Origin of the sequence: Streptomyces sp. A3M-1-3, assembly GCF_024213665.1 — a bacterium.
GTDB lineage: Bacteria > Actinomycetota > Actinomycetes > Streptomycetales > Streptomycetaceae > Streptomyces.
Window position 1 is genome coordinate 1 of record NZ_JANAVP010000021.1, and the last position, 54,769, is coordinate 54,769.

Consider the following 54,769-nt stretch of genomic DNA (forward strand, 5'->3'; position numbering starts at 1 on the left):
ATCGGACCCAGAAACCTCCCTTTCAGTTCCTCCCGGTTGAACCGGGGATACAACAGAGCGCCTCATGGCGCACCGGCATTGGCAGCCAGCTCGGCGACGACCACGGCTGCGGAGTCGGACAGTTCGCTGCCGTACGGAATGCCCCACACGTCGAGCCGATGGACGGCGAGATGCCGGGCGAGACGCGCACCGAGGCGCGTAGCGCTGAAGCGCTGGGTGAACACACGTACGGTGACGGGAGTGTGGGGCTGGGCAGGTGCTGGCATATGCCCAGGCTGACGGCTTGGCATGGCGCTCACCAGGCCGGCAGGCCGTACGCTGCGTCAGCGTACGGGTACATGGGGTGGACAGTACGCGTAACGGACCGTGACCATGGGTGAGTTGGGCTCCATGGAGGGGGACGGGAAATGCCGGTCAACAGCGAGCCGGAAGCGTCGGACAGCCTCAAGGCATACGGGGCGATGCTGAAGGCGTTCCGCGAACGGGCCGGCCTCACCCAGGAGGACCTGGCCCCGCTGGTGCGGTACTCCCCCCAGACGGTGGCATCGATCGAACAGGGCCGCCGCCTCCCGCCGAAGGACTTCGTCGAGCGGGCGGAAGAGTCGCTGGACGGCTTCGGTGCGTTGCGGGCGGGAGCCCGGCACCTGACGCGAAGGCCGGGGCTGGCGTCCTGGTTCCGCCAGTGGGCGGGGCTGGAGGAGCAGGCGGTGAGCTTGTGCACGTACGAATGCCGGGTGGTGCCGGGTCTGTTGCAGACGGAGGCGTACGCGCGAGCGGTGACCTTGAGCGTTCCCCCGCCGCCGGACGAGGAACAGGTTCAGCAGCGGGTTGCGGCCCGACTGGCGCGCCAGGAGCTGCTCACACGTAGGCCGCCGATCGCATTCAGCTTTATCGTTGAACAGGCGCTGCTGGAACGGCAGACGGGCGGATTGGACGTCACCGGGGAACTCATCGACCACCTGCTGAGGTGGGCCGAACACTGGAACGTCGAGCTGCAGCTCATGCCACTGCGGCAGCCGGATCATGCGGGCTTGGACGGGCCCATGATGCTGTTGGAGACGCCGGAGAACCGCTGGCTCGGCTACACCGAGGGCCAGGAGTCGGGCCAGTTGATCTCCGATCCCAAACAGGTCAGCGTGCTTCTCCAGCGATATGCAAAACTGCGCTCACAGGCTCTCACCCCTGCAGACTCCGTGAGCCTGCTGGAGCGAATGCGAGGAGCGCTATGACCGCCACCGAACTGGCCTGGTTCAAGAGCAGCTACAGCGGCTCCCAGGGCGACGCATGCGTCGAGGTCGCCCTCGCCTGGCGCAAGTCGAGCCGCAGCGGCTCCCAGGGCGACGACTGCGTTGAGGTCGCGACCTGCCCGTCCACCGTCCACGTCCGTGACTCGAAGAACAAGCAGGGCCCGCACCTGGCCCTCGCCCCCACCGCCTGGACGGCATTCGTCACGTACGCCACCTGCGGGGAGCGGTAACCGGGCTGCGCCGGGAGCGAGTCGTTCGGGAAGGGGGCCGCCCTAGCGGGGATTATGGCGGCTCCGGGCCGGGCATCAAGGGCGCTCCCTGCGGTCGCGTCGCTGCGCGATGGCCTTCGGCCACCCTTGACCCCCGTCCCTCCACCGCGAATTGACCAGAGGGGGGGCGGCCCCCGGGGCGGGGCCCGGGGATTCGTCGTCGCTGGCTCCGGTCCGCGCCCGGCCGCAGGCCGGTGAGCGGCTCGGGGCGCGGCGACTCCGGGATGGGCCCGGCCCCGGCTCAGCGGCCGCCGGGTGGTGGGCGGTTGCGGACGCGGCCACTTCGGGATCAGCCCGGCCCGGCTCAGCGGCCGCCAGGCCGGTGGGTGGGGCGCTCGGACGCTCCGGGGTGGGCCCGGCCCCCGACCTGCCGCGCCCCGCAACCACCCGCCGGCCGGTCGCCACTGAACAAACCCGCGCCGCCCACCAGGCTCAGGTGGGGCCCCGCTCCCCAGGGCCGCCCGACGTACATCCGCAGCAGCGGGACACGGCTCGCTGTCAAGAGTGGAGCGAAGCGGAATCGCGCAGCGACGCGACCGCAGGGAGCGCCCTTTACAGGGAGACGAGGCCCGCCAGACTCTCAAACCGGGCGGCCCCGGGTTACCCCGAACCACGCGTACCCGGTCAGGCGGCCCCCGCTCACCCTCCCGCCCCCCTGAAGTGTTCCCGTACCAGCGACTCCACCACCGCGAGGTCCTGGGCGATCAGGGCTCCCAGTAGCGCCGAGTGTTCCGCCGCGTCCGCCACCAGGTCCGCGTGGCGGACCGGCGGGGCGCTTGCTGCCGGCCACTGGGCGCGGCGGTGCAAGTCCGCCGCCACCAGCAGGAGTTGCTGGTTGCCGGCGAGGGCCAGGACCGCGCGGTGGAACGCGCGGTCCGACTCCGCGTACGCCGCAAGATCGCCCCGCGCCGCCGCCAGCGCCGTGGCGTCGGCGAGCGGACGCAGTTCGGCCCAGCGCTCGGCCGGGACCGTACGGGCCAGCCCGAGCATCACCGGCACCTCGATCAGCGCCCGGATCTCCGCCAGCTCGGCGAGTTCGCGCGCACCGCGCCGAACCACCCGGAAGCCCCGATTGGGAACGACCTCGACGGCCCCCTCCAGGGCGAGTTGCTGCATCGCCTCACGGACCGGCGTGGCGGACACGCCGAAGCGCTCGGCCAGAACCGGTGCGGAGTAGAGCGCGCCAGGTTCAAGCTCGCCATCCACCAGCGCCGTCCGCAGCGCGTCGAGTATCTGGCCGCGTACCGAGTGGCGGAACACCCGTGGCGCCGGCGGCTCGCTGTGCGTGTGCTCCCCACGGGCCCCGCCCCCGTCCCCCCGGGCCTGCTCCGGCACCCGGGGCACGGCGGACCCGGCCGGCGACGCGGCGTCACGCGCTCGGGCCTGCTCCACTCGGGTCCTCCTCCGGCGTCCGCTCAGACCCAGCTCGCGAGCGCCAGGGCCTGTATGCACGATAGGCGGACGGGGCTGCAGTTCAAACATCGAACGCGTCGGGTAAGGTAAGGCTAACCTGCTAACGATCGCGATTCGGTGGTCCCGCATGACCGTCCCGGCTTTGCTCCCCAGCGCCGCGCGCCCCCTCGTCCCGACCGGATGCGCGACCGGCTCTCCGGTCGCGGACTCGTACGCGCGCCTTGCCGAGGTGTTCCCCGGTCTGCAGATAAGGGAACCGACCGCGGGCACGGCGACCCCCCGCGGCGCGGGCTGGGTCGGTGCGGACGAACTCGCGGCCGGCGGCCCCGCTCTCGACGCCTTCCTCGCCTGGGACAACGCGCAGGTCCTGAAGGACTACGGGCAGCAGGCCCGCCCCGACGTGATCGCCAGCTTCGGCTTCCACCGGTACGCCTGGCCCGCCTGCCTGCTCATCACGGTGCCGTGGTTTCTGCACCGCCGGGTGCCCCGCACCCCCGTCGGGAACGTCAGCTTCCACCGCACGCTGGGCCGGATGACCGCCCGGGTGGAGAGCTTCGCCTGTCTGCCGGGGGATCCGGCGGCCCTGCTGCCGGGCGCCAGGGTCGTACCGGACGAGGAGGCCCTGCGGGCCGAAGTGCGGGAGGCCGTCGCCGAACACCTCGGGCCGGTCCTGGAGGGCTTCGGCCCGCGGATGCGCCGCGGCAGGCGCGCCCTGTGGGGCATGGCGACGGACGAGATCGTCGAGGGCCTCTGGTACATCTCGCATCTGCTCGGCGAGGAGCAGCGCGCGATGACCGAGCTCGAACTGCTGCTGCCCGGCACCACGGCCCCGTACGTCGGCTCCACCGGCTTCCGTACGCTCACCGGCCCGAACGGCGAGGCGCTGCCCACCCGCGACCGGGCCAGTTGCTGCCTCTTCTACACGCTGCGGCCCGAGGACACCTGCGTCACCTGTCCGCGTACATGCGACGCCGACCGCATCGCCCGGCTGTCCGCCTCCGCGTAGCGCCTCCGCGTAGTGTCACGCCACTCGATGCAGTGACGTAAATCGAACTCAACTCCCTACCTACGGACGGTAGTTCGACCTAGATCGCCCTATCCGGAGGGGTGTGGCCTCCGTTGGCGTCCACTTGCCCCGAAACCCTCATCCCGGCCAACCGGAATCCGCAACTATGGCGGTCCGAACGAGCCGAAACCGCCTGACGCGATGCAAGCGATGCATGCGATGCAAGCGATGCAAGGGACACCGGATGAGACTGACCGACATATCGCTGGACTGGCTGCTTCCGGGCGCCCTGTTGCTCCTGGGCGTGATGGCGGCGGTCGCGGTGCTCGCGCGCGGGAAGCGCGCCGGGGACAAAGCCGCGGCCGACGACACCTGGGAACGCAGTGAGGAACGCCGCCGGCGCAAGGAAGCGGTCTACGGAACCGCCTCCTACCTGCTGCTCTTCTGCTGTGCCGCGGTCGCCGCCGCGCTCTCCTTCCACGGCCTGGTCGGCTTCGGCCGGCAGAACCTGAACCTCACCGGCGGCTGGGAGTACCTGGTCCCCTTCGGACTCGACGGCGCGGCCATGTTCTGCTCGGTCCTCGCCGTACGTGAGGCCAGCCACGGCGACGCGGCACTCGGCTCGCGCCTGCTGGTGTGGACGTTCGCGGGCGCGGCCGCCTGGTTCAACTGGGTGCACGCGCCCCGGGGCCTGGGCCACGCCGGCGCCCCGCAGTTCTTCGCCGGCATGTCACTGTCGGCCGCGGTGCTCTTCGACCGCGCGCTCAAGCAGACGCGCCGGGCGGCACTGCGCGAGCAGGGTCTGGTGCCGCGTCCGCTGCCGCAGATCCGGATCGTGCGGTGGCTACGGGCGCCCCGCGAGACGTTCGGCGCGTGGTCGCTGATGCTGCTGGAGGGCGTACGCACGCTGGACGAGGCGGTCGACGAGGTCCGTGAGGACCGGCGGGAGAAGGAGCAGAACCGGCTCCGCCGCAGGGACCAGGAGAAGCGGGAACGGGCCCACATCAGGGCGCTCAACCGCCAGCACCGGGCGTTCGGCCGCAGCCGCGGCGGCGGCCGTCAGGTGGAGGTCACGGGCATCGCCCCCGGCACGGGTTCCGCGCAGGTCGGCGCGGAACCCGCCATAGCAGAGCCAGGACAACTGCCGCCGCCGCGCCCCCGGCCCTCCCTCCAGGCCGTGACTGGTACGAGCCCGGCCCTCGGTCCTGAGTCCAGGACCGTCGACCTCACCGCCGAGGACGACACCCAGACCCTCCCGCGACTCGACTCCCTGGAGCGCAAACTCAAGGACCTCGAGCAGCAGTTCGGCTGACCGGGCAGTTCGGCTCAACCGGGCGGGGGAATCCGCCGGGCACCTGCTACGCGGGTCCCCCGTCCAGCTCGAACCACACCGCCTTGCCGATCCCGTGCGCCCGCACGCCCCACGCGTCGGCCAGCGCCTGCACCAGCAGCAGCCCCCGGCCGTTCGTAGCGTCGTTGCCGTCGCTCCCGTCGCCTGCGGCCGGCGCGCGCGGCCTCGGGTGCCGGGCGACGAAGTCCCTGACCTCCACACGGAGCCGGGTCGCCGCGACGGTGGCGGTGACCACCGCATCGCGGTCGGTGTGCACCAGCGCATTGGTGACGAGCTCGCTGGTCAGCAGCTCCGCGACCTCCCCACAGTCCGGTCTGCCCCAGTGGCGCAGCAGGTCCCGCAGCGCCCGCCGGACCTCACCCACCGCGGTGAGATCGGCCTTTCCCAGCTTGCGGCTCATCTGCAGCTGTCGCCCAGTCATAGCCCCCACCCGCACAGCTTCCCCCGCCCCTCCCCCTCGAACACGCCTACGAGATGCATGCCCCGCAGGCTTGAGAGCACGCATGTCGATTCATCGACAGTGATCCCGACTCAGAGACGGGGCACATTCCGCAGGTTGGAGCGCGCCATCTGCACCATCCGGCCCACTCCGCCGTCCAGCACGATCTTGCTCGTGGAGAGGGCGAAGCCCGTCACCATCTCCGCGCGGATCTTCGGCGGGATGGACAGCGCGTTCGGGTCGGTGACCACGTCCACCAGGGCCGGACCCTTGTGCTTGAACGCCTCCTTCAGCGCACCCACGAGCTGTTTCGGCTTCTCCACCCGCACCCCGTACGCGCCGGCCGCGTTGGCGATCGCCGCGAAGTCCGGGTTCCGGTTCGTCGTTCCGTACGACGGGAGCCCGGCGACCAGCATCTCCAGCTCGACCATGCTCAGCGAGGAGTTGTTGAACAGCACGATCTTCACTGGCAGGTCGTACTGCACCAGGGTGAGGAAGTCGCCCATCAGCATGGTGAATCCGCCGTCGCCGGACATCGAGATCACCTGGCGGCCACGGTCGGTGAACTGCGCGCCGATCGCCTGCGGCAGCGCGTTCGCCATCGAGCCGTGGCTGAACGAGCCGATGATGCGCCGTCTGCCGTTCGGGGAGAGGTAACGGGCCGCCCAGACGTTGCACATCCCGGTGTCCACGGTGAACACCGCGTCGTCGTCCGCGAGTTCGTCCAGTACGGACGCCACGTACTCCGGGTGGAGGGGAACGTGCTTCTCCACCTTGCGGGTGTACGCCTTGATCACGCCTTCGAGGGCGTCCGCGTGCTTCTTGAGCATCCGGTCCAGGAACTTGCGGTCGGTCTTGGCCCTGACCCGCGGGATCAGACAGCGCAGCGTCTCGCGCACATCGCCCCAGACCGCGAGGTCGAGCTTGGAGCGGCGGCCGAGGTGCTCCGGGCGGACGTCCACCTGGGCGATCTCGACGTCGTCGGGGAGGAACGCGTTGTACGGGAAGTCGGTGCCCAGCAGGATCAGCAGATCGCACTCGTGGGTGGCCTCGTAGGCGGCGCCGTAGCCGAGCAGCCCGCTCATGCCGACGTCGTACGGATTGTCGTACTGGATCCACTCCTTGCCGCGCAGCGCGTGCCCCACCGGAGACTTGATCCGCTCCGCGAACTCCATCACCTCGGCGTGGGCGCCGGCCGTGCCGCTGCCGCAGAACAGGGTCACCCGGTCGGCCTGGTCGATCATGCGCACCAGCTTGTCGATCTCCGTGTCGCCCGGCCGTACGGTCGGGCGCGAGGTGACCAGGGCGTGCTCCACCGCCTTGTCGGGGACGGCCTGCGCTGCGATGTCGCCCGGCAGAGTGACCACGCTGACCCCGCTGCGACCGACCGCGTGCTGCACCGCCGTCTGGAGCAGGCGGGGCATCTGCTTCGGGTTGGAGATCATCTCGCTGTAGTGGCTGCACTCGCGGAACAGCTGGTCGGGGTGGGTCTCCTGGAAGTAGCCGAGGCCGATCTCGCTCGACGGGATGTGCGAGGCGAGGGCCAGCACCGGGGCCATCGAGCGGTGCGCGTCGTAGAGGCCGTTGATGAGGTGCAGGTTGCCGGGGCCGCAGGAGCCGGCGCACGCGGCGAGCCTGCCGGTGATCTGGGCCTCGGCGCCGGCCGCGAAGGCGGCCGTCTCCTCGTGCCTGACGTGGATCCATTCGATGGCGGCGTTACGGCGGATGGCGTCGACGACGGGGTTCAGGCTGTCGCCGACGACGCCGTACAGGCGCTGCACGCCTGCGCGCACGAGGATGTCGACGAACTGCTCCGCCACGTTCTGTTTGGCCATGGGGCGCGCGCCCTTTCCGGTCTGGTCCGGTCTGGTCCGGTCGTGTGGATCTCCGGGACTCCATCAACCCACGCCGGGCGCGCTTACGCCTCCCAGACTGCGGCAGCCGTGCGGTCGTCCGCGTACCCCTTCACCCGGAGCTGGGTGTCCGCCAGGAACGCGGCGAGGCCGGGCGCGTCGTGCGGCGCCCAGCGCTCGGCGAGCAGCTTCGCGAGCGAGGGCTCGCCGCGCAGCGGCTCGGCGAGGCCGTTGCTGCAGAGCAGGAGCGTGTCCCCCGGGCGGGCGACGGAGGCCCGGAAGCGGAACGGTTCTGTCCGAGGTGGCAGGCTCTCGACGTACGGCGACGAGGCCGTCGTGATGCCCAGGTCCATGGTGAGCCGGTCCCCCTCGGCGCCCTCGCTCGGCACCGAGCCGTAGCCGACCACGGGCTCGCCCGTGGCCTCCGCGACCTGCGGCTCGATGTCCTGCCAGGCGCCGTCACGGAGGCGGAAGAGCCCTCCCGCGCCGATCCCGAAGAACACCCTCGTACGGCACTCCGGGTCGGCGGGCAGCAGCAGGCAGCGCAGGGTCGCGGTGTACTCGTCGGGTTCCAGGCCCAGTTCGGCGGCGCGGGCGCGGAGCTTGCCGTAGCTCCGGTCGGTGAGCCGGTGGAGGCCGGACTTCAGGTCGCCGCGCCGGCCTGCCCTTATGTCCTCGGACAGCCGGGCGTGGCTGCGGCCGACCGCCCCGCCGATCCAGCGGCAGACGTCGCCGGCGGCCCGGTGCGCGCCCTTGTTGGCGCGCGCGCCACCGGCCAGGGCGACCAGTACGAGGGCGGCTTCGCCGGTGCCGAAGCGGGCGGTGAGCAGCGAGTCGCGGCGCGGTTCGCCGCGGTAGCGGGCGGAGTCGCCGCGTACGGAGGCGGCGCGCAGGATGTACGTGCCGTACCGGGCGCCGTCGAGGACGGTGTCGGCGACGAGATCGTCCAGCAGGGCGGGATCGGCGGCGGGCAGCGCGGTGGGCTCTGCGTCGTAGGTGGGCGGCCGCCCCCCTACGAACCCGACAACGGGCCGCGAAGCCGCCTCCGGCGCGGGGGCGGCATGCCGTGGCCGCCCGGTCGCCCGCGGCGGCTCGGCGGGGGACGGGGCGGGTGGCCTGGGCCCGGCGTGCGGCCCGGCGGGGGCGGGCGGCGCCGGTTGCCCGGCGGGTGGGCGCGGCCCGGCGGGCGCGGGCGGCCCGGCGGGGGCGGGTGGTGACGGGGCCGATTGCTCGGGTGCGGCCGGCAGCCCGGCGGGGGCGGGTGGCCCAGCGGGCGTCGGTTGCCCGGCGGGCGCGGATGACGGCTGGGCCAGTTGCCCGGGTGCGGCCGGCGGCGCGGCGGGGGCGGGTGGGGCCGTCTGGGCGGGCACCTCACGGGCAGCCGCAGAGGACGTCACTGGTGGTGCGGGGGGTGCCGGCGGCGCCGACTGTTCGGCCGCAGGCAGATGGGGCGGCTGCGCCGGTTGTCCGGGCGCAGACCGGCGGGCCGGCAGTACGGGTGGGGCCGGCTCGCGGGCCGGTGGTACGGGTGGGGCCGGCTCGCCGGCCGCCGGGGGTGGCTCCGCGAACCTCGGGTCAGAGCCCGGTGGTTGAGCCCGTGGCGGGCGGTCGGTTACGGCCTTCCCCGGAGGCGGCGAACCGTCGGCCCCGCATGCCTCCGGCGGCTCCCAGGGCCCGCGCGGCCGGGGCGGGCGCGCCGGTGGCGGGTCGGGTACCGGTACGGGGGCCGGCGGAGCCACCGTGCCCAAGGCGGAGTTGAAGCGGTCTTCCAGGGTGTCGGTGTCGGTGTCCGTGTCGGTGTCGCCCGTCGCGGCCGGGGCCGTGTCCGGGGCGGATTCGTCGTACAGCCGGTTCCACCAGTCGTCCTCGCCGGTGGTGGGCCTCTCCCCCTGCTGGCTCATGCCCCTATTGTCCACCGCGCGGGCCGTACGAAAACGGGGCAACACGAAAAAGAAGTCCGCCGAGCGACCCCACCCCCCACGGGAAGGACGCCCGGCGGACCCTTCGTGGCTACCGCACGTCGTACGCGCGAACCACGGTCTGGGTGACGGAGTTGCCCTTGGCGTCCGTCAGTTCGGACCTGAGCGTGACCTGCTTGCCCGCGGCCCCCGCGTGGTCAACCGTGGCGGTCCACCGGCCGTCCCGCTGGGACGCCTTGGCCTCCGTCCAGGTCTCGCCCTTGTCGTACGAGTACGAAAGCTTCGCAGAGTTGAGCGTCGCCGGGGTGTATCCGGCTTGACCGCTGACCCTCAGTCCGATCAACTGGCCGTCCGCCGCGGGCAGCGTCTTCAGGCCGTCCTCGGGAAGGTCGTAGCCGGGGAAGAGCACCCCCAGGCCCTGCGAGTACGCGGACTCGTCGAGCTTCGAGCGGAACTTCCAGACCGTCTTGACGCTCTGGCACCGCTGCCAGACCCTGGCGGGGCTGCCGATCTTCAGGACGAATTGCTCCAGTTCGTAAGGGGAGTCCTCGGCCGGGACCTCGAACACCCCGAACGGGCCGGCGCTCCTGCCGATCTCCTCACCGTCGCGCCGCAGCACCAGGTTGCCGATGTCGCCGAAGCCGCCCGCGTGCGCGAAGTGGCCGCTGTCGCCCCACATCGCGGATGCGAAGCCGATCAGGTTGCCCTGCCGCTCCGCTGCCAGGACCCGCTTGCCCGCCGTGTCCCGTGGCGCGACGGGGGCCACCACACCGTCGTACCAGCTCTCCGACCGCGACTGCCCCTTCCGGTACGTGCGCTGCTGGTCGGCCATCAGCTCGCCGAACGGGAAGCTGCTGCCGACGAGGTGGTCCCAGGCGGTGTCCCCGGCCGAGTAGAACTCGGTGCGCTTGCCCGGCACCGGAACGAACTCGGTGCCACCGAAGTAGACGGCGGAGCCCACCGGCCGGTAAGCGGCGGTGCTGTCGAAGAAGTCCGTCGCCACACCCATCGCGTGGTACGTCGCCTCCACCTCGGCCAGCTCACCGTCGCGCACCCGGTAGGTGCGGTCCGAGCCGATCCGGCCGGTCTCGGGAAACGCCAGGTTGTAGAGGTACGGGCTCTTGGCGGTGGCCTTCCAGCGCAGCGTGACCTCGCCCGCCCGCCGGGTCTGTACGAACGGCAGGGTCCCGTCCTCGCGTGGCAGCGCGGTGGCGGCGGTGCGGCCCGAACCGTCGGTGCTGACCAGCACCTTGTCGCCGGTGACCAGAGTCACCGTGGCCGTCCGGCCCTCTTGTCCGGCGGCCTGGCTGCTGCCGACCAGGGGGCTCTTCTCCGTCCTGTCCGCCGTCGCCGCGTCCTGCGGCTGTGCCGCTGACGGCGGGACCGCGGTGACGGCCAGGACGGCGGCTGTCGCCGCCCCCAGCGCCGTACGCGATATCAGGCGCATCGCTCTCCCCAGGTGATTTCCGGCCAAATTTCCTCGACGGATCAAGCGCCTTATGGCGGGCGGATGTTGATGCTGCGGTGGCGACACATTGACAGAGAGGCGGGGGGTGCGGGGATGATGCGCGGCGGCGGGTTTGCGCCGTGGCGGTTTCCCGCCAGGGCCGCGGAATGGATGTGTCCGGTGAGGGGTGGATGCGAGTGCTCAGTGCCATAGGTCTGGACGAGGCGCAGGAGTCGGCGTATCGCGTGCTCGTCGCGCTCGGAGCCGCCGACGTGCCCGATCTCGCCCACCGGCTGTCCCTCCCGGAGGCCGACACCGAGCGGGCGCTGCGCCGGCTGGAGCGGCAGGGGCTGGCGGCCCAGTCCTCCGCCCGCCCCGGCCGCTGGGTGGCCGCCCCGCCGGGCGTCGCGCTGGGCGCGCTGCTCACCCAGCAGCGCCATGAGCTGGAGCAGGCGGAGCTGGCGGCCGCGCTGCTGGCCGAGGAGTACCGGGCCGAGGCCGCCGAGCCGGCGGTGCACGACCTGGTGGAGGTGGTGACGGGCGCGAGCGCGGTCGCGCACCGGTTTCTGCAGTTGCAGCTCGGTGCGACGGACGAGGTCTGCGCCCTGGTGACGGGGAGGCCGATCGCGGTCACCGGCATGGACAACGAGGCGGAGGAGCGGGCCGCGACGCGCGGGGTCGCGTACCGGGTGGTGCTCGAACGGGAGGTGCTGGCGTCACCGACCGGGATCACCGAGCTGGCGGCCGCGCTGGGCCGCGACGAGCAGGTACGGACGATCGAGCGGGTCCCGACGAAGCTGATGATCGCGGACCGCAGCATGGCGATGGTGCCTCTCACTCCGCATACCGCCGAGCCCGCCGCGCTGGTGGTGCACGCCAGCGGTCTGCTCGAATCGCTGATGGGCCTGTTCGAGGCGGTGTGGCGGCAGGCGCTTCCGCTGCGGCTCGGCGCCGGCGGCCAGGTCAGGGAGGAGGACATCGGCCCGGACGGCACCGATCTGGAGGTCCTCTCGCTGCTGCTGGCCGGGATGACCGACGCGAGCGTCGCCAAACAGCTGGACCTGGGGCTGCGGACCGTACAGCGCCGGGTGAAGGGCCTGATGGAGCTGACCGGGGTGACGACGCGGCTGCAGCTCGGCTGGCACGCGTACGAAAGGGGCTGGGTGGCCCGCGACCTGCGCTTCTGAGCCTGCTCCTGCACGCTGGGCAGATGGGCGTGGCAGAGCTCCTCCTGGTGGGCCTGGTGATGCTGCTCGGCCTTCTCGGGGTGCTGATTCCGGGCGTGCCCGGCTCCTGGCTGGTGTGGGCCGCCTTCCTGTGGTGGGCGCTGCACGTGAAGACCGGCCCGGCGTGGTGGCTGCTGGTGGGCGCCACGGCGTTGCTGCTGGTCACCCAGGCGGTGACGTGGCTGCTGCCGCCCCGCCGGCTGCGCGGAGTGGGCGTCAACCGCCGGATGGCGGTGTTCGCCGGGGCCGGGGCGCTGGCCGGCTTCGTCCTGGTCCCGGTGATCGGTGCGGTACCCGGGTTCATCGGCGGGATCTACGGCTCCGAGCGGCTGCGGCTGGGGCGGCACGGCGAGGCGGCGGCGTCGACGCGGGCGGTGATGCGGGCGATCGGGACGAGTGTGCTGGTGGAGTTGTTCGCCTGCCTGCTGATTTTCGGTGCCTGGATCGGGGCGGTGGTGGCGGCCTGACCGGCCTGTGGGTCTGCCGTTCTGCGGAGCCGTTCTGAAGACGTAGGACTCGCCTGCGTCTGACGGCCGATGCGCGGGAGAGTCACGCGTGTGAGGCTGGGCCCATGACCGAATTCAGCGAGGCCGAGCGCGCGTATCTCAGGTCCCAGCGCCTCGGGCGACTGGCGACCGTCGACCCGAAGGGCCAGCCGCAGGCGAACCCGGTCGGCTTCTTCCCGCAGGAGGACGGGACGATCCTGGTCGGCGGACTCGCCATGGGCAAGACGAAGAAGTGGCGGAACCTGACGGAGAATCCGAAGGTCGCCCTGGTCGTGGACGACATCGTCAGCCTCAAGCCGTGGACGGTACGGGGAGTGGACATCCGCGGAGAGGCCGAACTCCTCACCGGGCCGCACGAGCTGGGTCCGCACTTCAGCGAGGAGGTCATCCGCATCCACCCGCGGAAGATCCACAGCTGGGGCCTGGAGAACACCGCCCCCTGAGGGCTTGCAGATCATTAACACGTTGTTTTGATCTTGTTGTCCTCGCCGGTCTGGGCCTGGACCCGGGCCTGAAGGGCGGCGAGCGTCGTGGGTGGGGTGGTCGCGGGTGGGATGGTGATGCCGTGTGTCTCGAGCAGTCGCCGGTTCTTCAGCAGGGTGCGGTGCTTGGCGGTGCGGCTGGTGCCGAACAGCACGGCGAGGGGTTCCGCGGCGAGGGCGGCCCGTGGGTGGAGCACGGTGGCCAGGACCTGGTCGGGGAAGGTCAGCCGGGGCGGGTATCCCCGTCTGGGGCCAGTGTCTCGGTGAGGTCGTTCAGTTGCCGGCGGGTCATCCCGGTCAGTGCGGGATCGGCAGAGCAGGTCCTGGTCCCACGCCGGCTCCGGCGTCTGCGGGGTCCGGGCCGCCGGGATTACTGAACCCATGGCCGTGATCGACGTGACCAGCGCCTAGCAGTTCGAAGAATTGCTCCGCAAGAGTGCGAAGGCGGCCGTGGAATTCACGGCCGAGTGGTGTGGCCCTGGCAGGCTCATCACCCCTGTCTTCAATCAACTCTCCGAGCAATACCGCGACATCGTGTTCGTGTCCCCTGGACGTCGACAAGGTCGCTCCCGTGGCTCAGAAGTACAGCATCCGAGCCATGCCCACGTTCATCTTCTTCAAGAACGGCGAGAGGGCCGACGACATGACGGGGGCGAACAAGGTTGGGCTCGAAGGCAAGGTGAAGATGCTGGCCGCGTAGTGTCCGGTGCACCGTCGCCGATCATCAGGCCAGCCGCGGCCTGACTCGGAGGCCCCGGCCTCGCCCCGCAGGACACCGAATAACCTCCCCGGGCCGCCGTTGGAGGACGACTCACCGGTGTGTTGGCCTTCGTCACTGACAGTGAGGTTTACCGTGGCCAGATGACTCCCCGCCAGGCGGCCGTGGGCGGGGAAATCTAACTGGCCACCGGCACCCTGCGGTGCTTGTAGGTTGCTTGGTTGATTGGTGCGCAGTTTCGCTGATCGGCGACACCCGCGCTCCCGGGCAGGAGCGGTGGTCGAGCGGGGACGTGAGCCAGGCCGACCGGAAACGCCTCAACCTATCCCGACACCGAAGTGTCCTCCACCGGCAGAGCCAGGACTCGACTGGGTCTGACTGGCCGGTCACCCGCGGGCTCTCTACGGAACCCTCGTGTTTCGAAAGTGTCCCATCCAGCGCGATGCTCTCAAGGCACGGCACGGTGGTCTTGACGTTCCGGGCGACGTCGCGATGCAGCTGCCGCTTGCGCGTGGGCGACAACCTCAATGCACCGGCGGTATAAGTAAATTGGAGAGGTTCCGTGGCGGAGGTGCAGTCGTCACGGATGTCGCGCGTCACGCATTCTGAGCGAACCGGAGGCGGTGTCCGCGCCTGGTCGCGGTCAGGGGGACACATTGCAACGACAGCACCGTCCAAGAGTGCACGAGGCGGCGGTGGCCGCGGCGGCGGCCCTGCTGGCGGTCGCGCTCACGGGCTGCTCGGGCGGCGACGGGGCCGGGGCCCGGGGTTCCGCGCAGGACACGCCGTCGGCGTCACTGTCGGCCGCCCCCTCACCCACGCCCACCGAGCCCTACACCGACGACGACCAGGTACTGCTCGCCAAGGACGACTGCTACGGCCCGGCAGGCACTGCGGGAGAGTTCGCCCAGGTCGTCGAGACCGCGTGCGATGACCCGGAAGCATACGGCAGGGTGCTCAAGCGCAGCGAGGAGGAACTGACGCTGACCTCGATACCCGACTGCCCCGACCCCACCGACCAGGTCATGGGCATCACTTACGGCAAGGAGAAGGTCTCCGTCACAGAGGAGGTCGCTGGCCCGCTTCACTACGTCACCTACGCTGTAGGGCACGGCTACGCCTGCGTACGCAACCTCAAGGCACCCCACCCCGGCGACCGGGGCGGCGGCGGCATGGAGATCAGAGTGGGCGACTGCCTCGAAAACACCGCCACCGGCTACAAGGAGATCGCCTGCGACGGCGACAAGACTCCCGACCTCAAAATCAACAAGGACACCTTCGACGGCGACGACTGCCCGAACAAAGACGACGTCAAACTGTCGCCCAACACACTCGTCGACCGACTGGGCCTGAGCCGCTCAATGCTCTGCGCAGAACAGCTATAGCACCGACACCCCCGAAGCGGCCCGCCGAAAGGAGCCGCTTCTTCGTAGGGCAGGAGGGCGGCGACGCGGGCGACCAGCACGAGGAACGCTTTGACGGACAGTCCGGTCCAGTGCAGCAGGGATCAGGGCCGCAGGCTAGTGACGTTGATCTTGAGCACGAACGGACACAACGACGGATTAGGTCAGTTACTTCCTGTATCGGGAAAGGTCAGTTAATCTCCGCGCTTTGGGTGCGTTGCACGCCAGGCGTCGAGCCGATCCACGGGCCACAGGGGTGTGCGGCCGACGTAGACGGGGGCGGGGAAGTCGGCGCGGCTGCTGTTGAGGTTGTAGACGTGCTGGACGGTGACCTTGAGTCGTGCTGCCGCCTGTCGGGCGTCTTCATATCCGGGAATTGTGATGGCCATGGACCCATTCTACCTCGGTTCTCATAGCTCAACTACTCACGTAGCGTGTCGTAGGTCAGCTAATTCGTGAAGGTGACAGGCAATGCAGGCTGCCCAGACGCGCAGGTTCCGGGGAAAGAACAAGGCCCCGAAGTGGACCAAGCCCGACGACGGGATCGTGTCGGTGATGGTGCTGCCGCTGGCCGTCACCGACCCTGCCGAACTCGCCCGGCTGGAGAAGCTGTTCGGGGCGATGTGGTCGATCAAGCGCGCCGTCCAGCGCGATGCCCGCGCCAAGGTCGATGCCTACTGGGCTGCGTTCCACGAGCGCGACGAGCACGGGCCGAAGGCCGTACGGCAGCGTCTCGGCCTCAACCGTGAGGCGCTGGAGCGCTGCGCATACAAGCATCTCGAAGCCGCCGGGCACCTCAAGCACCACGCCTCCAAGGCCCTGGCCATGCATATGGCCGACGAGGTGTGGAACGGCGTCCAGCGCCACCTGTTCGCCGACAGCACAGGCAAGCGGCACGGCCGCCCGAAGACCGGCCGCTGGCACGACTTCACCCGTATCCCCGGCCGCGCCCGCTCCCACACCACCGAACGCAAGTGGGAGACCTTCCGCCTGGTCGGCACCCTCCACGGCCACGCCATGGCCTACACCGACGGCGGCCGGCACCCCATGCAGCAGCCCCGCCGGATGCCGGTCCCGGCCCCGCCGTCCGGCAGCGTCCCCACCGGCAAGACCGCCGCGCCGGGGAAGCCCGCGATGCGCGCTGGACCGGATCGGCGGAGTGGACGGCAACGTCTCCAACGTCTCGATCGTCTCCCTGCCCGCCACCCTTGACCCTGCCGACGGTGCCCCGGCCTCCACCGAGATCACCCTCAGCCCCGAGGAACGGACGCTCCTGGAACGGGAAGCAAAGAAGCGGCGCGGCCGGGCGCGGGCGCTGGAGCGCTCCCGCCGGGCCACCAACACCGCGCAGTACGGCCTGTCGAAGAAGCAGGCCAAGCGCGCCGGGCGCCGAGCCTCCAAGGGCCTGACGCCCAAGCAGGTCAGCGTGCCCGGCGGTGCCCGTGATGCCCGGTCGGACGGGGTGCCGAAGCAGGCGTTCCGCCGCGCACGGCTCTCGTACGGCTACCGGGAGCTGCGCGCTCGTCAGGCCGAAGCCGCCGCCAGCAGCGCCGAGCACCGACGCCACCGCGCCCGCACCGTGGCTCGCCAGATCATCGCCGCGCACGGACCCGTGCTCGTGGTCGAGGACTGCGACATCCGCACCTGGTACCGGCTCTGGGGCAAGCGTCTCTCCCAGACCACCCCCGGCCTGCTCATCACCGCCCTTGACCGCGAATGCCAGGCTGCGGGCGGCCGTCTTGTACGGGCCTCCACCTGGTCCACCGCGTTGTCGCAGCACTGCCTGTGCGGCGAGCGCGTGAACAAGACACTCCGCGACCGTGAGCACAAGTGCATCGCGTGCGTTTCGTCGGGAAGCGTGACCTTGTGTCTGCCGCCCTGGCCGCGTTCGTTCGCTTCACCGACGTGGACGACCCCAAGACCGCGTACCTGGACACCACCGCGTCCCGGCACGCACAGATCACCTTTGCACAAGGGCTGGAAGAAGCCCTGCGGGAGTCAACCGCACCGAGCCAGACCACCGTTCACGGTGCCGGCCATGCGGCAGTCCCACGGCAACGCCGTGAGACCTCTGCTCCCCGAACCGCCGGACGGCGGTCCCGAGCAACCCCGGATGAGCCACGTCCCAAGCGTGACCACGCCGGAAGGCCCGGACACCGCCCCGGCTGCAACCCGCAGCTCACCCTCTGGTGAATTACGGATCAAGTCTTAGAGCGGAAGCACTCCTTCGAGGGTGAGCAGTTGTCGCTTGCGCTCCAGCCCGCCCGCGTAGCCGGTCAATGCGCCGTCGGCGCCGATCACCCGGTGGCACGGCCGGACGATGAGCAGCGGATTCGCGCCGACCGCGCCGCCCACCGCCCGTACAGCCGCGCGGGAGGCGCCGATCCGGGCCGCCAGCTCTCCGTACGTGGTGGTCGCCCCGTACGGTACGGAGTCGAGCGCGTCCCAGACCTGCTCCCGGAACGTGGTGCCCTGCGTCCTGAACTCCAGCCGGAATTCCCTGAGTTCACCGGTGAAGTAGGCGGTGAGCTGCTCCTCGGCGGCCCGGAAGACCCCGGGTGCGCGGAGCCAGCCGGGCTGGACGGTCCGTCCGCCCTTCTGTCCCGGAAGGGAGAGGGAGGCGAGGCCCGATTCGTCACCGGTCAGGAGGAGTTCCCCGATCGGGCTGTCGAGGGTGGTGTAGAGCGTCGGTGCGGTCATCGGTTCTCAGGCTCCAGGTCTTGTTCGGTCCACAGGTGTCGGAGGGCGTATGAGCGCCACGGCCGCCAGGCCGCGTCGTCCGGTTCGCCGGGCGGTACCACGTCGGGGTCGCCCAGAGCGCGCATCCGGATACGGGCGGCCGTGTGCGCGGTGAGGCCGGGCAGGGCGCGCAGCGCCCGTTCGGCGTCGTCGCGGTCCGCGCCGGGATCGAGCCGTACGGTCCCGTCGGCGAGGGCGGCGGCGAGTGCGCGCAGCGCGGGGGCCGGGTGCCCGGCGAGGGCACCGGGCTCGGGGAAGAGATGGGTGAGCCCGTCGCAGGGCGCGTCCAGGGCCTTGCCGTACTGCTCGACGAGCAACGCCGCGGCGTCCCGGCCGACCAGCTCCCGTACGGCCGCCTCCCCGGGGTCGGCGGCGCCGGGCGAGCGGAGCCCTGGGCGGGCGGCGACGAGCGGGGCGAGGCGCGGATCGGCGCCGAGCCGCTCGTCCACGGCGTACGGATCGGCATCCAGATCGAACAACCGGCGCAACCGCTGCACGGCGGTGGTGAGGTCGCGCAGATCCCTAAGGAACAACCGCGCCTCCAGCCACCCACAGCGCGTGCCGCCGCCGCGGCCCGCGGGCGGCAGGGCTTCGTCCACCGCGACGATTCCCGTGCCGTACGGCAGCCGCAGCGTGCGTCGGTACGTGCGGCGGCCGGGGGTGCCGCGGACCTCCTCCACGTGCGGGACCGCCTCGCGGGCGAGGAGATCGAACATCTCCTGCCCGGCGTAGGGCCCGCGGTACGCGAGCCGGAGCGGGATGCCCGCGGCCGGCCGGGCGTGTCCGCCGCGGGGGCCGGCCTCGGCCCGTAGCTCGCTCGGTGTGCGGGCATAGATCTGGCGGATCGTGTCATTGAACTGGCGGATGCTCGCGAACCCGGCCGCGAACGCGATCTCCGTGACCGGGAGCCCGGTCGTCTGGAGCAGCACCCGCGCGGTGTGGGCGCGCTGGGCGCGGGCCAGTGCCACGGGCCCCGCGCCCAGTTCGGCGGTGAGCTGGCGCTGCACCTGCCGGGCGCTGTAGCCGAGGCGTACCGCGAGGCCGGGGACGCCTTCGCGGTCGACCACCCCGTCGCCGATCATGCGCATCGCACGGCCGACGACGTCGGCGCGGGCGTTCCACTCGGCGGAGCCGGGCACGGCGTCCGGCCGGCACCGCCGACAGGCGCGGAAGCCATGCCCCTGCGCGGCGGCGGCGGTCGGATAGAAGCGGACGTTCTGGCGCTTCGGGGTGACGGCGGGGCAGCTCGGGCGACAGTAGATACCGGTCGTCTCGACGGCGAAGAAGAACTCTCCGTCGAAGCGCGCGTCGCGGCTGCTCACCGCCTCGTACCTGGTCTCTTCGTCCATCACGAGATCCAGTGTGCGGCACCGACCGGACCCCGGCTGGCGGGATTCGGACATGGCGCATGGGGCGCTGGCGGCGCCGGGCACTCCGGTGCCCCCGGCCCCAGCCCCCGCACCACACGCCCACACCCACGGCTACGGCTACGGCTACGGCTACGGCTACGGCTTGCGCACCTTGCCGCGCTTGGCCTCCATGTTGGCCCGGCCCTCCGCGTGCTTCAGCTTCCAGTCGCGCCGGATCTCGCCGCGCAGCCGCGCGTCGGTCTTGGCGACGATGCGCTGGTTCTCGCGCATCAGCTTCCGGTAGCTCTCCAGCCGGCGCTCGGGCAGCGCGCCCTGCTCGATCGCGCCGAGCACCGCGCAGCCCGGCTCCGCCTGATGGGCGCAGTCGTGGAAGCGGCAGTCCCGGGCGAACTCCTCGATCTCGGAGAACACCTGGCTTACCCCGGTCCCGGCGTCCCACAGCCCGACCCCGCGCAGCCCGGGGGTGTCGATCAGCACTCCCCCGCCGGGGAGCACCAGCAGATTGCGGGTGGTGGTGGTGTGCCGCCCCTTCCCGTCGACGTCACGGATCGCCTGTACCTCCATGACGTCCTCGCCGAGCAGCGCATTGGCGAGAGTGGACTTGCCGGCGCCGGACACCCCGAGCAGCACACTCGTTCCGCCCGCCACGACCGCGCAGAGCACATCGACGCCCTCGCCCGCCGCGGAGCTGACGGCCAGCACCTGCACACCGGGCGCGGTGGTCTCCACGTCCTGGACGAGGTACGCGAGCCCGGTCGCGTCCGGAACCAGGTCGGCCTTGGTGAGCACCACCACCGGCTGGGCGCCGCTCTCCCAGGCCAGCGCGAGGAAACGCTCGATCCGGCCGAGGTCGAGTTCGACCGCGAGGGACACACAGATAACGATGTAGTCGATGTTGGCGGCCAGCACCTGGCCCTCGGAACGCTTGGACGACGTCGACCGCACGAATGCCGTACGGCGAGGCAGCAACGTCCGCACGTACTGCGGATCACCGGCCGGATCGACAGCAACCCAGTCCCCAGTGCACACGATCCGCATCGGATCATGAGGCATCACGAACTCGGTGTCGGCCCGCACAGTGCCGACCGGAGTGACGACATCGCAGAGACCGCGGTCGACCCGTACGACACGGCCGGGCAACAGGCCCTGCGCGGCATGCGGAGCGAACTCCGTCTCCCAACCCTCATCCCAGCCGTACGCGGCGAGGACGTGCTGAGCATCAGAGGTGGAAGAAGACATGTTGAGCGAAGCGTTGAACAAGGGGAACCCTTCGAAGGGTGGCCCCGGCGGCGCGCTCGGCGCGCGGAAGTCGTATGGGTGTCAGCCGGAGACCACAGGGGTGAAAACGATGAACTCCTGAATGCGGGCAGCGCCCGTCACCGTGACAGTCATCAATGTCCTCACCTCCTGCTTCTCATACGGCTGTCGAAGGCGGTCACACGCCGCCTTTCGCAACGAGGAGAACCATAGCCGGGCTCCGCACAGCCGCGTCAACCGGTTTTCGTCCGTCATCGGCCGGCCGCATAGGCTGCCCCGGTGAACACCGAAACAGCGCTGTGCCCGCAGGAGTTGCCGGCCTCAGGTCCCGCCGGGGCGTTGGCTCTTCCCGCGGCCGGCGGGGTGCCGGAACTGTGGGTCGTGCGGGTGCCGGGAAATGGTTCCGGTCTGGCGGCGAGCGCCCCGTTCGTGCTGGACGGGTCCGAGCTGCGGCGGGCGGCGGCGTTCCGGAAGGACGCCGACCGGGACATCTACGGGGCGGTGCATGTGGGGCTGCGCCTGCTGCTCGGGAGTTATCTCGGGGTGGATCCGGCCGAGGTGCCGTTCGTCCGCGAGGACTGCCCGTCGTGCGGAGGGCCGCATGGGCGTCCCGCTGTCCAGGGCGCGCCGTTGCACTTCTCGATCACTCACAGCGGGGACCTCGGGCTGCTGGCTTTCGCGGGCACGCCGGTCGGCGTGGACGCGGAGGTGGTCCCGGCCGGTGTGGTCGCAAACGAGGTGGGACCTCTGCTGCATCCCCGGGAGGCCGGCGAGCTGGCCCGGCTCGACGCGGAGAGCAGGCCGGGGGCGTTCGTCCGGGCCTGGGCGCGCAAGGAGGCGTACCTCAAGGGGTTGGGCACCGGGCTGGCCCGGTCGATGTCCGCCGACTACGTCGGTACGGGCCGGGTCCCGGCGGCGGGCCCGGGCGACTGGCTGATCAGCGATGTGGTGGTCGGGGACGGCCACGCGGCCGCCGTCGCGGTGCTGTCGGGCGCGTAGCGCCACCCGCCGAGCCGCCCGCCCGCCACGCCACCCGCCGCGTGACCGATTCGTACAAGACCGGCGGCGCGCGGCCCGCCTAGCTTTGCGGTATGACTCCACGACTCGATGTGGTCGGCCTGGTCGTCTCCGACATGGCCGCCTCCCTTGCCTTCTACCGTCGGCTCGGCCTCGACATCCCGGCCGGCGCCGACACCGAGCCCCACGTCGAAGCGACGCTGCCCGGCGGGCTGCGAATCGCCTGGGACACCGAGGAGGTCATCCGCTCGTTCGATCCCGGCTGGACCCGGCCGCAGGGCGTCGACCGGATCGGGCTCGCCTTCGTCTGTGACAGCCCCGCCGAGGTCGACGCCACGTACGACTCGCTCGTCGAGGCCGGGCACCAGGGGCATCTGAAGCCCTGGGACGCCTTCTGGGGGCAGCGCTATGCGGTGGTGCTCGACCCGGACGGCTGCGGGGTCTCGCTGTTTGCCGCCGCCACATAGTCGCCCAGCGTGGTGCCGGCCAGCTCCCGCAGCTCACGGGCGAGGTGCGGCTGATCGGCGCAGCCCGCGGCGAGCGCCACCTCCGCGTACGGCATCCCGGACCGGGCCAGCGCCAGCGCGCGCTGCAGGCGCAGGACGCGGGCCAGCGTCTTGGGCCCGTAGCCGAAGGCGGCGAGCGAGCGGCGGTGCAGCTGGCGCGCGCCCAGGCCCACGCTCCGCGCGGTGGCGGCGACGCTGTGCCCGGCGTCCAGCGCGGCGACGACGGCGCGCAGCGCCGGGTCGGGCGGCTCCGCGTCCGCCGCCCGCCGCAGCGCCACGGCCTCCAGCACCGCGGCCGGATCCTCGGCTTCGTCGATCCGCTCGGTGAGCCGGCGCGTCTGGGCGCCGGACCACAGGTCGGCCAGGGCGACGCGCCGGTCGCGCAGTTCGTGCGCCGGTACGCCGAGCAGGGCGGGGCCGGTGCCTGGGGCGAAACGGACGCCGGCGTACCGGGTTCCCGGGACTTCGCCCGCCGGGTGGGCGCGGGTGTCGGGCCCGGCGACGAGCAGCCGCCCCTCGGTCCACAGCAGGTCCATACAGCCGTCGGGCAGTACGGGATACGTGACCACCCCGCCCGGCGCGGTACGCGTCCACACGACGGCCCCGGGCACCCGCGACGACCACTCCTCGTACACGAGAGCGACGTTAGTCGCGATGCGGCGCGTTGCGCTCCTTGCGCAGGCGGGCGGAGACGTCGTCCGGCGGCAGGAACTTCGACCAGCGCTCCGGGAACTCGGAGGGCATGTCGCCGGGCCCGTCCTCGTCGTCCTCGTCCCCCGACGCGGCACGGGCCGCCTCCGCGCGGGCCAGGAGTGCGGCGGCCTGAGCGGCCCGGACCCGCTCGTTCGCGGCACGGGCGGCGGCGGTGGCGACCGACGGCCAGACCCGGTCGATCGCGGCGTTGACCGCCGCGCCGACCAGGACGGCGAAGGCGGAGATGCCGATCCACAGGAGCACGGCGACGGGGGCGGCGAGCGAGCCGTAGATCGTCGGGCCCTCCACCGTGTTGGTCAGGTAGATACGCAGCAGGAAGCTGCCCAGCACCCACATGGCGAGGGCGACCAGCGCGCCCGGCACGTCCTCGATCCACGGCGAACGCACCGGTACGGACACGTGGTACAGCGTGGTGAGGAACGCGATGGACAGCAGGGTCACCGTGGGCCAGTACAGGACGCTGACCAGCTCGGTGCCCCAGGGGACGAGCTTCACCACCGCGTCGGGGCCGACGACCATCAGCGGCAGCACCACGGCGCCGATCACCAGGGCGACGATGTACAGCAGGAAGGCGAGCAGCCGGGTCTTGACGATGCCGCGGTGCCCGTCGAGGCCGTACATCACGGTGATGGTGTCGATGAAGACGTTAACCGCCCGGGAGCCGGACCAGAGCGCGAAGGCGAAGCCGAGGGAGATCAGATCGGGACGGCCGCGCTTGGTGACGTCGTCCAGCAGGGGCTTGGCGATGTCGTTGACGCCCCGGTCGGAGAGGACCGTGCCGACGGCGTTGAGGATGTTCTCCTCGATGCCGGCGACGGTGGAGGTGTTGGTCCAGCCGTCGACGTATCCGAGCAGTCCGATCAGGCTGAGGAAGAGCGGCGGCAGGGACAGCAGGGTGAAGAACGCCGCCTCGGCCGCGAGGCCCAGGATGCGGTACTCGATGCACGAGTCGACGGTGTCCTTCAGCAGCAGCCAGCCCATTCGTCGCTTGGAGACATTGCGGTACAGGGCTCGGGCCCGGTGGAGCCGGCCCGGTGGCCGCTCGGGTGTTTCATTTGCTGGCTGCACGTCCTTACCGTATCGGCATGGCACCCACCACCCACACCGTCACCAACCAGGCTCCGCCCCTGGTCGGATACGACGTCTACGGCGCGGACCGGGCCCTGGTGGAGGGCGTGGAACGGCATCTTCCGCCCGAAGACCCCGAACTCCTCGACACCGTACGAACGGAGCTCGGCGAACTCGGTGTGGCGGCCGGCTCCGCGCAGGCCCAGGAATGGGGCGTACTGGCCAACGAGAATCCGCCCCGACTGCGCACCCACGACCGGTACGGGAACCGGATCGACGAGGTCGAGTTCCATCCGTCCTGGCACCGGCTGCTCGGGCACGCGGTGGCCGCGGGCCTCACCGACGCCTGGGGAAGGCCGTCCGGCCATCTGCGCCGCGCGGCGGGCTTCGTGGTCTGGACACAGGCCGAGGCGGGCCACGGCTGCCCACTGTCGATGACACATGCGGCGGTGCCCGCGCTGCGCGCCGATCCGGAGCTGGCGGCGGAGTGGGAGCCTCGGCTGACCTCCCACGTGTACGACGAGGAGCTGCGCCCGGCGGCGGACAAGCCGGGAGTGCTCTTCGGGATGGGCATGACGGAGAAGCAGGGCGGCAGCGACGTCCGGTCCAACACGACGCGCGCCGAGCCGCTGAGCGGCGCCGCCGGCGAGTACCTGCTGACCGGGCACAAGTGGTTCTGTTCCGCCCCGATGTCCGACGGCTTCCTGGTCCTGGCGCAGGCCGCCGGGGGCCTGACCTGCTTCCTGGTGCCACGGGTGCTGCCCGACGGGACCCGCAACGTCTTCGCGATCCAGCGCCTGAAGGACAAGCTCGGCAACCGGTCCAACGCGTCGGGCGAGGTGGAGTTCGACGGCACCCGGGCGCGCCGGGTCGGCGAGGAGGGCCGGGGGGTGCGCACGATCATTGAGATGGTGGCCGCGACCCGGCTGGACTGCGTGCTCGGTTCGGCCGCGCTGATGCGCCAGTCCGTGACCCAGGCGGTGCACCACGCGGCACACCGCAGCGCCTTCGGCGGGAAGCTGATCGACAAGCCGCTGATGCGGAACGTACTGGCCGATCTGGCCCTGGAGTCGGAGGCGGCGACGACGCTCGCGCTGCGGCTCGCGGCCGCCCAGGACGACGTCCAGAGCACAGACAGCGAGCAGGACCGGGCCTTCCTCAGGCTGGCGGTGCCGATGGCCAAGTACTGGGTGACCAAGCGGTGTACGCCGGTCGCGGCGGAGGCGCTGGAGTGCCTCGGCGGCAACGGCTACGTCGAGGAATCCGGGATGCCTCGGCTGCTGCGCGAGTCCCCGCTGAACTCGATCTGGGAGGGCTCGGGGAACGTACAGGCGCTGGACGTGCTGCGCGCCCTCCAGAGGGAGCCGCAGGCGCTGAACGCCTTCCTGCGGGAGGTAGGGCAGGCTCGCGGCGCCGACCACCGGCTGGACGCCGCGATCAAGAACCTGCTGACCGAACTCGCCGATCTGGACGGCATCGAGGCCAGGGCCCGGCGGCTGGTCGAACGGATGGCGCTGGTGCTCCAGGGGTCGCTGCTGGTGCGCTGGGCACCCTCGGAGGTGGCGGACGCGTTCTGCGCCTCGCGGCTGGGCGGGGACTGGGGTACGGCCTTCGGGACGCTGCCGCACACCCTGGACCTGGCCTCGGTCGTCGACCGGGCGCGGGTGGAGATCTGACCCGCCGTCCGGCCTGACAGCGCTGAAAGGAGAACGGGGTGGTGCTGCGCCGACACGGCACCACCCCGGCCTCACCGCCCCGTATGAGGGAGCCGGCCCGCCGTTCGAACGGCGTTACGCCACCTTCGGCCAACTGCCCGCCTCTGGCGAGAGTTGCAAACAGTTGCAACCGTTGTGCGAAGAAACAGCCGTCGCAGCCCGTCCGTGAACGGCAGGATGAAGACCGGCTGATTCCGGGGCCATTCCGGGGAGGATCCGGTGACGAACACATCTCTCGACCTGACCAGGCTCGCCGCCGTGGACGCCCGCCGGGCGGCTCAGCTGCTCAAGGGCGTACGAGCGGCCGCCCTCGCCGGGAAACAGCCGCCCGCCGCCCCTCGCCCGGAGATCGGCGAGTCGTGGCGGCGGATGCTGAGCAGCGGGGTCGACCCCGACCGGGGCGCTCGCGTGCATCTGCTCACCGTGGAGGAGACCGAGCGGCGGCGGCAGTCCTCGCCGCTGCGCGACATCCTGCCGGTCCTGCGCGAGGGGCTGCTGCCCGCGGTCGACGAGACCCTGCACATCATGGTGGTGTCGGACGCCGAGGGGCGGCTGCTGTGGCGTGAGGGCCACGCCTCGATACTCAGGAAGGCGGACCGGCTCGGCTTTGAGGTGGGCGCCGACTGGGACGAGGACCTGGTCGGCACGAACGGGGTCGGCACGACGCTGGTGGCGAGGCGTCCGCTGCAGGTCTTCTCGGCCGAGCACTTCGTCAGCACCCATCACGACTGGACCTGCGCCGGAGCGCCCGTCCATGACCCGCGCGACGGGCGGCTGCTCGGCGTGATCGATGTGAGCGGTCCGCTCGCCACCATGCACCCGGCCACGCTGACCTGGGTCGCCTCGGTGGCCCGGCTGGCGGAGAGCGAGCTGCGGAACCGGCATCTGATGTCCCTCGAGCGGCTGCGGACCGTGGCGGCGCCGGTGCTGTGCCGGCTGTCCGGCCGGGCGCTCGCCGTCGACCCGCACGGCTGGCCGGCGGCGGTCACCGGCATGCTGCCGCCGGACCGGCTGCCGCTGCCCAAGTCGTTCGGGCCGGGCCGCGTCTGGCTGCCCGCGCTCGGCGACTGCACGGTGGAGCCGCTGCCCGGCGGCTGGCTGGTGCGGATCGAGGACGCCCGGCCCGCCGGCGCGGTCAGCAGGCTCGTACTGGATGTGAGCCGGCCGCGGCGGTGGTCGGCCACCGTGTCCGGCGCGGCGGGCAGCTGGAGCCAGGAGCTGAGCCCACGCCACGCGGAGTTGCTGTTCCTGCTGGCCATGAACCGCGCCGGCTGGTCGGCGGCCGAGCTGGCCGAGGGCATCTTCGGGGACCCGACGCGTACGGTCACCGTGCGCGCCGAGCTGTCCCGGATGCGGCGCACCCTCGCCGGGGTGCTCGCCCACCGTCCGTACCGCTTCACCGAGGACGTACAGGTCGAGGTGATCCAGCCGGACCACCCGGCGAACCTGCTGCCGCACTCGACGGCTCCGGCGGTGATACGGGCCCGCACCGCGGGGCGGCCGGTGCCGTGGCCCGGTGACCGGTGACCCGGTGACCGAGTGACCTGGCGACTCAGTGACCCGGCCCACCTTGGAGCGGGACGCGGACGCGTGATTCTCTGGCATACATGAGCATCACTGTGACCACCTGGTCCCTGGAGCAGACCTCGCCCGCGGATCTCCGGCCGGCCGCCGAGCCCGGCGCGGACATCACCGTCGTCCGCGCCGGGGTTCCCTCCCCCGAGTTCAGCCGCTTTCTCTACACCGCCGTCGGCGGCGACATCCGCTGGACCGACCGGCTGAGCCTGCGCCACCAGCAGTGGCAGGAGGCGCTGGCGAAGCCGGGGACCGAGACCTGGGTGGCGTACGACCGGGGCACCCCGGCCGGATACGTCGAGCTGGAGGCGCAGGACGAGGGCGCCGTCGAGATCGTGTACTTCGGCCTGATCCCGGCGTTCCGGGGCCGCCGGATCGGCGGTCATCTGCTGTCGTACGGGACGGCACGCGCCTGGGACCTGGCGGAGCGCTGGCCGGGGCTGGCGCCGACGAAGCGGGTATGGCTGCACACCTGCAGCAAGGACGGCCCGCACGCCATGGACAACTACCTGCGCCGCGGCTTCCGGCTCTTCGACACGAAGACCTCGCAGGAGCCGGAGGTCGAGACGCCGGGTCCCTGGCCCGGCGCGTGATCATGTGACGCACGGCACATCGTCCCGCATTTTGGGACGATCGTGTCCACATGATGGATAGCGGTGGACTGCCCCGAGACCTGCGTGACACGCTTCCGTCATGTCTACAGCTGGAATTGCCTTGGTGAGTCGGCGGCACGTCGACCTCGGCCGCATGTCCAGCGCCATCTGTCCGGCCTGCTGATCGAACCAGCACCGCCGCACACATCGCCGTCCCCGCCGCCGCGGACGCGTCGATCCCCTGGAGCACAAGACAGCTCTGCCCACGCGGGCGAGCGCTTCGCCATGCCCCATCTGCCAGCGTTTTCGCAGGTCAGGTCGGGTACAGGGGTAACGTCGTCGCCGATCCGCCCTCCTTGCCGCCACTAGAAGGACGTAACACCATGGCCGCCAGCCCCGAACAGCCGACTGCTGCCACCTCCCGCCGCAAGGCCGGACGCCACCGTGGCGAAGGCCAGTGGGCCGTAGGCCACTTCACGCCCCTCAACGGCAATGAGCAGTTCAAGAAGGACGACGACGGTCTCAATGTGCGGACACGCATTGAGACGATCTACTCCAAGGCGGGCTTCGACTCGATCGACCCCAACGACCTGCGCGGGCGTATGCGCTGGTGGGGTCTGTACACCCAGCGCAAGCCCGGGATCGACGGCGGCAAGACCGCGATCCTGGAGCCGGAGGAGCTGGACGACGAGTTCTTCATGCTGCGTGTCCGGATCGACGGCGGCCGGCTGACCACCGAGCAGCTCCGCGTCATCGGCGAGATCTCCCAGGAGTTCGCGCGCGGGACCGCCGACATCACCGACCGGCAGAACGTCCAGTACCACTGGATCCGGATCGAGGACGTCCCGGAGATCTGGAACCGGCTGGAGGCCGTGGGGCTCTCCACGACCGAGGCGTGCGGTGACACCCCGCGTGTCGTCCTCGGCTCGCCCGTCGCGGGCATCGCCGAGGACGAGATCATCGACGGCACCCCGGCCATCGACGAGATCTCCCGCCGGATCGTCGGCAACAAGGACTTCTCCAACCTGCCGCGCAAGTTCAAGTCGGCGATCTCCGGATCGCCGCTGCTGGACGTGGCACACGAGATCAACGACATCGCCTTCGTCGGCGTGAACCACCCCGAGCACGGCCCCGGCTTCGACCTCTGGGTCGGCGGCGGTCTCTCCACCAACCCCAAGATCGGCGTCCGGCTGGGCGCATGGGTTCCCCTCGACGAGGTGCCCGACGTCTACACCGGCGTCATCTCGATCTTCCGCGACTACGGCTACCGCCGGCTGCGCACCCGCGCCCGGCTGAAGTTCCTGGTCGCCGACTGGGGTGCGGAGAAGTTCCGCCAGGTCCTGGAGGACGAGTACCTCAGCCGCACGCTGGTCGACGGCCCCGCGCCCGAGCAGCCCGTACAGCAGTGGCGCGACCACGTCGGTGTGCACCGGCAGCAGGACGGCCGCTTCTACGTCGGGTTCGCGCCGCGCGTCGGCCGGGTCGACGGCACTCTCCTGACGAAGATCGCCGAACTGGCCGAGGCCCACGGGTCGGGGCGGCTGCGCACCACCGTCGAGCAGAAGATGATCGTGCTCGACATCGAGGAGTCGCAGGTCGAGTCGCTCGTCGAGGGCCTCGAGGCGCTGGACCTGCGGGTCAACCCGTCCCCGTTCCGGCGCGGCACGATGGCCTGCACCGGCATCGAGTTCTGCAAGCTGGCGATCGTCGAGACCAAGGCGCGCGGAGCCTCGCTGATCGACGAGCTCGAACGCCGTATCCCCGACTTCGACCAGCCGATCACCATCAACATCAACGGCTGCCCGAACGCCTGCGCCCGTATCCAGGTCGCGGACATCGGTCTCAAGGGCCAGCTGGTCCTGGACGACGACGGCAACCAGGTGGAGGGCTTCCAGGTCCACCTGGGCGGCGCGCTGGGCCTCGAGGCCGGCTTCGGCCGCAAGGTCCGAGGCCTGAAGGTCACCTCGGCCGAACTGCCCGACTACGTCGAGCGGGTCCTCACGCGCTTCCAGAAGGAGCGCGAGGACGGCGAGCGCTTCGCCACCTGGGCGGCGCGGGCGTCCGAGGAGGCCCTCTCGTGAGCGAGCGTGCCGCGCCCTTCTACTGCCCCTACTGCGGCGACGAGGACCTGCGTCCGAACGAGCAGGGCCACGGCGCGTGGGAATGCGCAGCCTGCAATCGAGCCTTCCAACTGAAGTTCCTCGGGCTGCTGACCCGCGGACTTCAGCGCAAAGACGATGCAGGGGACGAGATATGACGACCGTTCAGACTCAGCGAGACCTCAAGGCTCTCGCCGAGCAGGCGGGGCGTGACCTTGAGGACGCCTCGCCGCTCGACATCCTGAAGTGGGCCGCCGACACGTTCGGCGCGCGTTTCTGCGTCACCTCCTCCATGGAGGACGCGGTGGTCGCCCACCTCGCCTCCCGGGCCTTGCCGGGCGTGGACGTCGTGTTCCTGGACACCGGCTACCACTTCCCCGAGACCATCGGCACGCGGGACGCGGTCGAGGCCGTGATGGACGTGAACGTCATCACGCTCACCCCGCGGCAGACCGTTGCCGAGCAGGACGCGGAGTACGGCCCCAAGCTGCACGACCGCGACCCGGACCTGTGCTGCGCGCTGCGCAAGGTCAAGCCGCTCGAAGAGGGCCTGACCGCGTACGAGGCGTGGGCGACCGGGCTGCGCCGCGACGAGTCCCCGACCCGGGCCAACACTCCGGTCGTCGGCTGGGACGAGAAGCGGCAGAAGGTCAAGGTCTCCCCGATCGCCCGCTGGACGCAGGACGACGTGGACGCGTACGTCGCGGAGCACGGGGTCCTCACCAACCCGCTGCTGATGGACGGTTACGCCTCGGTGGGCTGCGCGCCCTGCACCCGGCGCGTGCTGGAGGGCGAGGACGCCCGGTCCGGCCGCTGGGCGGGGCGGAACAAGACCGAATGCGGGTTGCACGGATGAGCGACGTGATCACGAACGGATCGGATCAGGAGAAGAAGTTGACTGGCGCCACGGTGTGGCTCACGGGTCTGCCCAGCGCGGGCAAGACCACGATCGCGTACGAGCTGGCGGGCCGGCTGCGCGCGGAGGGCCACCGTGTCGAGGTGCTCGACGGCGACGAGATCCGCGAGTTCCTCTCGGCGGGCCTCGGCTTCACCCGTGAGGACCGGCACACCAACGTCCAGCGGATCGGTTTCGTCGCCGAACTGCTGGCGAGCAACGGCGTGAAGGCGCTGGTCCCGGTCATCGCCCCGTACGCGGACAGCCGCGAGGCCGTCCGCAAGCGCCATCTGAGTGAGGGCACCGCGTACCTGGAGGTGCACGTGGCCACGCCGGTCGAGGTGTGCTCCGAGCGCGATGTGAAGGGCCTGTACGCCAAGCAGGCAGCCGGCGAGATCTCCGGGCTGACCGGGGTCGACGACCCGTACGAGGCCCCGGAGACACCGGACGTGCGGATCGAGTCGCACACCCAGACCGTGCAGGAGTCCGCGGCAGCGCTGCAAGCGCTGCTCACTGAAAGGGGCCTGGCATGACGACCGCCACCGTTCTCACCGAAGACACGGACGCGCCGTACGCGCTGTCGCACCTGGACGCCCTGGAGTCCGAGGCGGTGCACATCTTCCGCGAGGTGGCGGGCGAGTTCGAGCGGCCGGTGATCCTCTTCTCCGGCGGCAAGGACTCCATCGTCATGCTGCACCTGGCGCTCAAGGCGTTCGCGCCGGCGCCGGTGCCGTTCACGCTGCTGCACGTCGACACCGGGCACAACTTCCCCGAGGTCCTCGAGTACCGCGACCGCACGGTGGCCAAGCACGGACTGCGCCTGCACGTCGCGTCCGTGCAGGAGTACATCGACGCGGGCAAGCTGCGCGAGCGCCCCGACGGCACCCGCAACCCGCTGCAGACCGTCCCGCTGACCGAGGCGATCCAGCAGCACCGGTTCGACGCCGTCTTCGGCGGCGGCCGCCGCGACGAGGAGAAGGCCCGCGCCAAGGAGCGGGTGTTCTCGCTGCGGGACGAGTTCTCGCAGTGGGACCCGCGCCGCCAGCGCCCGGAGCTGTGGCAGCTCTACAACGGCCGGCACGCGCCCGGCGAGCACGTCCGCGTCTTCCCGCTGTCCAACTGGACCGAGCTGGATGTGTGGCAGTACATCGACCGGGAGGAAATCGAACTCCCCGAGATCTACTTCGCGCACGAGCGCGAGGTCTTCAAGCGCAGCGGCATGTGGCTGACCGCCGGTGAGTGGGGCGGTCCCAAGGACGGCGAGACCGTCGAGTCCCGTCTCGTCCGCTACCGCACCGTCGGCGACATGTCCTGCACCGGCGCCGTCGACTCCGACGCCACCACGCTCGACGCCGTGATCGCCGAGATCGCCGCCTCGCGCCTCACCGAACGAGGTGCGACGCGAGCCGACGACAAGATGTCTGAGGCCGCAATGGAGGACCGCAAACGCGAGGGGTACTTCTAGTGGCCTCTCCCACCGCCCGCAGACCGCGAGATCCGGTGATCACACACCGGGCTTCCTGCTTCGCAGCCGACTGCCCCCGGGACGTACCCAAGCCGAGGCCTTACACCAGCTCCACAGGCTGCAACCGCCGACCCGGCGGCCAACACGGAATGTAGCAGAGGGATTACCCATGAGCATCAGCGAGCAGGCCGCGGCCACCACCCTGCTGCGGTTCGCCACCGCGGGGTCCGTCGACGACGGCAAGTCCACCCTCGTGGGACGGCTGCTGCACGACTCCAAGTCGGTGCTGACCGACCAGCTGGAGGCCGTCGAGGCCGCCTCGATCAAGCGCGGCCAGGACGCCCCGGACCTGGCGCTGCTCACCGACGGCCTGCGGGCCGAGCGCGAGCAGGGCATCACCATCGATGTCGCGTACCGCTACTTCGCCACCGCGCGGCGCCGGTTCATCCTGGCCGACACCCCCGGTCATGTGCAGTACACACGGAACATGGTCACCGGCGCCTCGACGGCCGAGCTGGCAGTCGTGCTGGTCGACGCCCGCAACGGTGTGGTCGAGCAGACCCGCCGGCACGCCGCGGTCGCCGCCCTGCTGCGGGTCCCGCATGTCGTCCTGGCCGTCAACAAGATGGACCTGGTCGACTACCAGGAGCCCGTCTTCGCCGCCATCGCCGAGGAGTTCACCGCGTACGCCGCTTCGTTGGGCGTTCCGGAGATCACTGCCATCCCGATCTCCGCACTCGCCGGCGACAACGTGGTGGAGCCGTCCGCGCACATGGACTGGTACGGCGGCCCCACGGTGCTGGAGCACCTGGAGACCGTCCCGGTCAGCCACGACCTGACCATCCCCCGGCTACCGCTGGGAGGTGCCCCCAGCCCGGCCCGCTTCCCGGTGCAGTACGTGATCCGTCCGCAGACCGCCGAGTACCCCGACTACCGCGGTTACGCCGGCCAGATCGCCTCCGGTGTACTGCGCGTCGGCGAGGCCGTGACCGTACTGCCATCGGGCCGCACGAGCACGATCGAGGCCATCGACGCGCTCGGTCACAGCGTGGACATCGCCTGGGCCCCGCAGTCGGTGACCGTGCGGCTTGCCGACGACATCGACATCTCGCGCGGCGACCTGATCGCGCCGAGCGCCAGCCTTCCGGCCGCCACCCAGGACGTCGAGGCGACCGTCTGCCATGTCGCGGACCAGCCGCTCACCGTCGGCCAGCGGGTGCTGCTCAAGCACACCACCCGTACGGTCAAGGCGATCGTGAAGGACATCCCGTCCCGGCTGACGCTCGACGACCTGTCCCAGCACCCAACCCCGGGGCGGCTGGTGGCCAACGACATCGGCCGGGTCCTCGTCCGTACCGCCGAGCCGCTCGCGCTCGACGCGTACGCCGACTCCCGGCGTACCGGATCGTTCCTGCTCATCGAACCGGCGGACGGTACGACGCTGGCGGCCGGCATGGCGGGCCACTCGTTCGCCGCCGAGGCCGAGCCCGTACAGGACGACGAGGGGTGGGACTTCTAGTCATGACAGGTGACTTCTTCTCCACCTTCGCGAAGGAGGGCGGCCGCGTCGGCAGCGGCGTCCTCGGCAGCGGCCAGGGAGGGGTGGGGCGATGTGCGCGATGACGTACGCGCACTGCCTGCGCGCCCTCACCCCCCACGAGCCGTACCTGTACAGACGAAAACCTGCCGACTCCCCGGCCGCGTCCCGGAACACCCGTAGGACGTAAGAACCGGGCCTGGCGAGAGGAAACCCTCCCGTGCCTGCCACCCGTACCACCCTGCGCCGCGGTGTTGTCGCTGCCGCCGCCCTGCCGCTGCTGATCGGCGCGCTCGCCTCCTGCGGCTACGGCTCGCAGGCGAACGACGACGACACGAAGGCCAATGTGGCCGCCGACGGCAAGAAGCTGTCGGCTGACACGGTGAAGCTCGGTTACTTCCCGAACCTCACGCACGCCACCGCGCTGGTCGGCGTCCAGGAGGGCCTGATCCAGAAGGAGCTGGGCGGCACCAAGCTCGCCGCGCAGACCTTCAACGCCGGCCCGTCCGAGATCGAGGCCCTCAACGGGGGCAGCATCGACATCGGCTTCATCGGCCCTTCTCCGGCCATCAACGGGTACGTCAAGTCCAAGGGCCAGAACCTGCGGATCATCTCCGGCTCCGCCTCGGGCGGTGTGAAGCTCGTCGTCAACCCGGACAAGATCAAGACGCTGGACGACCTCAAGGGCAAGAAGATCGCCACCCCGCAGCTGGGCAACACCCAGGACGTGGCCTTCCTCAACTGGATCTCCGAGAAGGGCTGGAAGGTCGACGCCCAGAGCGGCAAGGGCGACGTCTCCGTGGTCCGTTCGGACAACAAGGTGACCCCGGATGCCTACAAGGCGGGCTCCATCGACGGAGCATGGGTGCCGGAGCCGACCGCGTCCAAGCTGGTCTCCGAGGGCGGCAAGGTGCTGCTCGACGAGTCCACCCTGTGGCCGGACAAGAAGTTCGTGATCACGAACATCATCGTGTCGCAGAAGTTCCTCACCGAGCACCCGGACGTTGTCGAGGCGTTCCTGCGGGGCACGGTGAAGACCAACGAGTGGATCAACGCCAACCCGGACCAGGCGAAGGCCTCGGCCAACGCCGCTCTGAAGGCGGAGACCGGCAAGGAACTGGCCGCCAAGATCATCGACCCGGCGTGGCCGTCCATCCAGATCACCAATGACCCGCTGGCCGCCACGCTCGACGCGCAGGCGCAGCACGCGGTCAAGGCGGGGCTGCTGGAGAAGCCCGACCTGGCCGGCATCTACGACCTGAAGCTCCTCAACAAGGTGCTGAAGGCCGCCGGCCGGCCCGAGGCCGCCGACGCCGGTCTCGGCGTCAAGTAACAACCACCCGCATCCGGATTCCCAGGAGGTGACGACCATGGCCATCACGATCGCCAAGGCTGCCGAGGGCGGCACGACCGTGTCGCACGCCGCCCGTATCGAGCACGTCTCGAAGTCCTTCGCCGGACCTGCCGGTCAGCAGCTCGTGCTGGACGACATCACCCTCGATGTCGCGCCGGGCGAGTTCGTCACCCTCCTGGGAGCCTCCGGGTGCGGAAAGTCCACCCTGCTCAACCTGGTCGCCGGGCTGGACAGGCCGACCGCCGGGTCCATCGAGACCCCCGGCGGCCGGCCGGCCCTGATGTTCCAGGAGCACGCCCTCTTCCCGTGGCTCACCGCGGGCAGGAACATCGAACTCGCGCTGCGCCTGCGCGGCGTCCCGAAGGCGGAGCGCCGGCCGGAGGCCGAGCGGCTGCTGGACCTCGTCCGGCTCGGCGGCGCGTACCGCAAGCGGGTGCACGAGCTGTCGGGCGGTATGCGCCAGCGCGTCGCGCTGGCCCGCGCGCTCGCCCAGGACAGCGAACTGCTGCTGATGGACGAGCCGTTCGCCGCGCTCGACGCCATCACGCGGGACGTACTGCACGACGAGCTGACCCGCATCTGGCGCGAGACGAACGTCTCGGTCCTCTTCGTCACCCACAACGTCCGCGAGGCCGTCCGGCTCGCTGAGCGGGTGGTGCTGCTGTCCTCCCGGCCGGGCCGGGTGGCGCACGAGTGGACCGTGGACATCCCGCAGCCGCGCCGCATCGAGGACGCCGCCGTCGCGGAGCTGTCCCTCGAGATCACTGAACAACTGCGTGGGGAGATCCGCCGCCATGGCCAGCACTGAGGCCCGCGACGACGTCGCGAAGACAGCATCGAAGACCGACGACCTGGCCGGGCTCGAAGCCGGCCTGGACGCGCTGGACGCCGTACAGATCCGCCGCACCCCCGTGCGCCAGGTCCTGGTGCAGAAGGTGCTGCCGCCGCTGGTGGCGGTCGCCCTGGTGCTCGTCGTCTGGCAGGTGCTCGTCTGGGCCAAGGTCACCGAGGACTACAAGCTGCCGCCGCCGGGCGCGGTGTGGGACAGCGTCTCCGCCATGTGGCTGCAGGGCACGCTGCTGGAAGTCGTGTGGACCAGCGTCTCGCGAGGTCTGCTCGGCTTCCTGCTCGCGCTTGCCATCGGCACCCCGCTCGGACTGCTGGTCGCCCGGGTGAGGTTCATCCGCGCGGCGATCGGCCCGATCCTGTCCGGCCTGCAGTCGCTGCCCTCGGTCGCCTGGGTGCCGCCGGCGGTGATCTGGCTCGGCCTCAACGACTCGATGATGTACACGGTGATCCTGCTCGGCGCCGTTCCGTCGATCGCCAACGGCCTGGTCTCCGGCGTGGACCAGGTGCCCCCGCTGTTCCTGCGGGCCGGGCGCACCATGGGCGCCACCGGTCTGCGCGGGACCTGGCACGTGGTGATGCCGGCCGCGCTGCCCGGCTATCTGGCGGGCCTGAAGCAGGGCTGGGCGTTCTCCTGGCGTTCGCTGATGGCCGCCGAGATCATCGCCTCCTCACCCGAGCTGGGCCTGGGACTCGGCCAGTTGCTGGAGAACGGCCGCAACAACTTCGACATGCCCGGCGTGTTCCTGGCCATCCTCCTGATCCTGATCGTCGGCATCGCGATCGACCTGCTGATCTTCAGCCCGCTGGAGCGCGCGGTGCTGCGCGGCCGCGGCCTGCTCGTGAAGAGCTGACCGCCATGCACCGCCCGGCCCTCCCGTCGCCCGCCGCCACCCTTCCAAGGAGGCGCTCCGCGCCGCCCCTCCTGGTCATCGCCCACGGCAGCCGCGACCCGCGGCACGCCGCGGCCGTCCATGCCCTCACCGGGCGTGTACGGTCGCTGCGGCCGTGGCTGCGCGTGGAGACCGGCTTCCTGGACTTCAACGCGCCGAGCGTGCCTCAGGTCCTGGAGCGGCTCGCGGCCCAAGGAGAACGGGACGTCGTCGCGCTCCCGCTCCTGCTGACCCGCGCCTTCCACGCCAAGGCCGACATCCCCGCCGTCCTGCACGAGGCATCGGCCCGGCTCCCCCAACTGCGCATCAGCCAGGCTGAGGTGCTGGGCCCGTCCCCGCTGCTGCTCGCCGCCCTTCAGCGGCGGCTGTACGAGGCCGGGGTGGCGCCCGGCGACAAGCGCTCGACGGGCCTGGTCCTGGCCTCGGCGGGCTCCACAGACCCGGAGGCGATCGCAGTGATCGCTGAAATCGCGCGGGAGCTGCGGCACACCGGTTGGTGCGCCGTGCGGCCTGCTTTCGCCTCCGCTGCCCTTCCCCGTACGGAGGACGCCGTACGCACCCTGCGCGCCGAGGGCGTACGCCGGGTCGCCGTGGCGCCGTACGTCATCGCACCCGGGTTCCTGCCCGACCGCATCGCGCGCGGTGCCCGGGAGGCGGGTGCGGACGTCACGGCGGACGTACTCGGCCCGGCGCCGGAGCTGGCCCGGCTGCTGGTGGAGCGCTACGACGAGGCGCGGGTGCCGGCGCGAGCCGTTCGGGCACTCGCTGGCTGAAGTCCAGGCTGCCTGTCCGGGTGCGCTTCAGCTCGAAGAAGTCCGGGTGTCCGGCGAGCGTCCGTACGCTGTCGAAGAGCCGGGCCGCCTGCTCGCCGCGCGGGATCGAGCTGAGGACGGGCCAGAAGAACGGCGTCCCGTCGAGGTGGATCGTCGGTGTGCCGACGTACGCGTCGGCCTCCGGGTCCTTGCCGGCGTCGTGGCTGAGCGTCTCTGATGAGCTTAGTGATCCCATGTCAGACGTGGTGTCTGGCGCGGGTTTGCCCATCGTGGAGGGGTGGCGTGGGCGTGGAGGTGGAAACCCGCGCCCAGTGCTGCTCCTCGTGGCCGGTGTCGGCTGGATGGGGGTCCCCCCGGACGGAGCCCGGGGGAGGGTGTGCTGATCGTCGTCACGTCCTGGTGCCGGTGGGCTGCGCGGGGCAGCCGGGTCCGGTCCGTGTGAGCGTGTCCCTCCGGACGCTTGCCCGCCGGCCCTTGAACACGGGGGTGGCGACGATGAGCGCATCGGCGGCGGACACGACGTCGGTGGCGGCGCGCAGGGCGGGAGTGTCGGCCCGTCCGGAGAGCAGTTCGGCGGCGGGCAGCTCACGGACCTTCAGATGGTCGGCGTCGAACCGGCGACAAAGAGCCGTTCCACGGCGTGCTCGACCAGCAATTCGGTACGCGAATTCAGGGAAGGGCTGCCGGAGACAGCCAGGATGGAGGTCATGAGTCATTCCGTTTCGGGGTACGGAGAAATACCTGAACAACCGGGCGGTCCACCGCACGGACTATTCAGGGAGAGGGCAGAAGGAATACCGGCCGGGGAATTCTCCGGAGACGGTTCAGCGCACCCCGTGCGCTTCAGTACGAGGACGCGAGGGGGAAAAGGGGTCAGCTGGGGCGCGCTTCAGCGGCCGACGGCACAGAGCGCGCTGGCGTGACGTCGAAGATCGACGTGCAGGCGCTCTACGAGAATGTCAGCTTGACTCACACCGGAGAGAATGGCAGCCGCTCTCGGCCCCGTCAATATTCTCGGACACCGTCTCGCATCATGGATTTGTTACAGATTTCTTTCGTACGGAATCACTCCACTGCCCGGATCCGGTGACAGAACCGTGGCCCCGCCGTGACAGCGGAGCGGGATCGCTGGTGCACGATGGCTGCAAGGAGGCCGATATGTCGTTCTACTACCACAAGCGCATCACGATCGTCCCGAAACTGGTGCACCTCAATGTCAGCAATCGCGGCTGGTCGGTGACGTTCGGATCGCGCCGGGCCCATGTCACGCGGGACAGCCACGGCCACCGCAGCGCGTCGGTGCGGCTGCCGGGCGGGTTCAGCTGGCGGCACCGTTCCCGTCGGCAGTGAACGTCGGCCTCAGGGCGCGGACATCTCCCCGAGCTTGACGACCGTGTTCCAGTTGCGCGTGGTGGCGTCGATGCCCTTCAGCAGCGCGGGGCGGGCGAGCGCCTCCGCGAGTTTGGAGCGGCCGAGGCCGCCGGGGGTGTGCAGGTAGATGACCCGGTCGCCGAGCCGGAACTCCTCCGGCAGAAACGCCGCGGGGTCGAGTGAGGCGAACCGCTCGGGGCCGGCCTGCTCCGAAAGAAAGGTGGCGTGCAGCTGCTTGCCCTCCAGCGTGTCCGTGCGGAACGGACAGGCGTCGGCCACGGCGCGCAGATACGTTCCGCTGCGCACCAGGCAGGAGACCGTGAAGCCGAAGTGGGCCTCGATGGCCTTCTCCAGCTCCGTGGTGAGGGCGTCCGGGTTGTCCGACGGGCTGCTGAATACGGCGTTTCCGCTCTGGAGGTACGTCCGCACGTCCCCGTGCCCCAGCTCCGCCACGAGCGTGCGCAGGTCCGCCATGGGGACCTTCCGGTGCCCGCCCACATTGATGCCGCGCAGCAGCGCCACGTACGTCGTCATGAAGCCACCATAGGACGGCCGCCGCGCCCCGTGGGGGTGAGCGCGGCGGCTGCCGGTCGGAGGTCCTGACGCTGTGTTACTCGACGGTCTTCAGCAGCTTGTTGGGTGTGCCCTCGTTTTGCTTGCGCGCTTGTGAGTTGCCATGAAGAGGGATCTCCTCGTGTGCGGTGTGGGGGGTTCAAGCACTCGTGCGACAGCCCCCGGAGACCGCAAAATCTCCTGGGGCCGGCTCGAAACACTGACCGATTGACGCCCGCAGTTCAAGAGCCCACAGGGGACCGCGACTTGTTCAACAAGGTTTCCTATGGGAAGCCCTCGGGACCATCGCGTGCTTGCCGCCGAACAGTCCGGGCAGGGTGTCGGAGCCCCCGCTGCCGAGCGTCGTGCGGGACGCGCTCCCATCGGTGTTCACCTGATCGCGGATCGTGCCGGGGAGCACCGCGTCGCCCTCGGTGAAGCGGAGCGTCACCTTGCCGTCCCCTCCCCGATGGAAGAGCTGCCCGCCCGCTGAGAGACCGAGGTTGAGGGTGGCCGACACGGGGTCTTTGAGCGGCCAGGCCGCGCCGTACCTGCCGTCGTCCACGCTCAGCTTGTCGGTGATGTGCCGGAACTCCTCCCAGCTCCACGGCCTTTCGGGCGTCGGGATGCGGACGCCGGACATCCGCAGGACCTTGGCGTCGGCGATCAGGACGCGCGGCTCCTGGAGGAACGGCACGCCGTAGATCCCGTCGCCGAAGGTCGCCGTCTCCCAGCTGTGCTGCGGGATGTCGCGCTTCAGCCGCTCCGGCAGCAGGTCGCTCAGATCCGCGAGACAGCCGCCGTACGCGAAGTCGGCGAGGTCGTCGCAGGCGTCGTGGATGGTGTCCGGCGCCTCGCCGCCCTCGAAGGAGGTCAGCAGCTGGTCGTGGACGCTGTCCCAGCTGCCCTGTACGTACTGGACCTGGACGTCGGGGTGGGCCGCGTTCCACTCCTTCACCAGGGCCTTGTTGGCGTCGACCGACTCCTTCTGCCAGGCGAGCGACTGGAAGCGGAGCTTGACCGGCCCGCCGGAGCCGGCGCCGTCGCCCGTGCAGCCGGTGAGCAGCAGTGCGAGCGCGGCCGCCACGGCAGCAAGCGTCCTTGCCGTGCGCATCAGCTCTTCACCGCCCCGGTCAGCATTCCGCCCGTGATGCGCTTCTGGATGACCGCGAAGATCACCAGGGAGGGCAGGGTCGCGAGGAAGGCGGCCGCCGCGAGCGGGCCGAGGTCGGCGACGCCCTCGGCGCCGAGGAAGTGGGTCAGGACGACCGGCAAGGTCTGCTTCTCCGGGGTCTTGAGCAGGACGAGCGCGAAGAAGAACTCGTTCCATGCCGTGATGAACGCGAACAGCGCGGTCGCGACGATGCCGGGAGCCAGCAGGGGTGCGGTGATCGAGACGAGCGTACGGAACCTGCCCGCGCCGTCCACGGATGCGGCCTGCTCCAGCTCGGGCGGCACGGCCCGTACGTACCCGACCAGCATCCAGAGCGCGAACGGCAGCGACCACACCACGTACACCATGACCAGGCCCGCCAGGGAGTTGATCAGGTGGAGGTTCTTGAGGATCAGGAAGAGCGGGATGATCACCAGCACGAACGGGAACGCCTGGCTGATCACCACCCAGCCGGTCGCTGCCGTGGACAGTCTGCTGCGGTGCCGGGCCATGACGTACGCCATCGGCGTCGCGATGGCCACCGCGACGACGGCGGCGCAGACGGCAGCGATCAGACTGTTCAGCGCGGCCTGGAGCAGCGGCTGTTCGTCGAACGCCTGCCGGAAGTTGGCGAGGGTCGGGTCCCCCGGGATCCAGCTGGGGTGCAGGCTGCCCAGCTCGCGCGGCGGCTGGAAGGCCGTCGAGATCAGCCAGAGTAAGGGGAACGCGAGGAACACCAGGTAGGCGACGAGCGCCAGATACTGGCCGGCCCGCGCGGACCGGCGGGTGCGGAGCGTCACGCGGCCTCGTCCCCCTTCAGCCGGCCCACCAGGTAGAAGGCGAGGATGACCGAGATCACGGCGACCATCACACACCCCATGGCGGCCGCATAGCCGAACTGGCCGTAGCGGAAGGCCTCTTCGTACGCGAAGAGCATCGGGAGCCGGGTGCGGCCGCCGGGACCGCCGTTGGTCAGCACATAGACCAGGGCGAACGAGTTGAAGTTCCAGATGAAATTGAGCGAGGTGATGGCGAGCGCGACCGGCTTGAGCGCGGGCCAGGTGACGGTACGGAACCGGCGCCAGGCACCGGCGCCGTCGATAGCCGCGGCTTCGTGCAGTTCGTGCGGGGTGTTCTGCAGTCCGGCGAGGAGGGCGACCGTGGTCTGGGGCATGCCCGCCCAGATGCCGACGACGATCACGGCGGGCAGGGCGGTGGCGAGTCCGGTAAGCCAGTCCCGGCCGTCACCGAGGCCGAGGTCGCGGATCGTTTCGTTGAGGATGCCCGCGTCGGGGTTGTAGACGAGCCGCCACATGATGCCCACGACCACTTCGGGCATCGCCCACGGAATGATCGCCAGCGCGCGGGCCAGCCAGCGGAAGCGGAGATTCTGGTTCAACAGCAGAGCGAGGCCGAGGGCCAGCACGAACTGCGGGACCGTGACCCCGACCGCCCACAGCAGGCCGATCCTGAACGAGTCCCAGAACAGCGTGTCGTGCAGGAGGTCCTGGAAGTTCAGCAGGCCGACCCACTGGGTGGGGGCGGTACGGCCCGACTGGGAGTCGGTGAAGGCGAGCGCGATGTCGTAGAGGAGCGGGCCGACGCTGAGCACCAGGATCGGGATGAGGGCGGGCAGCACCAGGAACCAGGCGCCGTGACCGGTGCGCCGGCCGGCGTCCGGGCGCCTTCGGGCGTCGGGCGCCCGCTGGTCGGACCGCTTCGTCGCGATCGCCGATGCCACAGATTCTTCCCCTTCGGGCGGATCGCACGGTTCTGACCGCCCCGGCGGCCCCCGTCATCGTGCTGAGGGCCTGATGGGACGTCCAGGTGGCGCACACGCGGATGCGAGACTGGGCGGATTCACGACGATCAGCACGGACGATCAGTACGGACGATCGGCACGGACAGGCAGCGGGAGAGACGGTGGACGAGGCGCAGGCCCGGGAGGTACTGACCGCGGCAGGTCTGGCATCCGGTGCCGAGCTGCTGGCGCTGGGCGAGAACGCGGTGTTCGCGGCCGGGGGCCTGGTGGTCAAGGTCGGCCGCGACGCGTCCCTGCTGGAGCGGGCGGAGCGCGAACTGGCCGTCGCGGGCTGGCTCGCCGAGGCGGACGTACCGGCGGTACGGGCGGCCGAGCCCGCGCCCCGGCTGGTGGACGGCCATCCGGTCACCCTCTGGCACCGCCTCCCGGATTCCGTACGTCCCGCCGGGCCGGGCGACCTGGCCCTGCTCCTGCGACAAGTCCACGCCCTTCCCTCCCCTCCCTTCCCCCTCCCCCGCCGTGAACTGCTCGGCGGAGTCGAGCGCTGGCTGCGGCTCGCGGGCGACGCGATCGATCCCGCGGACGCCGCGTATCTGCGCGAGCGCCGGGACGGTTTCGCCGCCGCGGCGGCCGCGCTGACGCCCCGGCTCCCGGTGGGCCCGATCCACGGCGACGCCCTCCCCCGCAATGTGCACGTCGGACCGCACGGCCCGGTCCTGGTCGACCTGGAGACGTTCTCCGCCGATCTGCGCGAACACGATCTGGTGGTGATGGCCCTCTCCCGCGACCGCTACGGCCTCCCGGACGAGTCGTACCGGGCGTTCACCGAGAAGTACGGCTGGGACGTACGCGCATGGGACGGCTGCGCGGTGCTCCGGGGCGCCCGGGAGACGGCAAGCTGCGCCTGGGTGGCCCAGCACGCGCCCGCCAACCCGAAGGCGCTGGCGGAGTTCAGGCGCAGGGTCGCCTCCCTGCGCGACGGCGACCCCGAGGTCCGCTGGTACCCGTTCTGACGCCGCCTCAGCCCGCTGGCTCCCGGCCCCGGTGCCGATACGGACTCACCCATCAGCCCGGGCTCTCCCCGCGTGGATCGGCGCCTCGGCCCGGTTCCCCACCGACGCCGCTCAGCCCGTCGCCCGTATCACCTCGCGCAGTGGCCACGCCCCGTCCACCACCGCGTCCGGCGTTCCCTTCCTGCGCAGGAAGCTCTGGAAGTCCGCCGCCCACTGCGCGTACCACGTGATCTGCTGCGCGTGCAGCTCCGCCGGCCCCAGTTCGCCGACCTTCGGGTGCCGTTCGGCTATCGCGTACGCCACCCGGACCGCCGCCAGGGCGTCGGCCCCCGCCTCGTGGGCCGCGTCGAGGACGATGCCGTACTCCGCGCAGACCGCCTCCAGCGTGCGCTTGCCCCTGCGGTAGCGGTCGACGGCCCGGTCGATGGTGTACGGGTCGATGACCGGGCCGGCCGGTGCGCCGCCCACCCGGTCGGAGAGCGACGGCAGCCCGTACCGCCGGAGTTCCGCCGTGAGCAGGGTCAGATCGAAGGCCGCGTTGTACGCGACCACCGGCACCCCCGCGCGCCAGTGGTCGGCCAGTACCGAGGCGACCGAGTCGGCGACCTCGTCGGCGGGTCTGCCGTGCGACGAGACACGCTCGTTGGTGATGCCGTGGACCGCGACCGCTTCCTCGGGGATCGGGACCCCCGGGTCGGCCAGCCACTCCCGGTGGGCCGTCGGCTCACCGTCCTTCACCTCGACGACCGCGGCCGTCACGATCCGCGCCTCCCCCGGGTCGGTACCCGTCGTCTCCAGATCGAAGCCGATCAGCGTCTCGCGGTGCCAGCCCATCGTGGCCCTCCCTCATGGTGCGTCCCCCTGTTGAGAACACCCTCGCACCCGCCACTGACAATCAGGCCCCGGCAGTCAGGATCCGGCAGTCAGGACACGGCAGTCAGGACACGGCAGTCAGGACACGGACGCTCAGGGCACGGACGCTCAGGACACCGGACGGGAGTCGGCCCACACGGATTCGAACTCCTCCCGGTAGGTCGCGAACAGCCCGTGGTCCGCGTCCAGGTCGTGGCCGGCCTTGACCACAGGCCGGCGGCCGCCCCGCAGCACGAGGACCGGCGCCTCCATGCCCCGCGCACGCCGCAGATAGGACTGAACCACCGCAATGCTGCCCATTCCGCCCGCGCCCTCGCCGTCCACCAGATAGGCGGTGAACCGCGGGGTCTCGTCGAAGACATGGATCTCGAAGGCGTCCGGGTCGCGGAGCCGGGACCTCACCCGACGCATATGGAGGATGTTCATCTCCACCGAGCGGCTCAGCTCGCCCTTCTTCAGGCCCAGCTCCCGCTCGCGCCGCTTCACCGCGCTGCTGGCCGGATTGAGGAAGAGCAGCCGGACCCGGCAGCCGGATTCGGCCAGCCGGACCAGCCGGCGGCCGGAGAAGTTCTGGACGAGAAGGTTCAGGCCTATGCCGATCGCGTCCAGCCGGCGCGCGCCGCCGAACAGGTCCTCGGCCGGGATCTGGCGCTGCAACCGCACCCGGTCGGGGTGGACGGAGATGACGTCGGCGTAGCGGTCGCCGACCAGGTCCTCCACCGCGTCGATGGGGAGCCGGTCCGCGGACGGTACTCCGGCGCCGCTGCCCAGGATCTCCAGCAGCCGCGCGGAGGCCCGCTCGGCCTGGGCGAGCACCGTCTCGGACAGCGCGCGGTTGCGCGAGACGACGTTCCGGGTGACCTCCAGTTCGTCCAGCGCCAGTTCGACGTCGCGCCGGTCGTCGAAGTACGGCTCGAAGCACGGCCAGTGCTGGACCATGAGCTCGCGCAGCTGGGGCAGCGTCAGGAAGCTCAGCACGTTGTCGTCCGCCGGATCCAGCAGGTACCCCTTGCGGCGGCTGACCTCGCGTACCGCCACCGCGCGCTGCACCCACTCCTGGCCCGCCGGTCCGGCCGCCGCGACGACCCAGTCGTCCTCGCCGTGCACCGGCTCGTAGATGGGCCGCAGTACGGCGGCGACGACGGCACGCAGCCGCTGTTCGACGAGATTCAGCCAGATGTAGGCCCGGCCTGCCCGCTGGGCGCGCGTACGCACCTCGCTCCAGGCGTCGGTTCCCCAGTCCAGCTCTGGTCCGATCTGAGATCCCGTCTCCACCGGCCGTGCCACGGTCACCGCTCCGGGCGGGACGTCTGTGGGGCCGCCCTCGTGACCTCCGTCACCAGGGGGCAGCTCCAGCCCTCCCGAGCTCACCCGCGCACCGCCTTCTGCTCCTGGACGCCCGCCTCCAACGATCAAGGAAGGGTACTCCGCGAGCAGGAGGCGGTGCAGCCGGATGGACAGGCCGGTTTCCCAACTCCCCTATTGGTAGTTGCCGTTCTGGTCCGCGAGAGCCGGCGGAGTGAGCGGATTCATAGCGGTCACGTCACGCGGGCTGAGCTGGAAGCCCTGCCAGTGGACCGGCATCGGCTGCTGGTCCTCGTCCCGCGCGATGTGGTGGAAGCCGACATTGACCCAAGTGATGGGGTGTTTCAGCGTCTGTCCGTTGACCCACTTGTCGACGCTCCTGCCTGCGCCCGGGCCGCAGTTGCGCAGATTGTTGCTCGCGAACTGCTCGCACTTGTTGTACTCGGTGAAGTAAACGTCGTGCCGGGTGAAGCCACGCCCCGGGTACTTGGTGGTGGCGCCGGGCACGATCTCGTACGACCGCGGGTGCCCGTCCTTGTTCTTGCCGGTCGCGCTGACCATCCGCCACCAGCGCATCGCCTTGGCGTCGCCTGCGAGCTCCTTGGCGACCGGCGTCCTGGTGGTCTTCGTCTTCGGCGTCCCGCCGTTCGCCACCGGGGTGACGACCGAGTCGTACTGCTCGACCCTGTTCGCGGAGGAGCCGTCGAGGCCGAAGTTCAGCCGCCAGAAGACGTTGTGGCTGTGGCTGGTGGCGGAGTCCTTGGCGCCCTTGCCGATCGGCCAGCCTCGCCCGTCGCCCGCGTCGTAGTCGTCGTACGAGAGGCTGCCGGTGGCGCCGACGTTGGCGGATATGGTGCCGTCGTCGGCGAACCGCCACTCGGTGATGTACTCGTACCAGCCGACCTGGTTGACCGTGTAGACCAACAGGTCCTTGCCCTGCGCCGCCCAGGCTTTGTTCGCCTGCTCGCCCGCCATCCGGTAGGCGTGGCCACGCGACCGGGTGGTGGTGCACAGGCCCTTGACGTTGGCCTGGGACGGCTCGAACGCGTCCGGGACCTTCACCGTCTTGATGGTGCCGCCCGGGCACTCGCCGGGGGTCAGCTCCTGGAGCCCCTGCCCGAAGGCCTGGCCGGTGAGATCGTCCCACTCCCACTGGCCGTCGTCGTAGGGGACGTGGATCTGGGCGAGTTTGGCGGTGGTCAGGACCCGGATCGGCTTGGCTTCACCCTTGGGCTGGTACGAGACCTTGTCGAGGACAAGTCCGGCCTCGCTCTCGTAGTGCCAGCACATCCGCCAGGTCGTACCGCCGGACAGCTTCTGCTCGATCGTGTACGCGGCGCTGCAGTCGGCGGGCGGTGCCGGGGCTGTGGGTGCCTTGGGCGCCGCGGCGGCGGCCGGTCCGGTCGCCGCCGCGGCGCCGCCGGTCAGCGCGGCGACGGCCAGCGCGGCCGCGACTCTTTTCCTGTGCATGAAGTCATAGCTCCTTGTGCGGAGGAGAAGTCGGAGGAGAAGTCGGAGGAGAATCCGGACTAGCGCAGCCGGCCGGCGGTCCGGGCGCTGAGGTCGACGATCAGGGTCCGGGTGTCGATCCACGGACCGTTCTTCACCTTGGTGAAGAGGCGGACACAGCGGTGCTGCCCGCAGTCGGCGAGCGCGGGCGGGCCGGGGTTCTCCGCGTTCACCCGGTAGACGCCACCGCTCAGGGTGAGCTGATCGGGTGAGGTGAGCGCCCTGCTCGTGGCGTCCTTGTAGTCCTTCTTCAGCCCGTCGCCGAGCGGACTGGCCAGCAGCAGCCGAGCGGCCTCGATGGCCTCTTCCCGGCTGGGCGGCGGCTGGACCTCGGTTTGCGTCTCCGTCTGCTCGACCTTGCCGGTGGAGAGGTTGACGGTCCGTGTGACGAGGGTGTCGTCCGTGTAGTCGTAGTACGAAATCTCGGCGCGGCGCGGCGCGCCGGCGTCGTCGACCTCGTCCGGCCGGAGCTCCGCCAGATTGGTGGTGATCCGCTGCGGGCCGCGGTCCCCTGCCACGTCCTTGCTGCTCATCCGCAGCCCGCGGTCCAGCGCGATCCGCTCGGCGCGCTTCAGCTCGGCGTCGGTGAGCGGGTCGCGGCCGGTGCCGGTCTCCGCCTCCGCGGGCGCCTCCTCGGCGATGCCCGGGGCGACGGCCTGCCCCCGGCCCGCCTGCCCTTCCTGCTGCCCGCGCTTCAGCCCGTCGGACGGGCCGTCCGCGGCTCCCGCCGCACCCGGCAGAGTGACTCCGGCCATGACGGCCGTGCCGGTCACCGCGATGGCCGCAGCCGCCACTACTTTGCCCAGGTGGCGGCGTACTGTTCTGTGCACATCTTCCCCCTCGCGTGCATACCGCGTATGCGTGGTGGTCACCCGGTAGGACGGGTCCAAGTCCCGCCTGGTTGCCCCTCTTTGAGGGAAGATCTGACCGAAGAGACCCCCAGCACCCGGATCAGAAGTGGAAGAGTCTTATCTATGCAGGTCTGGCCGGGACAGGCGTATCCCCTCGGTGCCACGTACGACGGCGCCGGTACCAACTTCGCGGTCTTCTCCGAGGCCGCCAGACGGATCGAGTTGTGCCTGCTGCACGACGACGGGTCGGAAACGGCGGTGGAGCTGCGCGAGACGGACGCCTTCGTCCGGCATGCCTATCTGCCCGGCATCATGCCGGGCCAGCGGTACGGCTTCCGCGTGCACGGCCCGTACGAGCCGGGGAACGGGCATCGCTGCAACTCGGCGAAGCTGCTGCTCGATCCGTACGCGCGTGCGATCAGCGGGCGGGTGGACTGGAACGAGTCCGTCTACGGCTACCACTTCGGCAAGCCCGACTCCCGCAACGACATGGACTCGGCGCCGCACACGATGAGCTCGGTCGTGGTCAATCCGTATTTCGACTGGGGCAACGACCGGCCGCCGCGGACCGAGTACCACCACACCGTGCTCTACGAGGCCCATGTGAAGGGCCTGACCATGCTGCATCCGGCCCTGCCCGAGGAGCTGCGCGGGACGTACGCGGCGCTCGCGCACCCGGCCGTGATCGAGCACCTGACCGAACTGGGGGTCACGGCGCTGGAATTGATGCCGGTGCACCAGTTCATCAACGACCACCGGCTGGCCGACGACGGGCTCAGCAACTACTGGGGCTACAACACGATCGGCTTCTTCGCCCCGCACAACTCCTACGCGTCCTGGGGTGACCGGGGCCAGCAGGTGCTGGAGTTCAAGTCGGCCGTACGGGCCCTGCACGAGGCGGGCATCGAGGTCATCCTCGACGTGGTCTACAACCACACCGCGGAGGGCAACCACCTCGGGCCCACGCTCTCCTTCCGCGGCCTGGACAACGCCTCGTACTACCGGCTCGGCAACGATCCCCGCTACTACACGGACACCACGGGCACCGGGAACTCGCTGCTGATGCGCAGCCCGCACGTCCTCCAGCTGATCATGGACTCACTGCGCTACTGGGTCACCGAGATGCATGTGGACGGCTTCCGCTTCGACCTGGCCGCTACCCTGGCCCGGCAGTTCCATGAGGTTGACCGGCTGTCCTCGTTCTTCGACCTGGTGCAGCAGGACCCGGTGGTCAGCCAGGTGAAACTGATCGCCGAGCCCTGGGACGTCGGGGAGGGCGGCTACCAGGTCGGCAACTTCCCGCCACTGTGGACCGAGTGGAACGGCAAGTACCGGGACACCGTACGGGACCTCTGGCGCGGCGAGCCGCGGACGCTGGCGGAGTTCGCGGGGAGGCTGACCGGCTCGTCCGACCTCTACCAGGACGACGGGCGACGGCCGCTGGCCTCGATCAACTTCACCACCTGCCACGACGGCTTCACCCTGCACGACCTGGTCTCGTACAACGAGAAGCACAACGAGGCGAACCGGGAGGGCAACCGGGACGGCGAGAGCCACAACCGGTCCTGGAACTGCGGGGCCGAAGGGCCCACCGACGATCCGGAGGTCCTGGAACTCCGGGCCCGCCAGATGCGGAACTTCATCGCGACGCTGATGCTGTCGCAGGGCGTGCCGATGCTCAGCCAAGGCGACGAGTTCGCGCGCACGCAGGGCGGCAACAACAACGCGTACTGCCAGGACAACGAGGTGTCCTGGGTGAAGTGGCCGGAGGAGGGAGCGGAGACCGACCCGCTGCTCGCCTTCGCCCGGGCGATGGTGTGGCTGCGGCGGGACCATCCGGTCTTCCGGCGCCGCCGGTTCTTCCACGGCCGGCCGGTGGAGGGCACGCACGACGAGCTGTCCGACATCGCCTGGTTCACCCCGGAGGGGGAGGAGATGAAGCAGCGCGACTGGCAGGCCCAGCACGCCAAGGCGCTGTCCGTCTTCCTCAACGGCCAGGCGATCTCGGAGCCGGGCAGCCGGGGGGAGCGGATCACCGACGACTCTTTCCTGCTGATGTTCAACGCCGGCGCCGACCCGATCGAGTTCGCGGTGCCGGTCAACCACGGTCAGCAGTGGCAGGTGGTGGTCGATACCGCCCGGCCGGACGGAGTGCCGCCGGGCACGGGCCCCGAGGTCGCCGCGGGTGAGCGGGTCACCCTCGTCGGGCGGAGCCTGACGGTGCTTCAGCGGCCGGGCTAGCAGCCGGGACGGCGGCCGCCTCGTGCACCGCGCGGGCCGGCCGCACGCGGGTGAACAGGGCCAGGCACAGGCACAGCGCCGCCGACCCGACGGCCACCAGGAACGCTCCGGCCGGGCCGTGTCCTTCGGCCAGCCGGCCGGAGAACGCAACGGCCAGGGCCATGCCGCCGATGATGGCGCTCGCCGCGTAGGCCATCGCCTCGGAGAGCCGGCCCGGGTCGACCGCGCGTTCGATCAGGGCGAACGCGGTGATGAGGTGCGGGGCGTACGCCGCGCCGAGCACGACGACCACCGCGTACAGCGCCGACAGGCTGTCGGTGACCAGCAGCGGCAGCGAGAACAGCAGCGCGGCCGCCGTCGCGGTGCGCCAGCGCAGCCGCAGCCCGACGGTGGCCGGGCAGAGCGCCCATCGCGAGGCCCACGACGGCGCTCATGACGCCCATCGCTGCATGGACGAGCCCTGCCTGCTCGGGCCGGCCCAGCCGATCGGCGAGTGCGGTGATACCCGCCTGGCTCGCGCCGAACATCGCGCCCTGGAGGGCGAGCGAGGCGCACAGCGCGTACACCACGCCCGGCGGGCCACTCCGGCGCCGCCCGCTGCCGGGCGCGGCGGCGCCGGACACGCCCGCCGGGTGGACCACTCGCGCGGTCGGGTGCAGCGCGAAGCAGGTGCCGAACAGCGCGATCAGCACCGCCGCCCCGGCCAGTGCCACGGCGGGGTGGGCCGCGACGGCCGCGATGCCGACGAGGGCCGGGCCGAGGACGAAGGAGACCTCGTCCAGGGTGCCTTCGAAGGAGAGCGCGTTGTTCACCACGCGGTCGTCGTGCCCGCCCCGGCGGGCGAGCGCCACCAGCCGGGTCCTGGCCGGCGGTCCGATCAGCGGTACGGTCCCGCCGGCCAGCGCGCCGAGCAGCGCGAGGGCGACCGTACCCAGGCCGGCCGGCGCCCCGGCGACCAGCACCGCGATGGCGACGGCGTTGAGCCAGGAAGCCACCAGGACGACGGGCGGCTGCCCGCGGCGGTCCGCGAGCCGCCCCAGCAGCGGCCCGCACACCACCCACCTGGCCGACGGCGAGTGAGCCGCCGACCACGCCGGCCGTGGCGAGCGAGCCGCTGGTCTCGGCGACCAGCAGCACGCTGCCGAACTGACACATCGCCGTCGGAAGCCTGCCCAGGAAGGAGACCAGGGGGAGGAGTGGTCCCGTCAGGGCTATCACCTTGCGGTACGTGTCAAGCGTTCCGGCCATCAGGCGAAGTTAACGCAACGTGCTCGACTGGATGCATGAGGTGATGACACAGAAGCCGCCAGGGCGGGTACGTACGTTCGCATGACACCCACCGCCACGTACCGGCTGCAGCTCCAGCCCGAGTTCCCGTTCTCCGCCGCCGCCGAGGCGGTGCCGTACCTGGCCTCGCTCGGCGTCTCGCACCTGCATCTCTCCCCGGTGCTGGAGGCCGTACCCGGCTCGTCGCACGGCTACGACGTCGTGGACCACACCCGGGTCCGCGCGGAACTGGGCGGCGAGGAGGGGCTGCGCGCGCTCTCACGCACCGCCCGCGCCCACGGGCTCGGCCTGGTCCTCGACATCGTGCCCAACCACATGGCCGTCCCCGTGCCCGCACGGCTCAACCGGCCGCTGTGGGAGGTGCTGCGGGAGGGGCCGCACTCGTCGCACGCCGACTGGTTCGACATCGACTGGGAGGCGGGCGGCGGCCAGGTCATGCTGCCCGTGCTGGCGGCGCGGATCGGCGAGGAGCTGGACAAGCTGCGCGTCGACGGTGATGTGCTGCGGTACGCGGAGCACGAGTTCCCGCTGCGCGAGGGCACCGCGAAGCTCCCGCTTCCCGAGCTGCTCGACGCCCAGTGGTACCGGCTCGCCTGGTGGCGGCTGGCCAGGACGGAGCTCAACTACCGGCGGTTCTTCACCATTTCGGACCTCATCGGAGTGCGGGTGGAGGACCCCGAGGTGTTCCGGGCGACCCATGCCAAGATCCTCGAACTGCTGCGGGACGGGGTGGCCGAGGGGCTGCGCATCGACCATCCGGACGGGCTGGCCGACCCGGAGACGTATCTGCGCAGGCTGAGTGAGGAGACCGGCGGCCGCTGGACGGTCGTCGAGAAGATCCTGAGCGGGCCCGAGCGGCTGCCGGCCGGCTGGCCGGTGGCGGGGACCACCGGCTACGACGCGCTCCGCCGTATCGACGGGCTGTTCACCGACCCGGAGGGGCTCGCCGGACTGGTCGCCCGGTTCCGGGACTTCGCGGCTCCGGCCGGCGACCGCGGCGGCTACTGGGAGGCGACCGCCCGCCGGGCCGCGTACCGGGTGGTGACGCACGAGCTGGCCGCCGAGGTCGGCTTCCTCACCCGTACCGCCGCCCGGATCTGCGCGGCCGATCCGGCGCTGCGCGACCACGCGCCCTGGGCGCTGCGCACCGCCGTCCGCGAACTGCTGGTCCGGGTCCCGGTCTACCGCCCCTACGCGTCCCCGGACAACCCCACCGCGGACACCGACGCGGCCGTGCTGAGCGAGGAAGCCGCCCGCCGGGCGCGGGATGCCTTCCCGGTGCCGGAAGAGGCCGGCGCGGTCGACGTCGTACGGGACCTGGCGCTCGGCAGGAGGGGCACCGGGCCGGACCACACCGCGTTCTGCGCGCGTTTCGCCCAGACATCCTCGGCGCTGCGCGCCAAATCCCTGGAGGACACGGCCTTCTACCGCTACACCCCGCTGGTCTCGGCCGCCGAGGTGGGCGGCGAACCCGGGCATCCGACAGTGACGCCCGAAGAGTTCCACACCTTCTGCTCCCATCTCGCCCGCGACTGGCCGGCCACCGGGACGGTCCTGTCCACGCACGACACCAAGCGGAGCGCCGACGTCCGGGCGCGGATCGCCGTACTGTCCGAATGTCCGGACCGGTGGGGGGAGTTCCTGGCCCGCGTCACCGAGGAGGCGGCGCGCCTGGACGGCGGGCGCGCGCCCGACCCGCACCTGGCGTGGGTGGCCTGGCAGACCGCGGTCGGATTCGGTTCCCCGGACCGGGACAGGCTGGTGGCGGCGCTGCTGAAGGCCGTCCGGGAGGCGGCGCTGCACACCAGCTGGACCGAGGCGGACCCGGTGTACGAGCGGGCGGTCGCCGCGTTCGTCGAAGCGGGGCCGGCCGGTCGGCCGAGCGACTCGGTCGCCCGGTTCGCGCGCGAGCTGGATCCGTACGTACGGGCCAACGTGCTCGGCGCGACGCTGCTCCAGCTCACGATGCCGGGCGTGCCCGATCTGTACCAGGGCAGCGAGCGGGAGTTCCTCGCGCTCGTCGACCCGGACAACCGCCGGCCGGTGCGCTTCCCCGGCCCGCTCCCGGAGCGGCTGGACCTCTGCGACGAGAAGCCGGCGCTCACGGCGACGGCGCTGCGGCTGCGCCGCCGGCACCCGGAGCTGTTCGGCGAGTCGGCGACGTACGGGCCGCTGACCGTGCACGGGCCGGCGGCGGACCACTGCGTGGCCTTCTGCCGCTCGGGCGAGGTCGTCACGGCCGTCACCCGGCTCTCGCTCCGGCTGGCGGAGGCGGGCGGCTGGCGCGACACCGTACTGGAGCTGCCGCCCGGCCGGTGGACCGATCTGCTCACCCCTGACCGGGAGTTCGAGGGCGACGCAACCGCGCTCGCCGGCCTGTTCGCGGACCGCCCGGTGGCGCTGCTCAGGCGGGTTTAGGGCGCCGGCGGCCCGCCGGACGGCGAGGGAGTAGCGCCGCTTCTCACCGCCCACTGGGCAGCCCCGGTCACCACCTCGGCGTCGACCAGGCGCGCGCCGAGCCGGTCCATGTGCAGGCAAACGCGCCCCTCAGGGGGCGAACTCCGGGGCGCAGTCGGCGCATCCGACGGCCTGTCCGCCGGCGGCCGGCGCCACCCGCGGATGCAGCCGCGGCGCACGGTCGCCGAAGAACGCGGCGGCCCGCGGTCAGCGGGCGGCGAGGCGGAATGCCATCCGGCCGAAGCTCACCAGGTCGCCGTCCTGGACCACCGCGGCGCCCGTCACCCGGCGGCCGTTGACGGTGGTGCCGTTGGTCGAGCCGAGGTCGCGGAGCACCCACAGCCCGCCCTGCAGGCTCAGTTCCGCGTGCACCCGCGAGACCGTGTCATGGCTGAGCCGCAGCCCGCTGGCGGGGTCGCGGCCGATCCGCAGCGGGTACGGGGTGGGCTGCGGGAACAGCAGTTTCGGCAGCCGCTCGGCCTGCCAGGCCCTGCGCAGCCGCTCCGAGAACGCCGAGGCCGAGCCGACCCAGCCGAACAGCCGTCGCGCCCACGGGCCTTCGGCCTGCAGATCGGCGGTGAGAGCGGCCAGCTCGTCGGACCGGCGGGCGACGAGGGCGAGTTCCATGCGCCGCAGGAAGGTGTCGTGCGACAGCTTTCCCTGCGCCGCGCCCTCCCTGAGCACGCCCAGTACACGGTCC

The 54,769-nt window shown here is 71.1% G+C and carries 54 protein-coding genes and 5 pseudogenes (1 of these 59 cut by a window edge); 33 read left to right on the top strand and 26 right to left on the bottom strand.

The window, feature by feature from the left end; translation table 11 throughout:
* Nucleotides 1-74: 74 nt before the first annotated feature.
* Nucleotides 75-266, bottom strand: a pseudogene (locus NLX86_RS22735) (ATP-binding protein); the annotation flags it as partial.
* 141 nt (nt 267-407) lie between these two features.
* Between NLX86_RS22735 and NLX86_RS22740 the strand changes: the two are divergent.
* Nucleotides 408-1,229, top strand: coding sequence for a helix-turn-helix transcriptional regulator (locus tag NLX86_RS22740; protein WP_254373613.1), 822 nt, complete (start codon nt 408-410; stop codon nt 1,227-1,229).
* Nucleotides 1,226-1,477 (top strand): DUF397 domain-containing protein, encoded by a 252-nt coding sequence (locus NLX86_RS22745; RefSeq protein WP_254373614.1) that lies wholly within the window; start codon nt 1,226-1,228, stop codon nt 1,475-1,477. Before NLX86_RS22740 ends, NLX86_RS22745 begins: the two co-directional genes overlap by 4 nt.
* 678 nt (nt 1,478-2,155) lie before the next feature.
* Here NLX86_RS22745 and NLX86_RS22750 read toward each other — a convergent pair.
* Nucleotides 2,156-2,908, bottom strand: coding sequence for a GntR family transcriptional regulator (locus tag NLX86_RS22750; RefSeq protein WP_254373615.1), 753 nt, complete (start codon nt 2,906-2,908; stop codon nt 2,156-2,158).
* 148 nt (nt 2,909-3,056) lie between these two features.
* Here NLX86_RS22750 and NLX86_RS22755 point away from each other — a divergent pair, with 148 nt between their 5' ends.
* Nucleotides 3,057-3,935 carry a (2Fe-2S)-binding protein gene (locus NLX86_RS22755; RefSeq protein WP_254373616.1) on the top strand — a complete coding sequence of 293 codons (879 nt, stop codon included), beginning with the start codon at nt 3,057-3,059 and terminating at the stop codon, nt 3,933-3,935.
* Between the two features lie 244 nt (nt 3,936-4,179).
* Nucleotides 4,180-5,247, top strand: coding sequence for a DUF2637 domain-containing protein (locus NLX86_RS22760; RefSeq protein ID WP_254373617.1), 1,068 nt, complete (start codon nt 4,180-4,182; stop codon nt 5,245-5,247).
* A 46-nt stretch (nt 5,248-5,293) separates the two neighbouring features.
* On the opposite strand, the gene NLX86_RS22765 is transcribed toward NLX86_RS22760, so the two are convergent.
* The 4 genes from NLX86_RS22765 to NLX86_RS22780 form a co-directional block, all read right to left on the bottom strand.
* Entirely contained in the window at nt 5,294-5,707 is a 414-nt protein-coding gene (locus tag NLX86_RS22765; RefSeq protein ID WP_254373618.1) for an ATP-binding protein, read from the bottom strand.
* 110 nt (nt 5,708-5,817) lie between these two features.
* Entirely contained in the window at nt 5,818-7,560 is a 1,743-nt protein-coding gene (locus tag NLX86_RS22770; protein WP_254373619.1) for a pyruvate dehydrogenase, read from the bottom strand.
* A gap of 83 nt (nt 7,561-7,643) precedes the next feature.
* Complete coding sequence (locus NLX86_RS22775) at nt 7,644-9,479, bottom strand: protein phosphatase 2C domain-containing protein (RefSeq protein WP_254373620.1); 1,836 nt, start codon at nt 9,477-9,479, stop codon at nt 7,644-7,646.
* Between the two features lie 109 nt (nt 9,480-9,588).
* Nucleotides 9,589-10,944: a hypothetical protein gene (locus NLX86_RS22780; RefSeq protein WP_254373621.1), complete on the bottom strand. Its 1,356-nt coding sequence runs from the start codon at nt 10,942-10,944 to the stop codon at nt 9,589-9,591.
* Nucleotides 10,945-11,141: 197 nt separating this feature from the next.
* Here NLX86_RS22780 and NLX86_RS22785 point away from each other — a divergent pair, with 197 nt between their 5' ends.
* The 3 genes from NLX86_RS22785 (at nt 11,142) to NLX86_RS22795 (ending at nt 13,119) form a co-directional block, all read left to right on the top strand.
* Entirely contained in the window at nt 11,142-12,131 is a 990-nt protein-coding gene (locus NLX86_RS22785; protein WP_254373714.1) for a LuxR family transcriptional regulator, read from the top strand.
* Nucleotides 12,132-12,154: 23 nt separating this feature from the next.
* Complete coding sequence (locus NLX86_RS22790; protein ID WP_254373622.1) at nt 12,155-12,637, top strand: DUF456 domain-containing protein; 483 nt, start codon at nt 12,155-12,157, stop codon at nt 12,635-12,637.
* A gap of 104 nt (nt 12,638-12,741) precedes the next feature.
* The gene (locus NLX86_RS22795; RefSeq protein WP_254373623.1) at nt 12,742-13,119 is read left to right on the top strand and encodes a PPOX class F420-dependent oxidoreductase; all 378 of its coding nucleotides are present in this window, start codon (nt 12,742-12,744) and stop codon (nt 13,117-13,119) included.
* Between the two features lie 14 nt (nt 13,120-13,133).
* Here NLX86_RS22795 and NLX86_RS22800 read toward each other — a convergent pair.
* A pseudogene (locus NLX86_RS22800) lies at nt 13,134-13,532 on the bottom strand (ISAzo13 family transposase); the annotation flags it as partial.
* Nucleotides 13,533-13,581: 49 nt separating this feature from the next.
* Here NLX86_RS22800 and NLX86_RS35125 point away from each other — a divergent pair.
* The 3 genes and pseudogenes from NLX86_RS35125 to NLX86_RS22810 all read left to right on the top strand — a co-directional run.
* Nucleotides 13,582-13,689 (top strand): annotated as a pseudogene (locus NLX86_RS35125) (thioredoxin domain-containing protein); the annotation flags it as partial.
* 16 nt (nt 13,690-13,705) lie between these two features.
* Entirely contained in the window at nt 13,706-13,858 is a 153-nt protein-coding gene (locus NLX86_RS22805) for a thioredoxin family protein (protein ID WP_302061649.1), read from the top strand.
* 698 nt (nt 13,859-14,556) lie between these two features.
* Nucleotides 14,557-15,261, top strand: coding sequence for a hypothetical protein (locus tag NLX86_RS22810; RefSeq protein WP_254373625.1), 705 nt, complete (start codon nt 14,557-14,559; stop codon nt 15,259-15,261).
* A gap of 212 nt (nt 15,262-15,473) precedes the next feature.
* Here the strand turns inward: NLX86_RS22810 and NLX86_RS22815 are convergent, their stop codons facing one another.
* Nucleotides 15,474-15,668: an AlpA family transcriptional regulator gene (locus NLX86_RS22815; protein ID WP_254373626.1), complete on the bottom strand. Its 195-nt coding sequence runs from the start codon at nt 15,666-15,668 to the stop codon at nt 15,474-15,476.
* A gap of 82 nt (nt 15,669-15,750) precedes the next feature.
* Between NLX86_RS22815 and NLX86_RS22820 the strand changes: the two genes are divergently transcribed.
* Both NLX86_RS22820 and NLX86_RS22825 read left to right on the top strand, forming a co-directional pair.
* A complete protein-coding gene (locus NLX86_RS22820) occupies nt 15,751-16,491 on the top strand; it encodes a hypothetical protein (protein ID WP_254373627.1) in 741 nt (246 codons plus the stop codon).
* Nucleotides 16,439-17,491 carry a hypothetical protein gene (locus NLX86_RS22825; protein WP_254373628.1) on the top strand — a complete coding sequence of 351 codons (1,053 nt, stop codon included), beginning with the start codon at nt 16,439-16,441 and terminating at the stop codon, nt 17,489-17,491. Before NLX86_RS22820 ends, NLX86_RS22825 begins: the two co-directional genes overlap by 53 nt.
* Here NLX86_RS22825 and NLX86_RS22830 read toward each other — a convergent pair.
* From NLX86_RS22830 to rsgA, 3 genes are all read right to left on the bottom strand, one after another.
* Complete coding sequence (locus NLX86_RS22830; protein ID WP_254373629.1) at nt 17,488-17,979, bottom strand: methylated-DNA--[protein]-cysteine S-methyltransferase; 492 nt, start codon at nt 17,977-17,979, stop codon at nt 17,488-17,490. The two genes, NLX86_RS22825 and NLX86_RS22830, sit on opposite strands and share 4 nt — an antisense overlap.
* Entirely contained in the window at nt 17,976-19,367 is a 1,392-nt protein-coding gene (locus NLX86_RS22835) for a DNA-3-methyladenine glycosylase 2 family protein (protein WP_254373715.1), read from the bottom strand. Before NLX86_RS22835 ends, NLX86_RS22830 begins: the two co-directional genes overlap by 4 nt.
* 156 nt (nt 19,368-19,523) lie before the next feature.
* Nucleotides 19,524-20,627, bottom strand: a complete 1,104-nt coding sequence (gene rsgA / locus NLX86_RS22840) for a ribosome small subunit-dependent GTPase A (protein ID WP_254373630.1) — start codon at nt 20,625-20,627, stop codon at nt 19,524-19,526.
* A 297-nt stretch (nt 20,628-20,924) separates the two neighbouring features.
* On the opposite strand from rsgA, the gene NLX86_RS22845 reads away from it, so the two are divergent.
* Together NLX86_RS22845 and NLX86_RS22850 are read left to right on the top strand one after the other, a co-directional pair.
* Nucleotides 20,925-21,644, top strand: a complete 720-nt coding sequence (locus NLX86_RS22845; protein WP_254373631.1) for a 4'-phosphopantetheinyl transferase superfamily protein — start codon at nt 20,925-20,927, stop codon at nt 21,642-21,644.
* A gap of 92 nt (nt 21,645-21,736) precedes the next feature.
* Nucleotides 21,737-22,129: a VOC family protein gene (locus NLX86_RS22850; RefSeq protein ID WP_254373632.1), complete on the top strand. Its 393-nt coding sequence runs from the start codon at nt 21,737-21,739 to the stop codon at nt 22,127-22,129.
* On the opposite strand, the gene NLX86_RS22855 is transcribed toward NLX86_RS22850, so the two are convergent.
* Entirely contained in the window at nt 22,069-22,803 is a 735-nt protein-coding gene (locus NLX86_RS22855; RefSeq protein WP_254373633.1) for a helix-turn-helix transcriptional regulator, read from the bottom strand. The two genes, NLX86_RS22850 and NLX86_RS22855, sit on opposite strands and share 61 nt — an antisense overlap.
* Before the next feature lie 10 nt (nt 22,804-22,813).
* A complete protein-coding gene (locus NLX86_RS22860; RefSeq protein WP_254373634.1) occupies nt 22,814-23,950 on the bottom strand; it encodes a YihY/virulence factor BrkB family protein in 1,137 nt (378 codons plus the stop codon).
* 17 nt (nt 23,951-23,967) lie between these two features.
* Here NLX86_RS22860 and NLX86_RS22865 point away from each other — a divergent pair, with 17 nt between their 5' ends.
* From NLX86_RS22865 to NLX86_RS22925, 14 genes are all read left to right on the top strand, one after another.
* Complete coding sequence (locus NLX86_RS22865; RefSeq protein ID WP_254373635.1) at nt 23,968-25,626, top strand: acyl-CoA dehydrogenase family protein; 1,659 nt, start codon at nt 23,968-23,970, stop codon at nt 25,624-25,626.
* 258 nt (nt 25,627-25,884) lie between these two features.
* Complete coding sequence (locus tag NLX86_RS22870) at nt 25,885-27,192, top strand: GAF domain-containing protein (protein ID WP_254373636.1); 1,308 nt, start codon at nt 25,885-25,887, stop codon at nt 27,190-27,192.
* 80 nt (nt 27,193-27,272) lie between these two features.
* Entirely contained in the window at nt 27,273-27,833 is a 561-nt protein-coding gene (locus tag NLX86_RS22875; RefSeq protein ID WP_254373637.1) for a GNAT family N-acetyltransferase, read from the top strand.
* Between the two features lie 100 nt (nt 27,834-27,933).
* Entirely contained in the window at nt 27,934-28,017 is an 84-nt protein-coding gene (locus NLX86_RS35130) for a putative leader peptide (RefSeq protein WP_366077175.1), read from the top strand.
* A gap of 199 nt (nt 28,018-28,216) precedes the next feature.
* A complete protein-coding gene (locus NLX86_RS22880) occupies nt 28,217-29,914 on the top strand; it encodes a nitrite/sulfite reductase (protein ID WP_254373638.1) in 1,698 nt (565 codons plus the stop codon).
* Nucleotides 29,911-30,090: a hypothetical protein gene (locus tag NLX86_RS22885; RefSeq protein WP_254373639.1), complete on the top strand. Its 180-nt coding sequence runs from the start codon at nt 29,911-29,913 to the stop codon at nt 30,088-30,090. The genes NLX86_RS22880 and NLX86_RS22885 overlap by 4 nt, the downstream gene beginning before the upstream one ends.
* Entirely contained in the window at nt 30,087-30,788 is a 702-nt protein-coding gene (locus tag NLX86_RS22890; RefSeq protein WP_254373640.1) for a phosphoadenylyl-sulfate reductase, read from the top strand. The genes NLX86_RS22885 and NLX86_RS22890 overlap by 4 nt, the downstream gene beginning before the upstream one ends.
* A complete protein-coding gene (cysC, locus tag NLX86_RS22895; RefSeq protein ID WP_254373641.1) occupies nt 30,785-31,360 on the top strand; it encodes an adenylyl-sulfate kinase in 576 nt (191 codons plus the stop codon). The genes NLX86_RS22890 and cysC overlap by 4 nt, the downstream gene beginning before the upstream one ends.
* A complete protein-coding gene (gene cysD / locus NLX86_RS22900) occupies nt 31,357-32,292 on the top strand; it encodes a sulfate adenylyltransferase subunit CysD (RefSeq protein WP_254373642.1) in 936 nt (311 codons plus the stop codon). Before cysC ends, cysD begins: the two co-directional genes overlap by 4 nt.
* A 169-nt stretch (nt 32,293-32,461) precedes the next feature.
* On the top strand, nt 32,462-33,811 hold the full coding sequence (locus tag NLX86_RS22905) for a sulfate adenylyltransferase subunit 1 (protein WP_254373643.1): 1,350 nt from the start codon (nt 32,462-32,464) through the stop codon (nt 33,809-33,811).
* 238 nt (nt 33,812-34,049) lie between these two features.
* Nucleotides 34,050-35,162 (top strand): aliphatic sulfonate ABC transporter substrate-binding protein, encoded by a 1,113-nt coding sequence (locus NLX86_RS22910; protein WP_254373644.1) that lies wholly within the window; start codon nt 34,050-34,052, stop codon nt 35,160-35,162.
* Nucleotides 35,163-35,199: 37 nt separating this feature from the next.
* Nucleotides 35,200-35,991, top strand: a complete 792-nt coding sequence (locus NLX86_RS22915) for an ABC transporter ATP-binding protein (RefSeq protein ID WP_254373645.1) — start codon at nt 35,200-35,202, stop codon at nt 35,989-35,991.
* Nucleotides 35,978-36,883 carry an ABC transporter permease gene (locus NLX86_RS22920; protein ID WP_254373646.1) on the top strand — a complete coding sequence of 302 codons (906 nt, stop codon included), beginning with the start codon at nt 35,978-35,980 and terminating at the stop codon, nt 36,881-36,883. The genes NLX86_RS22915 and NLX86_RS22920 overlap by 14 nt, the downstream gene beginning before the upstream one ends.
* A 5-nt stretch (nt 36,884-36,888) precedes the next feature.
* The gene (locus NLX86_RS22925) at nt 36,889-37,695 is read left to right on the top strand and encodes a sirohydrochlorin chelatase (RefSeq protein ID WP_254373647.1); all 807 of its coding nucleotides are present in this window, start codon (nt 36,889-36,891) and stop codon (nt 37,693-37,695) included.
* Here NLX86_RS22925 and NLX86_RS22930 read toward each other — a convergent pair.
* The 3 genes and pseudogenes from NLX86_RS22930 to NLX86_RS35135 all read right to left on the bottom strand — a co-directional run.
* Nucleotides 37,694-37,900: pseudogene (locus NLX86_RS22930) on the bottom strand (disulfide bond formation protein DsbA); the annotation flags it as partial. The gene NLX86_RS22925 and the pseudogene NLX86_RS22930 overlap by 2 nt on opposite strands.
* Nucleotides 37,901-38,290: 390 nt before the next feature.
* Nucleotides 38,291-38,404, bottom strand: coding sequence for an NAD(P)H-dependent oxidoreductase (locus NLX86_RS22935; RefSeq protein WP_254373648.1), 114 nt, complete (start codon nt 38,402-38,404; stop codon nt 38,291-38,293).
* Nucleotides 38,405-38,584: 180 nt separating this feature from the next.
* The gene (locus NLX86_RS35135) at nt 38,585-38,668 is read right to left on the bottom strand and encodes a putative leader peptide (RefSeq protein ID WP_374213941.1); all 84 of its coding nucleotides are present in this window, start codon (nt 38,666-38,668) and stop codon (nt 38,585-38,587) included.
* Nucleotides 38,669-38,853: 185 nt separating this feature from the next.
* Here NLX86_RS35135 and NLX86_RS22940 point away from each other — a divergent pair, with 185 nt between their 5' ends.
* Nucleotides 38,854-39,045 carry a DUF4236 domain-containing protein gene (locus NLX86_RS22940; protein WP_254373649.1) on the top strand — a complete coding sequence of 64 codons (192 nt, stop codon included), beginning with the start codon at nt 38,854-38,856 and terminating at the stop codon, nt 39,043-39,045.
* Between the two features lie 9 nt (nt 39,046-39,054).
* On the opposite strand, the gene NLX86_RS22945 is transcribed toward NLX86_RS22940, so the two are convergent.
* The 4 genes and pseudogenes from NLX86_RS22945 to NLX86_RS22960 form a co-directional block, all read right to left on the bottom strand.
* Nucleotides 39,055-39,600, bottom strand: a complete 546-nt coding sequence (locus NLX86_RS22945) for a DUF1697 domain-containing protein (RefSeq protein WP_254373650.1) — start codon at nt 39,598-39,600, stop codon at nt 39,055-39,057.
* 316 nt (nt 39,601-39,916) lie between these two features.
* Nucleotides 39,917-40,732: pseudogene (locus tag NLX86_RS22950) on the bottom strand (ABC transporter substrate-binding protein); the annotation flags it as partial.
* Nucleotides 40,732-41,571, bottom strand: a complete 840-nt coding sequence (locus tag NLX86_RS22955; protein WP_254373651.1) for a carbohydrate ABC transporter permease — start codon at nt 41,569-41,571, stop codon at nt 40,732-40,734. The pseudogene NLX86_RS22950 and the gene NLX86_RS22955, both read right to left, overlap by 1 nt.
* Entirely contained in the window at nt 41,568-42,512 is a 945-nt protein-coding gene (locus NLX86_RS22960) for a carbohydrate ABC transporter permease (RefSeq protein WP_374213938.1), read from the bottom strand. The genes NLX86_RS22955 and NLX86_RS22960 overlap by 4 nt, the downstream gene beginning before the upstream one ends.
* Before the next feature lie 182 nt (nt 42,513-42,694).
* On the opposite strand from NLX86_RS22960, the gene NLX86_RS22965 reads away from it, so the two are divergent.
* Nucleotides 42,695-43,546 (top strand): aminoglycoside phosphotransferase family protein, encoded by an 852-nt coding sequence (locus NLX86_RS22965; RefSeq protein ID WP_254373652.1) that lies wholly within the window; start codon nt 42,695-42,697, stop codon nt 43,544-43,546.
* A 111-nt stretch (nt 43,547-43,657) separates the two neighbouring features.
* On the opposite strand, the gene NLX86_RS22970 is transcribed toward NLX86_RS22965, so the two are convergent.
* The 4 genes from NLX86_RS22970 to NLX86_RS22985 form a co-directional block, all read right to left on the bottom strand.
* Nucleotides 43,658-44,380 (bottom strand): 3'-5' exonuclease, encoded by a 723-nt coding sequence (locus tag NLX86_RS22970; protein WP_254373653.1) that lies wholly within the window; start codon nt 44,378-44,380, stop codon nt 43,658-43,660.
* Nucleotides 44,381-44,527: 147 nt separating this feature from the next.
* A complete protein-coding gene (locus NLX86_RS22975; protein WP_254373654.1) occupies nt 44,528-45,790 on the bottom strand; it encodes an SAV2148 family HEPN domain-containing protein in 1,263 nt (420 codons plus the stop codon).
* Between the two features lie 108 nt (nt 45,791-45,898).
* Nucleotides 45,899-47,194: a copper amine oxidase gene (locus NLX86_RS22980; protein ID WP_254373655.1), complete on the bottom strand. Its 1,296-nt coding sequence runs from the start codon at nt 47,192-47,194 to the stop codon at nt 45,899-45,901.
* Nucleotides 47,195-47,253: 59 nt separating this feature from the next.
* Nucleotides 47,254-48,063, bottom strand: coding sequence for a Tat pathway signal sequence domain protein (locus NLX86_RS22985; protein WP_254373656.1), 810 nt, complete (start codon nt 48,061-48,063; stop codon nt 47,254-47,256).
* 144 nt (nt 48,064-48,207) lie between these two features.
* On the opposite strand from NLX86_RS22985, the gene glgX reads away from it, so the two are divergent.
* On the top strand, nt 48,208-50,325 hold the full coding sequence (gene glgX / locus NLX86_RS22990) for a glycogen debranching protein GlgX (protein ID WP_254373657.1): 2,118 nt from the start codon (nt 48,208-48,210) through the stop codon (nt 50,323-50,325).
* Here glgX and NLX86_RS34805 read toward each other — a convergent pair.
* On the bottom strand, nt 50,279-50,707 hold the full coding sequence (locus NLX86_RS34805) for an MFS transporter (protein ID WP_374213942.1): 429 nt from the start codon (nt 50,705-50,707) through the stop codon (nt 50,279-50,281). The two genes, glgX and NLX86_RS34805, sit on opposite strands and share 47 nt — an antisense overlap.
* 50 nt (nt 50,708-50,757) lie before the next feature.
* Between NLX86_RS34805 and NLX86_RS34810 the strand changes: the two genes are divergently transcribed.
* Both NLX86_RS34810 and treY read left to right on the top strand, forming a co-directional pair.
* Nucleotides 50,758-51,405, top strand: coding sequence for a hypothetical protein (locus NLX86_RS34810; RefSeq protein WP_308409631.1), 648 nt, complete (start codon nt 50,758-50,760; stop codon nt 51,403-51,405).
* A gap of 249 nt (nt 51,406-51,654) precedes the next feature.
* A complete protein-coding gene (gene treY, locus NLX86_RS23000; RefSeq protein ID WP_254373658.1) occupies nt 51,655-54,030 on the top strand; it encodes a malto-oligosyltrehalose synthase in 2,376 nt (791 codons plus the stop codon).
* Between the two features lie 246 nt (nt 54,031-54,276).
* On the opposite strand, the gene NLX86_RS23005 is transcribed toward treY, so the two are convergent.
* Nucleotides 54,277-54,769, bottom strand: the 3' portion of a protein-coding gene (locus tag NLX86_RS23005; RefSeq protein WP_254373659.1) for a DUF1707 and FHA domain-containing protein. Its footprint extends 56 nt past the window's final position; 493 of the gene's 549 nt are visible here — the last part of the coding sequence; its start codon lies beyond the right edge, outside the window; its stop codon occupies nt 54,277-54,279.

What these genes read in the sequence shown, in the direction of transcription:
- NLX86_RS22760 (WP_254373617.1), top strand. Translation starts at nt 4,180, where the DNA reads ATGAGACTGACCGACATATCGCTGGACTGGCTGCTTCCGGGCGCCCTG.
- treY (WP_254373658.1), top strand. Translation starts at nt 51,655, where the DNA reads ATGACACCCACCGCCACGTACCGGCTGCAGCTCCAGCCCGAGTTCCCG.
- NLX86_RS22830 (WP_254373629.1), bottom strand. Translation starts at nt 17,979, where the DNA reads ATGACCGCACCGACGCTCTACACCACCCTCGACAGCCCGATCGGGGAA.
- NLX86_RS22925 (WP_254373647.1), top strand. Translation starts at nt 36,889, where the DNA reads ATGCACCGCCCGGCCCTCCCGTCGCCCGCCGCCACCCTTCCAAGGAGG.
- NLX86_RS22890 (WP_254373640.1), top strand. Translation starts at nt 30,087, where the DNA reads ATGACGACCGTTCAGACTCAGCGAGACCTCAAGGCTCTCGCCGAGCAG.
- NLX86_RS22775 (WP_254373620.1), bottom strand. Translation starts at nt 9,479, where the DNA reads ATGAGCCAGCAGGGGGAGAGGCCCACCACCGGCGAGGACGACTGGTGG.
- NLX86_RS22745 (WP_254373614.1), top strand. Translation starts at nt 1,226, where the DNA reads ATGACCGCCACCGAACTGGCCTGGTTCAAGAGCAGCTACAGCGGCTCC.
- NLX86_RS22765 (WP_254373618.1), bottom strand. Translation starts at nt 5,707, where the DNA reads ATGACTGGGCGACAGCTGCAGATGAGCCGCAAGCTGGGAAAGGCCGAT.
- NLX86_RS22875 (WP_254373637.1), top strand. Translation starts at nt 27,273, where the DNA reads ATGAGCATCACTGTGACCACCTGGTCCCTGGAGCAGACCTCGCCCGCG.
- NLX86_RS22980 (WP_254373655.1), bottom strand. Translation starts at nt 47,194, where the DNA reads ATGCACAGGAAAAGAGTCGCGGCCGCGCTGGCCGTCGCCGCGCTGACC.
- cysD (WP_254373642.1), top strand. Translation starts at nt 31,357, where the DNA reads ATGACGACCGCCACCGTTCTCACCGAAGACACGGACGCGCCGTACGCG.
- NLX86_RS22795 (WP_254373623.1), top strand. Translation starts at nt 12,742, where the DNA reads ATGACCGAATTCAGCGAGGCCGAGCGCGCGTATCTCAGGTCCCAGCGC.
- NLX86_RS22880 (WP_254373638.1), top strand. Translation starts at nt 28,217, where the DNA reads ATGGCCGCCAGCCCCGAACAGCCGACTGCTGCCACCTCCCGCCGCAAG.
- NLX86_RS22865 (WP_254373635.1), top strand. Translation starts at nt 23,968, where the DNA reads ATGGCACCCACCACCCACACCGTCACCAACCAGGCTCCGCCCCTGGTC.
- NLX86_RS22945 (WP_254373650.1), bottom strand. Translation starts at nt 39,600, where the DNA reads ATGACGACGTACGTGGCGCTGCTGCGCGGCATCAATGTGGGCGGGCAC.
- rsgA (WP_254373630.1), bottom strand. Translation starts at nt 20,627, where the DNA reads ATGTCTTCTTCCACCTCTGATGCTCAGCACGTCCTCGCCGCGTACGGC.
- NLX86_RS22935 (WP_254373648.1), bottom strand. Translation starts at nt 38,404, where the DNA reads ATGACCTCCATCCTGGCTGTCTCCGGCAGCCCTTCCCTGAATTCGCGT.
- NLX86_RS22915 (WP_254373645.1), top strand. Translation starts at nt 35,200, where the DNA reads ATGGCCATCACGATCGCCAAGGCTGCCGAGGGCGGCACGACCGTGTCG.
- NLX86_RS34810 (WP_308409631.1), top strand. Translation starts at nt 50,758, where the DNA reads ATGACGCCCATCGCTGCATGGACGAGCCCTGCCTGCTCGGGCCGGCCC.
- NLX86_RS22835 (WP_254373715.1), bottom strand. Translation starts at nt 19,367, where the DNA reads ATGGACGAAGAGACCAGGTACGAGGCGGTGAGCAGCCGCGACGCGCGC.
- NLX86_RS22940 (WP_254373649.1), top strand. Translation starts at nt 38,854, where the DNA reads ATGTCGTTCTACTACCACAAGCGCATCACGATCGTCCCGAAACTGGTG.
- NLX86_RS22780 (WP_254373621.1), bottom strand. Translation starts at nt 10,944, where the DNA reads ATGCGCCTGATATCGCGTACGGCGCTGGGGGCGGCGACAGCCGCCGTC.
- NLX86_RS22850 (WP_254373632.1), top strand. Translation starts at nt 21,737, where the DNA reads ATGACTCCACGACTCGATGTGGTCGGCCTGGTCGTCTCCGACATGGCC.
- glgX (WP_254373657.1), top strand. Translation starts at nt 48,208, where the DNA reads ATGCAGGTCTGGCCGGGACAGGCGTATCCCCTCGGTGCCACGTACGAC.
- NLX86_RS22790 (WP_254373622.1), top strand. Translation starts at nt 12,155, where the DNA reads ATGGGCGTGGCAGAGCTCCTCCTGGTGGGCCTGGTGATGCTGCTCGGC.
- NLX86_RS22815 (WP_254373626.1), bottom strand. Translation starts at nt 15,668, where the DNA reads ATGGCCATCACAATTCCCGGATATGAAGACGCCCGACAGGCGGCAGCA.
- cysC (WP_254373641.1), top strand. Translation starts at nt 30,785, where the DNA reads ATGAGCGACGTGATCACGAACGGATCGGATCAGGAGAAGAAGTTGACT.
- NLX86_RS22905 (WP_254373643.1), top strand. Translation starts at nt 32,462, where the DNA reads ATGAGCATCAGCGAGCAGGCCGCGGCCACCACCCTGCTGCGGTTCGCC.
- NLX86_RS22755 (WP_254373616.1), top strand. Translation starts at nt 3,057, where the DNA reads ATGACCGTCCCGGCTTTGCTCCCCAGCGCCGCGCGCCCCCTCGTCCCG.
- NLX86_RS22920 (WP_254373646.1), top strand. Translation starts at nt 35,978, where the DNA reads ATGGCCAGCACTGAGGCCCGCGACGACGTCGCGAAGACAGCATCGAAG.
- NLX86_RS22970 (WP_254373653.1), bottom strand. Translation starts at nt 44,380, where the DNA reads ATGGGCTGGCACCGCGAGACGCTGATCGGCTTCGATCTGGAGACGACG.
- NLX86_RS35130 (WP_366077175.1), top strand. Translation starts at nt 27,934, where the DNA reads ATGTCTACAGCTGGAATTGCCTTGGTGAGTCGGCGGCACGTCGACCTC.
- NLX86_RS22740 (WP_254373613.1), top strand. Translation starts at nt 408, where the DNA reads ATGCCGGTCAACAGCGAGCCGGAAGCGTCGGACAGCCTCAAGGCATAC.
- NLX86_RS22820 (WP_254373627.1), top strand. Translation starts at nt 15,751, where the DNA reads ATGCAGGCTGCCCAGACGCGCAGGTTCCGGGGAAAGAACAAGGCCCCG.
- NLX86_RS22770 (WP_254373619.1), bottom strand. Translation starts at nt 7,560, where the DNA reads ATGGCCAAACAGAACGTGGCGGAGCAGTTCGTCGACATCCTCGTGCGC.